The 57,671-nt window shown below is 39.3% G+C and carries 53 protein-coding genes, 1 tRNA gene and 7 pseudogenes (1 of these 61 running past the window's edge); 46 read left to right on the top strand and 15 right to left on the bottom strand.

The features are described 5' to 3' along the window. Positions 1-141: 141 nt before the first annotated feature. Positions 142-327 carry a hypothetical protein gene (locus JCM21738_RS06435; RefSeq protein ID WP_148296069.1) on the bottom strand — a complete coding sequence of 62 codons (186 nt, stop codon included), beginning with the start codon at positions 325-327 and terminating at the stop codon, positions 142-144. Between the two features lie 136 nt (positions 328-463). On the opposite strand from JCM21738_RS06435, the gene spoIIP reads away from it, so the two are divergent. Beyond that, the gene (gene spoIIP, locus JCM21738_RS06440; RefSeq protein ID WP_023614046.1) at positions 464-1,594 is read left to right on the top strand and encodes a stage II sporulation protein P; all 1,131 of its coding nucleotides are present in this window, start codon (positions 464-466) and stop codon (positions 1,592-1,594) included. Next, positions 1,587-1,901 (top strand): hypothetical protein, encoded by a 315-nt coding sequence (locus tag JCM21738_RS06445; protein ID WP_035209097.1) that lies wholly within the window; start codon positions 1,587-1,589, stop codon positions 1,899-1,901. Before spoIIP ends, JCM21738_RS06445 begins: the two co-directional genes overlap by 8 nt. On the opposite strand, the pseudogene corA reads toward JCM21738_RS06445, so the two are convergent. Beyond that, positions 1,894-2,843, bottom strand: a pseudogene (corA, locus tag JCM21738_RS06450) (magnesium/cobalt transporter CorA). The gene JCM21738_RS06445 and the pseudogene corA overlap by 8 nt on opposite strands. A gap of 332 nt (positions 2,844-3,175) precedes the next feature. Between corA and JCM21738_RS06455 the strand changes: the two are divergent. The 16 genes and pseudogenes from JCM21738_RS06455 to JCM21738_RS06525 all read left to right on the top strand — a co-directional run bounded on the left by JCM21738_RS06455 (position 3,176) and on the right by JCM21738_RS06525 (position 14,187). Next, positions 3,176-3,562 carry a VOC family protein gene (locus JCM21738_RS06455; protein ID WP_023614049.1) on the top strand — a complete coding sequence of 129 codons (387 nt, stop codon included), beginning with the start codon at positions 3,176-3,178 and terminating at the stop codon, positions 3,560-3,562. An 86-nt stretch (positions 3,563-3,648) separates the two neighbouring features. After that, positions 3,649-4,380, top strand: a complete 732-nt coding sequence (locus tag JCM21738_RS06460) for a ZIP family metal transporter (protein ID WP_023614050.1) — start codon at positions 3,649-3,651, stop codon at positions 4,378-4,380. Between the two features lie 128 nt (positions 4,381-4,508). Beyond that, on the top strand, positions 4,509-4,742 hold the full coding sequence (locus tag JCM21738_RS06465) for a hypothetical protein (protein WP_023614051.1): 234 nt from the start codon (positions 4,509-4,511) through the stop codon (positions 4,740-4,742). Positions 4,743-4,952: 210 nt separating this feature from the next. Continuing rightward, on the top strand, positions 4,953-5,717 hold the full coding sequence (locus JCM21738_RS25480; protein ID WP_243462918.1) for an MFS transporter: 765 nt from the start codon (positions 4,953-4,955) through the stop codon (positions 5,715-5,717). After that, positions 5,714-6,202 (top strand): MFS transporter, encoded by a 489-nt coding sequence (locus JCM21738_RS25485; RefSeq protein ID WP_243462919.1) that lies wholly within the window; start codon positions 5,714-5,716, stop codon positions 6,200-6,202. Before JCM21738_RS25480 ends, JCM21738_RS25485 begins: the two co-directional genes overlap by 4 nt. Before the next feature lie 444 nt (positions 6,203-6,646). Further along, positions 6,647-7,172 (top strand): annotated as a pseudogene (locus JCM21738_RS06475) (glycerol-3-phosphate acyltransferase). Between the two features lie 159 nt (positions 7,173-7,331). After that, the gene (locus JCM21738_RS06480; protein WP_023614055.1) at positions 7,332-7,517 is read left to right on the top strand and encodes a phage holin; all 186 of its coding nucleotides are present in this window, start codon (positions 7,332-7,334) and stop codon (positions 7,515-7,517) included. A gap of 379 nt (positions 7,518-7,896) precedes the next feature. Further along, positions 7,897-8,895 (top strand): NAD(P)H-dependent flavin oxidoreductase, encoded by a 999-nt coding sequence (locus JCM21738_RS06490; protein WP_023614057.1) that lies wholly within the window; start codon positions 7,897-7,899, stop codon positions 8,893-8,895. A gap of 364 nt (positions 8,896-9,259) precedes the next feature. Beyond that, entirely contained in the window at positions 9,260-9,724 is a 465-nt protein-coding gene (locus JCM21738_RS06495) for an MEDS domain-containing protein (RefSeq protein ID WP_035209099.1), read from the top strand. A gap of 174 nt (positions 9,725-9,898) precedes the next feature. Beyond that, positions 9,899-10,030: a hypothetical protein gene (locus JCM21738_RS26650; RefSeq protein WP_256360182.1), complete on the top strand. Its 132-nt coding sequence runs from the start codon at positions 9,899-9,901 to the stop codon at positions 10,028-10,030. Between the two features lie 223 nt (positions 10,031-10,253). Beyond that, positions 10,254-10,697 carry a hypothetical protein gene (locus JCM21738_RS06500; RefSeq protein ID WP_023614060.1) on the top strand — a complete coding sequence of 148 codons (444 nt, stop codon included), beginning with the start codon at positions 10,254-10,256 and terminating at the stop codon, positions 10,695-10,697. 15 nt (positions 10,698-10,712) lie between these two features. After that, positions 10,713-11,111 (top strand): DUF350 domain-containing protein, encoded by a 399-nt coding sequence (locus tag JCM21738_RS06505; RefSeq protein WP_023614061.1) that lies wholly within the window; start codon positions 10,713-10,715, stop codon positions 11,109-11,111. 15 nt (positions 11,112-11,126) lie between these two features. Continuing rightward, positions 11,127-11,591, top strand: coding sequence for a hypothetical protein (locus JCM21738_RS06510; protein ID WP_023614062.1), 465 nt, complete (start codon positions 11,127-11,129; stop codon positions 11,589-11,591). 10 nt (positions 11,592-11,601) lie between these two features. Further along, the gene (locus tag JCM21738_RS06515; RefSeq protein WP_023614063.1) at positions 11,602-12,831 is read left to right on the top strand and encodes a glutathionylspermidine synthase family protein; all 1,230 of its coding nucleotides are present in this window, start codon (positions 11,602-11,604) and stop codon (positions 12,829-12,831) included. Positions 12,832-12,849: 18 nt separating this feature from the next. Then, entirely contained in the window at positions 12,850-13,878 is a 1,029-nt protein-coding gene (locus tag JCM21738_RS06520) for an ion channel (RefSeq protein ID WP_023614064.1), read from the top strand. Between the two features lie 108 nt (positions 13,879-13,986). Next, positions 13,987-14,187, top strand: a complete 201-nt coding sequence (locus JCM21738_RS06525) for a cold-shock protein (RefSeq protein ID WP_023614065.1) — start codon at positions 13,987-13,989, stop codon at positions 14,185-14,187. 116 nt (positions 14,188-14,303) lie between these two features. On the opposite strand, the gene JCM21738_RS06530 is transcribed toward JCM21738_RS06525, so the two are convergent. Next, on the bottom strand, positions 14,304-14,825 hold the full coding sequence (locus JCM21738_RS06530) for a MerR family transcriptional regulator (RefSeq protein ID WP_023614066.1): 522 nt from the start codon (positions 14,823-14,825) through the stop codon (positions 14,304-14,306). 240 nt (positions 14,826-15,065) lie between these two features. Between JCM21738_RS06530 and JCM21738_RS06535 the strand changes: the two genes are divergently transcribed. The 5 genes and pseudogenes from JCM21738_RS06535 (at position 15,066) to JCM21738_RS06555 (ending at position 18,801) form a co-directional block, all read left to right on the top strand. Continuing rightward, positions 15,066-15,650 (top strand): YdcF family protein, encoded by a 585-nt coding sequence (locus JCM21738_RS06535; RefSeq protein WP_023614067.1) that lies wholly within the window; start codon positions 15,066-15,068, stop codon positions 15,648-15,650. A 32-nt stretch (positions 15,651-15,682) separates the two neighbouring features. Further along, complete coding sequence (locus JCM21738_RS06540) at positions 15,683-16,387, top strand: hypothetical protein (RefSeq protein ID WP_023614068.1); 705 nt, start codon at positions 15,683-15,685, stop codon at positions 16,385-16,387. A 4-nt stretch (positions 16,388-16,391) separates the two neighbouring features. Beyond that, on the top strand, positions 16,392-17,135 hold the full coding sequence (locus JCM21738_RS06545; RefSeq protein ID WP_023614069.1) for a hypothetical protein: 744 nt from the start codon (positions 16,392-16,394) through the stop codon (positions 17,133-17,135). A gap of 192 nt (positions 17,136-17,327) precedes the next feature. Then, positions 17,328-18,229, top strand: a pseudogene (locus tag JCM21738_RS06550) (DUF1002 domain-containing protein). A 74-nt stretch (positions 18,230-18,303) separates the two neighbouring features. Further along, positions 18,304-18,801 (top strand): GNAT family N-acetyltransferase, encoded by a 498-nt coding sequence (locus tag JCM21738_RS06555; RefSeq protein ID WP_023614071.1) that lies wholly within the window; start codon positions 18,304-18,306, stop codon positions 18,799-18,801. Between the two features lie 110 nt (positions 18,802-18,911). On the opposite strand, the gene JCM21738_RS06560 is transcribed toward JCM21738_RS06555, so the two are convergent. Continuing rightward, entirely contained in the window at positions 18,912-19,475 is a 564-nt protein-coding gene (locus JCM21738_RS06560; protein ID WP_023614072.1) for a GNAT family N-acetyltransferase, read from the bottom strand. A 773-nt stretch (positions 19,476-20,248) separates the two neighbouring features. Between JCM21738_RS06560 and JCM21738_RS06565 the strand changes: the two genes are divergently transcribed. Continuing rightward, positions 20,249-20,752: a hypothetical protein gene (locus JCM21738_RS06565; RefSeq protein WP_023614074.1), complete on the top strand. Its 504-nt coding sequence runs from the start codon at positions 20,249-20,251 to the stop codon at positions 20,750-20,752. 110 nt (positions 20,753-20,862) lie between these two features. On the opposite strand, the pseudogene JCM21738_RS06570 reads toward JCM21738_RS06565, so the two are convergent. Both JCM21738_RS06570 and JCM21738_RS06575 read right to left on the bottom strand, forming a co-directional pair. Next, positions 20,863-22,954 (bottom strand): annotated as a pseudogene (locus JCM21738_RS06570) (peptidoglycan D,D-transpeptidase FtsI family protein). Positions 22,955-23,082: 128 nt separating this feature from the next. Then, positions 23,083-23,991 (bottom strand): VanW family protein, encoded by a 909-nt coding sequence (locus tag JCM21738_RS06575; RefSeq protein ID WP_023614076.1) that lies wholly within the window; start codon positions 23,989-23,991, stop codon positions 23,083-23,085. A 351-nt stretch (positions 23,992-24,342) separates the two neighbouring features. On the opposite strand from JCM21738_RS06575, the gene JCM21738_RS06580 reads away from it, so the two are divergent. The 10 genes and pseudogenes from JCM21738_RS06580 to JCM21738_RS27160 all read left to right on the top strand — a co-directional run. Beyond that, the gene (locus JCM21738_RS06580; RefSeq protein ID WP_023614077.1) at positions 24,343-24,750 is read left to right on the top strand and encodes a GntR family transcriptional regulator; all 408 of its coding nucleotides are present in this window, start codon (positions 24,343-24,345) and stop codon (positions 24,748-24,750) included. Further along, the gene (locus JCM21738_RS06585) at positions 24,725-25,624 is read left to right on the top strand and encodes an ABC transporter ATP-binding protein (RefSeq protein WP_023614078.1); all 900 of its coding nucleotides are present in this window, start codon (positions 24,725-24,727) and stop codon (positions 25,622-25,624) included. The genes JCM21738_RS06580 and JCM21738_RS06585 overlap by 26 nt, the downstream gene beginning before the upstream one ends. Beyond that, the gene (locus JCM21738_RS06590; protein ID WP_052019593.1) at positions 25,599-27,548 is read left to right on the top strand and encodes a DUF6449 domain-containing protein; all 1,950 of its coding nucleotides are present in this window, start codon (positions 25,599-25,601) and stop codon (positions 27,546-27,548) included. The genes JCM21738_RS06585 and JCM21738_RS06590 overlap by 26 nt, the downstream gene beginning before the upstream one ends. Before the next feature lie 71 nt (positions 27,549-27,619). Continuing rightward, complete coding sequence (locus tag JCM21738_RS06595) at positions 27,620-28,141, top strand: RNA polymerase sigma factor (RefSeq protein WP_023614080.1); 522 nt, start codon at positions 27,620-27,622, stop codon at positions 28,139-28,141. Positions 28,142-28,240: 99 nt separating this feature from the next. Next, positions 28,241-28,939 (top strand): ABC transporter ATP-binding protein, encoded by a 699-nt coding sequence (locus JCM21738_RS06600; protein ID WP_023614081.1) that lies wholly within the window; start codon positions 28,241-28,243, stop codon positions 28,937-28,939. Next, entirely contained in the window at positions 28,929-30,137 is a 1,209-nt protein-coding gene (locus tag JCM21738_RS06605) for an ABC transporter permease (RefSeq protein ID WP_369385663.1), read from the top strand. Before JCM21738_RS06600 ends, JCM21738_RS06605 begins: the two co-directional genes overlap by 11 nt. Before the next feature lie 423 nt (positions 30,138-30,560). Then, a complete protein-coding gene (locus tag JCM21738_RS06610) occupies positions 30,561-30,908 on the top strand; it encodes a hypothetical protein (protein WP_023614083.1) in 348 nt (115 codons plus the stop codon). Between the two features lie 114 nt (positions 30,909-31,022). Beyond that, entirely contained in the window at positions 31,023-32,381 is a 1,359-nt protein-coding gene (locus JCM21738_RS06615) for an amino acid permease (RefSeq protein ID WP_023614084.1), read from the top strand. 40 nt (positions 32,382-32,421) lie between these two features. Further along, entirely contained in the window at positions 32,422-32,694 is a 273-nt protein-coding gene (locus JCM21738_RS27155) for a DUF2512 family protein (protein WP_023614085.1), read from the top strand. Further along, positions 32,691-32,762, top strand: a pseudogene (locus JCM21738_RS27160) (YndM family protein); the annotation flags it as partial. The gene JCM21738_RS27155 and the pseudogene JCM21738_RS27160, both read left to right, overlap by 4 nt. A gap of 178 nt (positions 32,763-32,940) precedes the next feature. Here JCM21738_RS27160 and JCM21738_RS06625 read toward each other — a convergent pair. The 3 genes and pseudogenes from JCM21738_RS06625 to JCM21738_RS06635 form a co-directional block, all read right to left on the bottom strand. Continuing rightward, complete coding sequence (locus JCM21738_RS06625; protein WP_023614087.1) at positions 32,941-33,585, bottom strand: phosphatase PAP2 family protein; 645 nt, start codon at positions 33,583-33,585, stop codon at positions 32,941-32,943. 389 nt (positions 33,586-33,974) lie between these two features. After that, positions 33,975-34,048, bottom strand: a tRNA-Arg gene (locus JCM21738_RS06630). A 134-nt stretch (positions 34,049-34,182) separates the two neighbouring features. After that, positions 34,183-34,996, bottom strand: a pseudogene (locus tag JCM21738_RS06635) (YitT family protein). Between the two features lie 184 nt (positions 34,997-35,180). Between JCM21738_RS06635 and JCM21738_RS24255 the strand changes: the two are divergent. Next, positions 35,181-35,318: a hypothetical protein gene (locus JCM21738_RS24255; protein WP_023614090.1), complete on the top strand. Its 138-nt coding sequence runs from the start codon at positions 35,181-35,183 to the stop codon at positions 35,316-35,318. Between the two features lie 115 nt (positions 35,319-35,433). Here the strand turns inward: JCM21738_RS24255 and JCM21738_RS06640 are convergent, their stop codons facing one another. Beyond that, entirely contained in the window at positions 35,434-36,324 is an 891-nt protein-coding gene (locus JCM21738_RS06640; protein ID WP_023614091.1) for a YitT family protein, read from the bottom strand. Positions 36,325-36,501: 177 nt separating this feature from the next. Between JCM21738_RS06640 and JCM21738_RS06645 the strand changes: the two genes are divergently transcribed. Both JCM21738_RS06645 and JCM21738_RS25490 read left to right on the top strand, forming a co-directional pair. After that, positions 36,502-37,500: a cation:proton antiporter gene (locus JCM21738_RS06645; RefSeq protein ID WP_243462920.1), complete on the top strand. Its 999-nt coding sequence runs from the start codon at positions 36,502-36,504 to the stop codon at positions 37,498-37,500. Beyond that, complete coding sequence (locus tag JCM21738_RS25490; RefSeq protein WP_243462921.1) at positions 37,497-37,646, top strand: hypothetical protein; 150 nt, start codon at positions 37,497-37,499, stop codon at positions 37,644-37,646. The genes JCM21738_RS06645 and JCM21738_RS25490 overlap by 4 nt, the downstream gene beginning before the upstream one ends. Before the next feature lie 105 nt (positions 37,647-37,751). Here JCM21738_RS25490 and JCM21738_RS06650 read toward each other — a convergent pair whose 3' ends face one another. After that, the gene (locus tag JCM21738_RS06650) at positions 37,752-37,958 is read right to left on the bottom strand and encodes a YwbE family protein (RefSeq protein WP_023614093.1); all 207 of its coding nucleotides are present in this window, start codon (positions 37,956-37,958) and stop codon (positions 37,752-37,754) included. Positions 37,959-38,174: 216 nt separating this feature from the next. Here JCM21738_RS06650 and JCM21738_RS06655 point away from each other — a divergent pair, with 216 nt between their 5' ends. The 3 genes from JCM21738_RS06655 (at position 38,175) to JCM21738_RS06665 (ending at position 40,784) form a co-directional block, all read left to right on the top strand. After that, positions 38,175-38,891 (top strand): hypothetical protein, encoded by a 717-nt coding sequence (locus tag JCM21738_RS06655; RefSeq protein WP_023614094.1) that lies wholly within the window; start codon positions 38,175-38,177, stop codon positions 38,889-38,891. Between the two features lie 299 nt (positions 38,892-39,190). After that, a complete protein-coding gene (locus JCM21738_RS06660; RefSeq protein WP_023614095.1) occupies positions 39,191-40,015 on the top strand; it encodes an STAS domain-containing protein in 825 nt (274 codons plus the stop codon). 22 nt (positions 40,016-40,037) lie between these two features. Then, a complete protein-coding gene (locus JCM21738_RS06665; protein WP_023614096.1) occupies positions 40,038-40,784 on the top strand; it encodes a Cof-type HAD-IIB family hydrolase in 747 nt (248 codons plus the stop codon). A gap of 31 nt (positions 40,785-40,815) precedes the next feature. On the opposite strand, the gene JCM21738_RS06670 is transcribed toward JCM21738_RS06665, so the two are convergent. Further along, positions 40,816-42,183: a glycosyl hydrolase family 28-related protein gene (locus JCM21738_RS06670; protein ID WP_369385664.1), complete on the bottom strand. Its 1,368-nt coding sequence runs from the start codon at positions 42,181-42,183 to the stop codon at positions 40,816-40,818. Between the two features lie 480 nt (positions 42,184-42,663). On the opposite strand from JCM21738_RS06670, the gene JCM21738_RS06675 reads away from it, so the two are divergent. After that, positions 42,664-43,767, top strand: coding sequence for an FUSC family protein (locus tag JCM21738_RS06675; protein ID WP_243462922.1), 1,104 nt, complete (start codon positions 42,664-42,666; stop codon positions 43,765-43,767). A gap of 131 nt (positions 43,768-43,898) precedes the next feature. Next, on the top strand, positions 43,899-44,114 hold the full coding sequence (locus tag JCM21738_RS06680; protein ID WP_023614099.1) for a hypothetical protein: 216 nt from the start codon (positions 43,899-43,901) through the stop codon (positions 44,112-44,114). 185 nt (positions 44,115-44,299) lie between these two features. Here JCM21738_RS06680 and JCM21738_RS06685 read toward each other — a convergent pair. Beyond that, positions 44,300-44,569, bottom strand: a pseudogene (locus tag JCM21738_RS06685) (RDD family protein); the annotation flags it as partial. A 46-nt stretch (positions 44,570-44,615) separates the two neighbouring features. On the opposite strand from JCM21738_RS06685, the gene JCM21738_RS24260 reads away from it, so the two are divergent. Next, positions 44,616-44,777 carry a hypothetical protein gene (locus JCM21738_RS24260; RefSeq protein WP_156315505.1) on the top strand — a complete coding sequence of 54 codons (162 nt, stop codon included), beginning with the start codon at positions 44,616-44,618 and terminating at the stop codon, positions 44,775-44,777. 189 nt (positions 44,778-44,966) lie between these two features. Here the strand turns inward: JCM21738_RS24260 and JCM21738_RS06690 are convergent, their stop codons facing one another. Together JCM21738_RS06690 and JCM21738_RS06695 are read right to left on the bottom strand one after the other, a co-directional pair. After that, positions 44,967-45,728: a hypothetical protein gene (locus JCM21738_RS06690; RefSeq protein ID WP_035209103.1), complete on the bottom strand. Its 762-nt coding sequence runs from the start codon at positions 45,726-45,728 to the stop codon at positions 44,967-44,969. Further along, on the bottom strand, positions 45,713-46,333 hold the full coding sequence (locus tag JCM21738_RS06695) for a metallophosphoesterase family protein (protein WP_148296072.1): 621 nt from the start codon (positions 46,331-46,333) through the stop codon (positions 45,713-45,715). The genes JCM21738_RS06690 and JCM21738_RS06695 overlap by 16 nt, the downstream gene beginning before the upstream one ends. 328 nt (positions 46,334-46,661) lie before the next feature. Here JCM21738_RS06695 and JCM21738_RS06700 point away from each other — a divergent pair, with 328 nt between their 5' ends. The 3 genes from JCM21738_RS06700 to ppc all read left to right on the top strand — a co-directional run. Beyond that, positions 46,662-52,277: a carboxypeptidase regulatory-like domain-containing protein gene (locus JCM21738_RS06700; RefSeq protein WP_035209106.1), complete on the top strand. Its 5,616-nt coding sequence runs from the start codon at positions 46,662-46,664 to the stop codon at positions 52,275-52,277. 35 nt (positions 52,278-52,312) lie between these two features. After that, positions 52,313-55,768, top strand: a complete 3,456-nt coding sequence (locus JCM21738_RS06705) for a carboxypeptidase regulatory-like domain-containing protein (RefSeq protein WP_035209108.1) — start codon at positions 52,313-52,315, stop codon at positions 55,766-55,768. Between the two features lie 231 nt (positions 55,769-55,999). Then, positions 56,000-57,671, top strand: partial view of a phosphoenolpyruvate carboxylase gene (gene ppc, locus JCM21738_RS06710; RefSeq protein WP_023614103.1) — the 5' portion only. The gene runs 1,091 nt beyond the window's last position; 1,672 of the gene's 2,763 nt are visible here — the first part of the coding sequence; it begins with the start codon at positions 56,000-56,002; the stop codon falls past the right edge of the window.

The raw sequence follows: 57,671 nt of genomic DNA on the forward strand, positions 1-57,671 counted from the left end.
ACATATTAAAGGTTATATTTAACATTAATGTTAATAACTAGTTGATATTTCTGGGTTGACAATAATTAATTTTCTTTATGCAACGCTAGTGGGAAATTATAGAATATTTTCAATGTGGATAACTATCCAGGTTTTCTTAATCTAGCTCCAGCACCTAGCCCCTCGAGTCGCTTGTCTAGTGTCGCCTCCTAGAAACGCAGAAACTTCAACTCCGCCGGCAGAAGCAAAAAGCGCTTCTTTGTCGGAGTCTCCAGTTTCTGCGTTTCTTGGCAGTCGGCTATACTTTTCGATTTCGGTCCGCGCAATGAAGTCAAAGAGCGACTTCACTGGTCGGCCCTTCAGCGCTTGTCGGGGCTGACCAAGGCGCTTGCGCTTTTCTAATTCTAAAATCGGCATTTATACATATTTATAGATTAACAGAGATTGTACCTCAAGTTGGTATCACACGCAAAAGGGTGATTGAATGACTGGTATATTGGTCAATATTTATCGAAAAATGTTGTCATGCTTAATAATATTACTATGCACAGTCAGTTTCTTTATGGTGGCTGGATTCATTTCTTCTTCGAACATCAGCGTTTTTAAATTCAAAGTTAACGGGGAAATTGGAGCAGAGGTATTTTTAAGAATCATCAGTTATGAGAACCCATTGATTGGACATGCACTGACAGGGTCAAATGCTGATTTGCCGATTCTTTCTACAGGATTAAAATTGCTTACAAATGTTGAAATGAATGATATCAGGAGTCTGATTCGAAGTGGAATTCCCGGTTTCATGGCTTTTGATTCAAACTTCCTTGTTGCAGAGGAAGGTGTTGATTTCACTGATATCCCGATTGAATCTGCACCTCCAATGGAAGTTCTTCTACAGGAAAGAAATATGGCAGCGAAAGAACTGAAGGAACTGAACAGCGGCAAAATATACTCTGGATCTTCACCAACAGAAAAATCGGTATTCATTTATCATACTCACAGCTGGGAATCATATTTGCCCTTGCTTGGTCTCGAGGGGGCAGAGAATGAAAATGAGGCTGTTGATGGAAAGACGAACATTACGATTGTAGGTGAGTTGCTAGGACAGGAATTGGAGAAAAGGGGTATTGGAGCAAGTGTAGATAAGACAAATATTGGTCAGGAACTAGATAAAAAAGGCTGGATGACACACAAGTCTTATGAAATTTCACGTTCCTTGGTTCAAGAGGCAATGGCTGGCAACAAGAAATTAGAGTATTTCATTGACCTTCACCGAGATTCTGTCAGAAAGGATTCGACAACAAGCACCATCAATAATGAGCCATATGCAAGATTAGTTTTTGTCATTGGCGAGGAAAATAGAAACTTCCAAAAGAACCTGAAGTTTGCAAATGAACTTCATAAGATCCTGAATAAAAACTACCCAGGGATAAGTAAGGGAGTTTTGCCCAAAAAAGGGATCGGCGTTGATGGAATTTATAATCAGGATTTGCACGCAAACACGCTGGTCGTCGAGGTAGGCGGTGTTGATAATAATATGAAAGAATTAAAGAACACAATAGAGGCATTAGCGGACGCAATCAGCCAGATTTATTGGGAAGCGGAAGAGGTAAATGGCTGAAAATCGTGAAAAGTATTTTTGGCTGTTATGGACGATTGCCACTACGATGTTGGCGTACTTTTATTTCCCCTTAAAGTTGGCAATTACATTTTTTCTATCAGGCATTATCATAAGCAGTAAATGCCTGGTTGAAGATTTTATATACCATCAGGATGATGCTGAAAAGCAAAAGAAAAAAACCATTGAAGCATGTGTATTCAATGGTTTTTTGCTTCAAAGGATTAGAAAGTATAAATTACACTTCGAGAAATGTCCAGTTCCAGTGCTTGTCGGGTCTGACCACGGCGCTTGCCCATTTCTTATTTAAACCACCCCTTTTTCCTGAACAATAAAAACATGGTTATTCCGATGACAAACATGGTGAACAATGCTCCAAAATAACCAAATCTCCAGGAGAGTTCAGGCATATTCTCAAAATTCATCCCGTAAATTCCTGCTATGAAGGTGAGTGGCATGAAAATGGTTGTGATCACAGTAAGTACTTTCATTACGCGATTTGTTTCATGTGAATTGATCGACAAATAGCTGTCCCGCATATCTGTTGTCAGTTCACGGCTCGCTTCCACCTTTTCAGCTAACCTTAATAAATGGTCATGGATGTCCGCAAAATATTCTTTTTGTTCAAGTACACCAGAAAGGCGGTGTGAATTAATCATCCTGTATACCAGATCCCTCATTGGAGTGATGGTATGCCTTAACGATAGTAATTCATGCCTTGTATCGAATAAATCCTCGAACAGTTCCTCCATCGAGCGGTCGGCTGAGTTCTCATCAATTTCATTCAATAAGTCCTCAATTCGATAAACATGAGGAAAATAATTATCGACTATTTTATCTAAAACATGATAGAGGACAATCGATGGGTTCCATTCCCCGGGAGCCTTCGCAAGCTCTAATCTCTGCCACACATCGTCAATTTCACGCATGCTGACGCTATGGTAGGTAACGATATAGTTGTTTCCAAGGTATAGGTCAACCTCTTCCTTCTGCATGGACTCTCCGTTCAGAGCCTGGAAAACAAAAAAATGATATTCTTCATAATAATCGAGTTTGGGTCTCTGATGGGTATGGATACAATCCTCAATGGATAAAGGGTGGAATCGCAAAGGTTCTTTTAATAATTCGATTTCTTTATCTGTGGCTCATTGAAATCAATCCAATGCCAATGACTAGTGTCTGACACCAATGAGTCTATACCTCGACCAGTCTGGATATCCCCGTAAGGACTAACAGAAATTGTACGTATCATAAATTCTCCCAAAAAATGTTTTCTAGGCTATTTTTAGTTAATTCGATTGGTTTGTTCTCTGTAAAACAATCAGCTAATGAATTAAATAACCTATTTTTATTATATTCGCAAAGATGGACAGGAATCAAAGCAGAAATCATGAGAATGGATTTCAGGACTATAAAGCTACTTCAAACAATAATGAAGGGTGATGGAAATGAAGCAATATTGCTATAATGGGAATCGAGAGCAATATACGACATAAAGGTCGATTATAATGGAATCCGAGGACTGAAGACAAAAAGTTATCATCTTCCTTGATTATTAAGACTGTGCCAGGAGGACTAAGAGGAATGCTGCACCATGTAGAGATCAATGTTTCCGATTTGAGTAAAGCCACTGAGTTTTGGGGCTGGTTTTTAGGCGAATTAAATTATGAAGTATATCAGAGATGGGATGAAGGAATAAGTTGGAAATGCAATATGACTTATATTGTATTTGTACAAACCGAAGAAAGGTTCATTCAAGCAGGATATCACCGCGCAAGAGTTGGTTTGAATCATCTCGCTTTTTATGCGGATTCTCGGAAACATGTGGATCAAATGACAGAGAAACTAAGAAATAAACATATCCCCATCCTCTATCAAGACAGACATCCTTTTGCAGGAGGGGCAGATCATTATGCGGTGTTTTTTGAAGGACCGGATCGTCTGAAAGTTGAATTGGTTGCACCTGATTGACACCGGATAATTTTTTCCACGTGTAATTCCTGATTTAACGGGAAAAGTATTTTACTTTTGTAAATTAGGAGGCACTGCAAAAAGTTATGGCAGAAGCATTTTTAGGAATTGTCATCTCTGCGATGGCAACAGGTTTGGGAGCAATTCCAGTTTTATTTCTAAATAATGTCTCACCCCGGTTGAAGTCTTTACTTCTTGGTTATGCTTCAGGGATCATGGTGGCGGCTACAACCTTCAGCTTGATACCAGAGTCTTTGAAATCATCAAATATCTGGGTACTATCCATCGGTATGTTATTAGGGACTTTTGTATTGAATTACATCCATTCAAAGACTGAAGACCTCGATACAAGTGATTTTAAATTTTTATCCGGTGTTGATCGAAAAACATTAGTAATCATTACAGCTATTACTCTCCATAATTTACCCGAGGGCCTGTCAGTCGGGGTTAGTTATGGAACGGGCGTAGACAACCTTGGTGCTATTATAGCCTTCGCGATCGGCCTGCAGAATGCGCCAGAAGGATTCCTCGTTGGGCTTTATTTGATCCATCAGAAAATGTCAAAAATGAAGGCTTTCATGATCGCTACCTTTACAGGGGCTGTAGAAATAATAACGGCCGCAATTGGTTATTTTCTCGCTGCTGAAGTAGCGGGGCTTGTACCATATGGATTGAGTTTTGCCGCAGGTGCGATGCTTTTTGTCATCTATAAGGAACTTATCCCTGAAAGCCAGGAAGATCATCAAGTAAAATTCCCAACGTACTCTTTCATCCTTGGCTTGATTTCAATGCTTTATCTTACGATACATTTCGGTTAGTCAAAAAGCATTGAACATAAAGTCTTTTGACTTTCCAAAAATGCCTGGGAAAGAATAAAAGTAAATGTGTAGGGTAAAGACAAAGAGAGTCTGGTATTCTAATGGTATACATATTAGGAGGGAACAATATGGGAGAATGCAGTATCGATCACAGCAAAAAGGATGTCCAGGAGAAATACCAATCACAAAAGGAATTCCTTCCGCAGGACATTCATCCATTATTCAACCGTTTTTTTGAAGAAGAACATACACAGGACATTTTGAATGAAGTATTTCACTTGCTAAAGAAGTATGACCTCGCTGCAGAAGAAGAAAGAAGCGAACGTGACAATAGATTGAAACTAGTTTTAAAGAACGTGTGATTAAGTGCAAAGGGGGCCAAGTGTTCCTTTTTTTGACCTGAGAAGACATTTTCAATAAAAAGCTATTCTTTCTAATAACCTGTATTTCCAGAAAATTCTTAGTTTATTTTGTAAAAAAAATCTTATTGCCAGCTAAAACCAGAAGGAGTAAAATTAGGAGGATATTTCGATATCCAAAATAATTTGAATGATTCGAAAGAAGAGGAATGTATGGAAAGTCCTTCACAAATAACAAAGTGGAACGAAAAGAATAGCATAATAAATGGAGTCGCTTCTACGGTTGTTATTAGTATGAGCAATAACTATTTCGCTTTATTTGCAATTGGTGTTCTGGGTGCTACAAATTATCAAGTCGGATTAATTAGTTCTCTGCCTCAAATAATTGGTATGTTCGCAATGATTCTTGGTACCGTAATCATGAGCAGGCTGCAGGAAAAAAAGAGGTTCACTGGTCTCTCGATTTTGTTCACTCGTTTATTTTTGCTGGGGATGTTTTCGATCATTTACTTGCCTGAAGAATACAGGGCCTGGACATTTGTATTACTGATCGGTCTAATGAATCTTCCTGGCTCATTCGCAATGCTCAGCTGGCAGTCATTTATCGGAGACCTTATTTCAGACAGTCGCAGAAGCGGTTTCTTTAGTGAAAGGAACAGGATACTGACCATTGCTGGTATGATTACGACATTGCTGATTGGAATAGGGCTCCAATGGTTTGACAAATCAAATCCTCTGCCATATCAAATTCTCTTCATTTTAGCATTTCTATTCGGTATTGCAGAAGTTATATATTTAAATAGACATATAGAACCGAAGAAAGTAATCGCACCGGATAAGAAACGTTTTAACTTTGGATGGGACGCTTATAAACATAAACCTTTCATTTATTTCTTGATATGCGGATTGTTTTTCAACTTTGCCTGGCAGCTAGCCTGGCTCTGTTCAATATTTACAATATCAAAGTCGCTCATATGACTGGTTTCTGGATCAGCATCATAACTGTGGCCAATCAAGTAGGCCAGATCTTAAGCTTCAAGTGGTGGGGAAGAATGGCTGATAAACACAGCAATGGAAAGATGCTGGCAGTTACTGCGGTCGGGATGGCATCAGCGCCATTCCTAACAATACTCTCAAAAAATATGTATTACCTAACCTTCGTCAACTTTACTTCCGGCCTTTTTGTTTCTGGGACCGTCCTTTTGTTATTTAATCAGCTTCTTGAAGTGACGAAGGAAGAGAATCGGGGGAGTTTTATTGCCCAATATAACATACTTCTAGCGATTATTGGCTTTATCGCACCACAGATTGGTGTATATTTGCTGGAGTTAAGTTCAATTGAAACAGCTATGAGTCTTGCAGCTGGTTTACGATTGTTGTCGGGCGCGGTATTTTTACTATTCTATTTTTATATGAAAAAAAGGTACTTCAACAGTAACAAAGTTGCAATCCCAAGACCATAACTGTTCGTATAGTTAAGGTAATGTCAAATGAAGTATGGATAAATATTAATGACATTTATGTTGCATTGAAAAGTAACCAGCAATCATATGGAATTTAGTACTCTGACGATGCCAGTCGTGTTTACAGGCAGTGTCAGTAGGGTTTTAATATAATGAGGATAGTGAGAGAATCACAACAAATAGGAAGGAAAAATTTGGATCACCTCAAGAAAAATAATTCGCTTGAAATAGAAGTGGATCACGATTTGGTGGAACAGGCAATTCAAATAGGATACCAAGAATGAAAATTCCCGGCCAGCTGAGGCCGGGAATTTTTATAGGTAATCCTTTTAGAGGAATTTATCGGCCTTATATCGAATAAACTCTACTAATATTGTTAGGACAGGTTGTGTCGCCATGACTATTTTCAGTTATTTTTTTATTTCATATCTTCTTGGCAGCTTAATGGCGGGCTATTTCGTTGTAAGGTTTCTGGGGAACAAGGATATAAGAGTAGAGGGAAGCGGCAATGTGGGGGCGAGGAACGCCGGCAGTACATGGAAGAGTATCATTCGTTTTGACTTTTCTTGGTGATGCTCTAAAAGGAGCAATTGTAATCTTTATTGGTGAATATTTTAACCTGTCTCCGGAGTTACTATTGGGTGGATTGGGATTTGCAATTCTTGGCCATGTTAAGCCTTTCACCTTAAAATTTAAAGGAGGAATGGGAATCTCCACATTTATCGGAGGGATGCTTGCCTTTGAACCGCTAACAGCTTTTGTCATCATTTTTGGTTTCCTTTTGCTTTATCCCTTTTTTAAAAGTTTTACATTTGCTGGCTTGGGTTCATTTGTATTGATTCCTCTGAGTTTTCATTTTTTTGGAATCCAACCTCTTGTCATTCTTATTACCTGTGTACTCGTAATCAGCATACTATTCATTCACCGTGAAGATATTTTCGCAAGATTAGATAAAAGAGTAAAAAACTAAAAGAGCAGGACAAAAGCAGACAACCAATTCCTTTTGCTGAATATATTTATAGAATAGAAGCAGGAAGGAATGATGGAATTGTTTAACTGGGGTGTCAGGTCCAGAAATAAAGCTTGGGTTATTGCTTTCTTATCACAATTAATGTTGGTAGCCTAAATTGTGCTGGAAGGCTTGAATAGATTAGGGTGGACAACTTACAGATTAACAGAAGAACTGCAGAATGAGGTTTTGATGTTGGTGAACGGTATATTCATGGTTCTTGCCATGCTTGGGATTATACAAGATCCAACAACTAAAGGATACAGAGGCAGTAAAAGGGCAATGGAATACAAGGATCCTAATTAAAATATGTTTATGTTTAGCATTCGAGCATTTTGAGGTAAAGAATTGAAAAGGATATTGTATCCATTTGAAAGGAGCCTGAAAATGTGGACTTGGATTTGGCTCTTGTTGCTGCCAATCATAATTTTGCTGTTGATAGAAGAAGGAAGTCAATTTATATGGCGCAGATATTTAAAGAACCCACAAGAAAGAAATGATACCTTTTTAATACGTACTTTTAACAGCATAAAAAAGATTCAGCAGAAATACCGCAAGGATTCTTCACATTGACGTGGTGAATTCTTTTTTAAAATAATAAATCCTCATCATGATTGAAAAATCCGATAAGTTAAACTATGATATAGATATTCAGAAAATTAAGAAATGTAGAAGGGATGATACAATGAGTAAAGTTATTCCAGAAAACTGGTGGGATCAGCTATCTGTTCCTGCAATAGCAGCCCCAATGTTCCTAGTTTCAGGTCCTGATTTGGTAAGTTCCTGCAGCAAAAATGGAGTTATTGGATCATTTCCAGCTCCAAATGCCCGACCAATTGAAGTATTAGATGAATGGATGGGCAGGTTGAATGACGAATTAGCAGAAGCAAAAAAACAAGAGCCAGAACGGAAGATAGCACCATGGGCTATGAATATGGTGGTACATAGTACTTACAGCAGGCTTGAGGAAGAGCTTGCCTTAATTAAAAAGCATAAACCTCAGCTTGTCATCACGTCGCTAGGGAGTCCTAAGAAAGTGGTAGAAATTGTTCATGAATACGGTGGCCTTGTTTTCTCGGATGTGAGTGATGTGAAATTCGCCAAGAAAGCTGCAGAGACAGGAGTAGACGGTCTTATTTTAGTCGCTAACGGTGCAGGGGGACATGCTGGAGAACTGAACAGCTTTGCTTTCGTGGATTCTGTACGGACTTTTTGGGATGGAATCATTGTTCTGGCAGGTTCGATCACAACCGGAAAAGCTGTACTTGCTGCCCAGGCTGCAGGAGCAGATCTTGCTTACATGGGGACAAGATTCATTGTGGCTAAGGAAAGTATGGCGAATGATGAGTATAGACAAATGGTAGTAGATGCAACTCAAGAAGACCTTATTCTCACAGACGCTTTTTCTGGTGTCAAAGCGAATATGCTAAAGCCAAGCATCATCAGGGCAGGACTAGATCCTGAAACCCTCCAGAAAAAAGATAATGTTAATTTCGATTCGATGCAAAGAGAGACGAATGCCAAGGCCTGGAAAGACATTTGGTCGGCAGGCCAGGGAGTCGGAGCTATTCATAATATTCAATCCACATCGGAGATTATTAAACAGTTAGAAGAAGAGTACAATGAAGCTTTAAGTAGTTTGAACGCGAAAGCAAGCAAACTCAAGACTTTTATTATGGATTAGGAAATTATAAAATGTTTTCAATTTGGATAACTATAATGGGTTTTCTTAATCCGGCTCCAGCGCCTAGCCCCTCGAGTCGCTTCGGTCCGCCCAATGAAGTCAAAGAACGACTTCACCGGTCGGCCCTCCAACGCTTGTCGGGGCTGAACAAGGCGCTTGCGCTTTTTGTTCCTGGATAAGAAAGCATTCCTGTTAGGAAAATAAATGGATATTTAAATCCTCCTTGATTCGATCGAAAATCAGTTTAATCGATTAATGGCAGGAAGTATGCTAAAATAAAAGGTATATTTTGAAAATGTGAATTCATTGTTTGTTTCCGTTGAATTCCGGAGGAGACTGATACAATGCGTAAAAAATCCAGGATTTGATCTCTACTGTTCAAGAAACTGGTGCCCATATTTTTTATTCATTTGAAAACGAAGAGAAATATGTAGATAATCTTATAGCCTATCTTACAGAGGCAATCGGACTCGGCAACCACGTGATGATTATAGAAAATGACCGTATTATGCCCGAACTCCAAAAGAGAATCAAAGCTGAGTTTAATGAGGAACAGCAGGAAATGATTCACACGATTAACAATTATGAATTTTATTGCTATCGCGGCAACTTCAATAAGCAGACTATTTTAAGTTATTTAGATAATATGCTTGCACCTTTTTTGGAAAATAACATTCCTATTCAGACATGGGCCCATGTCGAATGGAGAGACCAGGAGGAAATCGTACAGAACCTTGGGGATTACGAAAAAGAAGTGGACGCAATGCTTCAGACCACAAATTTAATCAACGTTTGTGGTTATGATGCCAATAGGTCCCTGAGTCATTGAAAGACGTTTTGTTGGATTCCCATGATTATTACATGACAGATGATAACATTGACCTTATAGATCGAAAAAATAAAATTTAACAATAAGGAACCTGCCGATAAAATGGCAGGTTCCTTATTGTTATTAGTTCCATAAATTATTGTATATGCAACATATTTTAAAGGAGCTGTCACTATGGTTGCAGGAATTATTATGTTAGCAGGTTTATGCTTATTTGAAATCATTTCAGCAAAAATCACCTTAGGAAATGCAGAAATAAAGGAATTTAATTTCGAGGAATTTTTTATGGGAAAGATTGATTATTAACAGAAAAAAAATGAAGCTGATAATTCACACTTTAATAATGAAGCGCATGAAGGAGGTGCTATTCTAATTGAAGAAATCAGCATCACTGCGAGATGAAAGTGTTACAATAAAAGGAAGGTTGTAATCTGAAAAGTAAGAAGGAATTTGAAACTTTTTGCCAGGTCTTCCGTAAATATTTACGTTAATAAGAAATATTTACGTTGATAAGAAAGAGGTGAAATGAATGGGCAAAACTAAAAAGGTTATTGCGAGTATTTCTGCGACGGCTTTGATGATGGGGCTCGCTGGTTGCAATAACAACCCTCAGGCCATTCCGGACCGTGATTGGGAACCAGATGTATCTGGCGATGAAGGACAGGATTGGAATTCAGATCAGGGCCAGGATATCCCTCCTGTTCCAGAAGGGACAGATTGTTCAGACTGGGAATGGGACAATGAAGATGGTGTCTGGGGATGTGATGATAACAACTCTCCATATTTTGGACATTACTTTTTCGCTGGTATGTTCTTTGCGAACCGATCATTGCTCTATAAGAGCAATGACTATATGAAGTACAAGAACAGTTCATCATTCAAAGGAGCAAGACTGGACAGCAATTATAAAAATACTTCGCCAAAGGGCAGTTCAGGATTCGGCAGCGGGTCAAGAAGCACTACTGGCGGTTAAGGGAGAGAAACAAAGATGAATTTATATTTGAATTTTGCCGCTTATTTAGGACTTGGATTGCTTTTGCTAACGGCAGGTGTCGGCTTATTCGTGCTGGCTACTCCAAAAATTAAAGAGTTTGAACTGATTGGCAAAAGAAATATCACAGCAGCTCTTTCGCTTGGAGGGAAGATGCTGGGACTTGCCATCGTGTTGGGAGCAGCGGCAGAATATTCAGTATCCCTACTAGATATGGCGATCTGGGGCTCCATTGGGATTTTCACGCAAATCATTGTATTCTTTGTCGCTGAGGTTATAACGGTCAGATATAGTCTCCAAAAAGCGATTGAAGAAGACAACCGTTCTGTGGGTGTCATTCTCTTCTCACTTTCCCTTGCTGTCGGCTGGATTGTTGCAAGTAGCCTTTCTTATTAGGAGGAGAAAACATCCATGAAAAAACTAACTTACTTTGTTCATGATGGAAAAGATAATTACGAACCTTTATACGAATATACAATCCCGCAAGTAGGAATTGATGAGTTCTATGCCCGCCAGCTTTGCACTTATTTCATTATTAAAGGAAGCCAGTATGAACTGATATCCAATGAGATGGTTGGGGATGAGGAAATACTCGTTCTTGAGGACAGGGGTAAGAACAATTATGTCCTTGATGAGAAAAGTTACCGGGGAATGGGGATCCACGTAGAACTCCGGCGATACAAGGAAAGTGAGAATTATAGGTTGTTAACTACTGTTCCTTGTCGGACACACCTTGATGTAATCCGCTATCTATTAAAGGATATTATTGATGTTCCTGGTATCGGGCAAATGGCTGTTACCTCCACTGAAGTGGATGAAGATCGGGGAGTTTACGTCTTATATTTGAAAGTCATTGGTGAAAACGGCATGGAATAGGAGGCATTCCATGAAAAACTACAAAGCAAATAGAGAAGGCTTTTATAGTGGAATAAAAAATTTCTGGCCCGATTTGTATGGAGAAGAATATGCCTTATTTGATGTTGCTACCATCGATCAGGGAGAAGCTGAAACCATCAGACTTTGTACAAATAGAGTCGGCAGAATATTTTTTAAAGTTAGTGAGCTTTTGAGAAATATCCAACGGGATACCTTGAGTGAACTGGGGTATCCGGTTGAAACGCTCAATTTTATAAGGCTCAAGACATTGAATGTTGAGAGTGTGATCGCAAGACTGGACTTAATTAAAACAGAAAGTACATACAAGTGCATTGAGATCAATTCTGATACTCCAACCTTCGTTAAGGAATTATTTAGCGTAAATGGATCCGTAGCGTCTCAATTTGGTTTCAGGAATCCAAATGAAGGGATGGAGGATCAACTGGCCAGAGCTGTCCGGATTGCTGTCGCTGCAGCTGCAAACTGGCTGGAAGAAATTGAACCATATGTTGTTTTCACTGCCCATGAAGACAATGTAGAAGATCGAAATACCGTTTTATATTTGCAGGATTTATATGGTTTACCTTCGAGGTTCATTCCACTCGATAAACTGAGGATCATACCTGGTACTGGCCTATATGATCAAACTGGGCGTAAGATTGACATCCTCTACAGGCAAACATTTCCGATAGAAAGCCTCATAATGGATGAAGACGAACTTGGAAATAAAATCGGTATGTGGCTGCTTGAACTTGTTAAAACAAAGAAACTGGCAATAATCAATCCTCCGTCAGCCTTCTTATTGCAGAATAAGGCTGTGCAGGCAGTAATATGGGGATTACATGAGGATAATGATCCATTTTTCACAAAGGAAGAGCATGACTGGATTAACGAATATTTCCTTCCAACTTATTTGGAAGCGGAGCCGTTTTTAACGAAGCAGGTTCCTTTTGTCAAAAAGCCTATCTTCGGGAGAGAAGGAGACACAGTCGAGATATACAGTTCCACTGGTAAACTGATAATGGAAGAAAAACATAAAAACTACAACGATGTCCCAGCCATATATCAGCAGTATATCGAACTGCCTACTGTGATTTACAATTCAGAAAAAGGCAAGCAAAAAGGTCATGTTTTGACTGGGAGTTTTCTTGTTAACGGAAAATCATCGGCGCTCGGTTACCGTGTCGGAGGACAAATTACAAACAACCTTTCTTGCTTTTTACCAGTGGGGTTGTCTTAAGAGAAAGGAGGTCAATTCATGTGGATTTTACAGAGGTTGTTTACAAAACTGCTGAAAGTCAGTCTTTTGAAAATTACCTTGATCGTACTTGGAGTGATCCTATTAAGCAGCTTGGTTATCAAGACACTTGAACCAGAAACTTTTCCAAGATACCTTGATGCAGTTTGGTGGACAATGACCACGGTCGTGACGGTTGGTTACGGTGATTACTCACCCAGCAGTGATTTAGGCCGAATTTTTACGATGGTGCTGCTATATACAGTCGGGATTGGGGCAATGGGTGTTATCATCGGCAAGATTTTTGATAGTTTGACTTTGTATAAAAAAATGAAGGAGGAAGGGAAGTTGGCATTTAAAGGAAAGGACCACTATATACTGATCGGCTCCTCCAAAGATAAACTTAGTAATGTTGTTGAGGAAATCCTGAACTCCAATAAAAAGTGCGATATAGTCATTGTCGATCATAACAATGAGTCGCCAGTGCAGCATGACCGAGTACATTTTGTCAGTGGAAATCCTGCTGAAGAAGAAATTCTTATGCAGGCAAATATCCTCGAGTCCAAGTCAGTAGCCGTCTTTACGGATGATCGTATTGAGTTTCCTGAATACGCTGATGGGAAAACTTTGCTTATAGCATCAAGGGTAGAACATATCTCGAAACAATCCAAACGAAATATATATACGATTGCCGAGATCATGAAAGAAAAACATATTGCGTTGTTCGAACATGCCAACATAGATGAATTTATTTTATCAAATGAATCAGTATCTAAACTCATGGCTCAGGCAGCGATCTTTCCTGGTTCGAGTAAGTTGTTTAAACAACTGCTCAGCAATATGGAAGGAGAAAACCTCTATAAAATCGAAAAGAAGCCGCATTGGACTACTTACAAGCAAGCGGCCATGGATCTTTTTGATATGGGGGCAACACTCATTTCAGATGGACACGCGCTTGATATCGCCAGGAAACATAATGAACAAATTCCGGAGGGCACGGAGATGTTTATCATTTGCGATGAGGCAACCTTTAAAAAGTTACGCAGCTAAACCATAGTCAAAAATTTTCCTGTCTTTTGGTTTAAAATATTTTTAGAAGGATATAATAATCACGCAAGGTTAAATTGCAATTTTTTTAATCGCTAGGAGGCAACAATTGTGGAACGTGGTAAGGTAAAATGGTTTAACAGTGAAAAAGGATTTGGATTCATTGAGCGTGAAGGCGGCGAAGATGTATTCGTACACTTCTCAGCAATTCAGGGAGAAGGCTACAAATCTTTAGATGAAGGTCAAGAAGTTACATTTGAAGTTGAACAAGGTCAGCGTGGCCCACAAGCGACAAACGTACAGAAAGCCTAACTAAGGATACCTAAAACAGACTCAGATTTTATGGGTCTGTTTTTTTGATTTGGTTTCTATAAAACAACTTGCGAAAAATGTTGCAAAAAAAAAGAACACATCCCTGATGTGCCAGATTAAAATCCAAAAAAGGAACTGATAATATTTCTTTTTTTGAATTTCCTTAAGGAAGAAATAGGTGTTAAAGATGGTTGATTTTCCTCCTTGGATAATTGTTCCTGCTGTGCTGCGGCTTCCTCCATGCTTGTTATCACGTCTTTCAGCCTGTCTACCTCATTTTGTAAATCCTCAATTTCCCTGCGATGCTGAAGGATCTGATAAGAAACAACTTCATCTGCCTTTCTGTTAAGCCGGTTTTCAAAATCCTCCATGCGCTTCATCAGCTTATCCAGTACCATATCTGGTTTAACAGATGGTATTGTCGCTTTTCTAGGCTTTCTCCCTTTAACTTTTAAGTCCTGCAATAAAACTCCTTTATTGAGCTGTTCTTTTATGTCTTTTAAGATCTCGATACTTTCCTCAGAAAATTGATAATGTCCTAATTCCGTACGCTCCATTTGAAGGTTTGCCTGCTTGACCCAGCGTTGAATTGTGCTCGGTGAAACGCCGAGCAGCTTTGCGACTGCGCTAGTATTCATCATAATCCCTCCTTGTTTTAATAAAATTTCGCTTTAAAATGTACTTTTCCTTTGTCGTTGACAAAACTAGTCGGCTTTCGGCAAAGAAAGTGAAGAAACACCACCATTCACTCATTAGGTGAAACTACCAGTCGAGCTATGTTATTTTTTATCAAGTTATCCATTTTTTTAAGAAAATCATAACCTTTTATGGTAATGGATGGTAATATTAGAGTACCGATATGGAGGGCTGAATAGAAAATGAAAAAGAAACCTGTGTTTAAAAAGCTAGTGGTAGCTGGACTGCTCATATCTATGTTTTATGGAGGAACCCTACATTACAAAATCATTCAGCACGCTAACATGGATGTCTCGGAGAATGCAGATTATATGATAATTCTAGGAGCGCGGGTCAAAGGAAAAGTTCCTTCGTTGGCACTAAAATACCGTATAGACCACGCAGCAAATTATCTAAAGGAAAATCCAGATACTATTGCGATCGCCTCGGGTGGTAAAGGCCCCGGGGAAGACATATCTGAAGCCGAATGTATCAAAAGGGAACTAATGCAACATGGGATTGAGGAATCAAGGATTCTCCTCGAAGACAAGTCCACTGACACCTACGAAAATATTGGGTTTTCAAAAAAATTCATTCCTGAAAAGGCTGAAACTGGCTTAGTGGTGACGAATGATTTCCATATTTTTCGTGCCAAGATGATAGCTGACAATGAAGATCTGAAGATAAATGGATTGGCTGCCAAGACGCCAATACAGGCAGTGTTGAAATCATATACAAGAGAATACTTGGCACTGACAAAGTATTTCATGATCAATCTTTTCAAGTAGAAATAAAGAAGTATAGAAAATGAGGTGAATGTATGAACGCTCCAGAGATTGTTTTGAATCTAGTGGCATGGGGTTCTATTTTCATTCTGGCAAGACGTATCTATAGTAAGCAGGATCTAAAACCAATAATATGGAAGCTGATAATTGTCATTTTAGTTGGCTTATTCTCTTTCTCTATTAACCTGCCATATATGGACCAGCAGATAAAACTAGCCATTCTTCCTCTGGGTGTATGGATTTTATATGGGATTTATTCACGGAAAAATGAAGGCATAAGCTGGGACAGGTATCGGAAATATGCCTGGTTAGGTTTCTTTGCCAATTTTATCTTTTTAACGGTTTCGCTAATCAATCCACTAATCCATTCGGCTATATTTCCTGCCAATGATATATCAACCTATCTTTCTGATATCATTAATGGAAAGATCATTCAAACGCATCCCTCTGCTGACAAGAAGATATTAGACAGGGATTCTCTAATCATTCAATTGGACAGTATCAAGGAAGAGCCTGTTTATAGTGAAAAATGGTACTACGAAGCCTTTGAGTCAGGGGTTGAACCTGCAAAAGCGGAAGAAAGGTTCCCATATCAACTTGCAGGAACTGAAGCAAAATGGGGGAGCGGTATCGATCCAATGATTTTTGTTGAACAAGATGGAAAAGGGATCTTGATTTCAACAGGCGAAAAGCAAGTATACTTTCGTGCTGAAAAAACTTTGCTGAAGAAGGGGGAGTAACTTCATGCGGAAAAAGGTGCTCGTGTCTCTTTTACTTATCATTATTCTTATTGCAGGCGGAATTTTTTATTGGGATTATTTAGCTCCTCCAGCAACTTTTCCAGACCATGAGAAAATAGAGGCGAAGTTGAGTGATCCATATAATAAAGTTGAAATATCGGAAATACAGGACACGATTTATCTTGATGATAAGCATGTGTATATTCCTTTTATTACAGAAGAAGAAGGCCATGGTATAAGCTTTTGGGAGTGGAAAATGCATGAGTGGCAATTATCGAGCTTTTCTATCGGGAATATGCCGCAAATCTGGAAGATAGATTCTGATGACCCGTCATCATATTATATTATGTGGAATTTTCATCCGGAGAATAATTTGGATTATTTAACGTTTTTTTTGATTAAAGAACGTGGGTTTTCCGTCACTGAGGGAAAGCAACAGTATGAGCCTGGCATTCAAATGGATTACAGGGAAGAGGCTGGGGAGAATTCATATGGTTATACTTTAGTTCCTTCAGACTGGCAAAAGTATATGGAAGCAGAAAATAAACTGATGGCAGCAATGATACCTGACTCTTTTTTTGCTGACTTTTTTTCGCCATCTCAATACTATTTTGGCTGGCAAGCGACATCAACTGACGGCTTAAACGAGTATCCTTCTTATCCCTACAATAATGGTTTTGGCAGTGGAGGTTCATCAACAGAGACCCTTCGATTTTTGAATGAGAATGAAATATTTGAAATGAAGTAATATGGTTTTAAGGCCATATTAGGGAGCGAAACTCCTTATACCTTTTCGGCTGCCTTTCTAGTTTGTTGAAACTTTTTAGCGAAAGTATTCGTATTAGTATGTAAACCTTCATCAGGTTCTAAATTCTGTAAGAAGGGTAAGTAGGTAAAAAAAGTGATAAAGGAGAAACAATTGATGAAAGTTAAACACTTGATGAAAATCTCTGTTTTATTTAGCCTGTTTGTTTTCGCTTTGGGTATTTATACTGTTTCTGCATTTGCTTCAAATGACAATGATGAGGATGTCATAAATGAGAAATACGGACTACCAATTGTAGTTTATGGTGAAGCACTTTCAGATAAGCAAAAAGATGAAGTCCGGAATCTGCTGGGAATCAAAGATCCTTCCAAAGTTAAGGAAATTATTGTAACAGGAAAAGATCTAGTAACCTATATCGACGCGATGAACATTCCAATATGTATTCATCTGCCAAGATCACCAGGAAGGATACCGGTGAAGGACTGGTGATCAACCAGGTCACTCCAGAAAATATAACGGAAGTAACGGATGAAATGTACGCCAACGCGCTTTTGACAGCAGGAATTGAGGATGCTGTTGTAGATGTCGTTTCACCAGTCAAGGTAACCGGACACTCAGCTCTTGTAGGAATCTATAAGGCTTATGATGAAGGTGAAGGAACAGCCCTGGATAAGGATCGAACCGAAGTTGCGAACCAGGAACTGAACCTGGCGACAAGACTGGCAAAAAAAGAGGGGCTTGACCAGGATAAAGTGAGTGAGCTCCTGACAGAAATTAAAAAAGAGATTGCTGCTCAAAACCCAGCAACAAAAGAAGAAATCGAAAAAATTATTGATGAAAAATTAAAATCCCTTGAAATACAGCTTAGTCCTGAAGACAGGCAGCTTCTTGTTGACTTGTTCAACAAAATGCGCGATTTGAACATTAATTTTGACAATGTTAAAACACAGTTAGAAAACCTTTCTACAGATATCCAGAAGAGAATCGAGGAGGCAGTAGGAGACAAAGGCTTCCTAGAATCAGTCTCAAACTTTTTTAAAGAACTAATTGAAAGCATAAAGAGCATTTTCTCCTAAAACAGAGGATTTTCCCTCTGTTTTTTGAATGTATAAAAGAGACTACATAATGAATGATGGTGAGGAGATCTTCAATGAAAATACGACAAGCTGAAGAACGAGATACAGAGAATTTTGCGAAACTTATTCAAGAGGTTGAAAGTACCACGAATTTCATGCTTTTTGGTCCTGGTGAAAGGAAATTCAATCTTGATGCTCAAAGGAAAATGATTCAGACTCTTAGGGCTGAAGAAAACTCAAATATTTTCTTGGCTGAATCTGACAGTGGACTGGCAGGCTATTTAATTGCAAAAGGAGGAAGTGCAAGCCGAAACAAGCATACAGCTTATCTTGTTATCGGAATAAAGGAAGGTTTTCGCGGCAACGGTATAGGCACAAGACTTTTTCAAGAGATATTTAGTTGGGGGAATGAAGTTGGGATTCACAGGCTGGAATTAACAGTGATGACAGAAAACAAGGCAGGTATCGCATTATACAAGAAGATGGGCTTCAATATAGAAGGAACCAAGAAGGATTCGTTGCTAGTCGATGGTCAATATAAAGATGAATTCTATATGTCCAGAATACTTTAATCTAATAGTTTTGGCATTCTGGGTTAAATGAATAAACAGGCTAAAAATGATGGAGTCACAATCGTTTTTAGCCCGTTTTTATATCTTATAGTGCTTTATCCAGAAGAGAGTCAGGAATGTTGCTGAGCTTCCCATTCATCCCTTAATAATCCCATTTTTATTGAATCATAGTATTTCCCGTTATAGAGCCGGCATTTCCTGATTCGAGCCTCTTCGACCATTCCCAGTTTTTTACCGACCGTAAGCATCCTGGAATTGCCGGACCAGGTTGTGAAGCCGATTCTTGGAATTGGGAAAGTTCCAAATAGGTGTGCAATCCATACTTTTAATGCATCTGTACCATACCCGCCATTCCAATATTCCGGGAGATAAATGACAATCCCAATTTCCAGCCATTGTGAAGATTCGTGTTCCCAGTAATATGTCACCATTCCGATAATTTCATCGTTTACTTTAATAAGGTACTTTCTGTCATATCCCTGATGGATGAGGTTCGTCATTTGTTCTTTAAACTTTTCAAGGCTTTCTCGCCTTAGAGGATAGTAAGGTGCATCCCACTTCTTCCATTCAGGATGTTCGTCATTGTGGATCAAGCCCCACCATGTGTCCAAATCCTGTTCTTTAATTTTGCATAATATAACCTGCTCACCTGATAATATATCTGGTGTCTGCATTTTTCTGTACCTCCTTAATAGATATGAGGCTAGACGCTTATGCTTAACTAATTCTCTTCAATTCTAGTATTTCCTGCGCCTGAACAAAAATACAAAAAAATGTTCAAATTCACAGAAAAAGAGACGCTGCGGACAGCGTCTCTTTAGTTAGTTGCTTCGTCATCTATAAATGCATTTTCATTTACTGCGAAGAAATTTAAACCAGCGGCGATTGCGAAAGCTCCTCCAAGTAATGCGAATGTAGTAATCATTATGTAATCGCTCCTGTCATTAATTGTTTTTGTTTTGTTATTATTTATATTCCCACAGTGGAAATTGTTAAACCTATTATTACGATAAAATGACAAAATAGTAAAAAGGAGATAGGTGCATATGCCGAACCAGCAATTGATATTGGAGTAGGAATGCACCCTGAATTAACTGGAAAGGGAAATGGGTTAAGTATTCTTCTCATTTGTTCTAAATGAACTGAGTGGTTTAATTATTACGCTCCTTATAGTCTGACTGTCGCGAAATTTAATAAAAGGGCAATTAAGCTTTATGAAAACATGGGATTTAGAAAGGCGTCTGAATTCAATAAAGAAAAAAATGAAATCATTACTATGCTAAAGTGGTGAAGAAGTAGTTCGTTATTGCTTTTTGGCAATTGGGGATTTTTTAATAAAGTCGGCCAAAAAAATTTGTATTTGTTAAATAATCCTTTTATAATGAAAAAGCTGTGTGAAATTCAGGTTTCGCATATAGCGATATACAGATTGAAGGGGAGAAGAAATATGAAGAAGTTTTGGACTTTACTTTCAGCGATTACATTCGCTATCGGGTTGACTGCATGCTCAGCGGAAAAAGAAGAAGCACAACCTGAAAAGAAAGAATCAGAGGAAGCTGTAAAACCTGCTGCAAACCCAAAGAGTGTAATGTATAAATTTTACATGAGCATTGTTAGCACGATCAACGAGGCTGATGCTGATTTAAATGCATACGAGGGAGCAGAGGAGCCGACACCTGAAGAAAAAGCAGCCGCGAGTGAATCAGCAGCCGCTGTTGCGTCTAAGGTAGAAGGTCTTGAAGTACCAGCCGATTTAAAGGACCAAAAAGCGGACCTGGAAACTGCTCTTAAAGATATTGCTGAAGCATATAAAATGAAAGCAGAAGAGCTAAAGAAAGATACACCAGCTTTTGATGCTGCGGATGAAAAATTCGCACAGGGTGAAGAAAAGATTGGCGCTGCATTTGAAAGCCTTGAAATGAATAAGCCTTCTCTTGCAAAAGAATTGTAGTAAGAACTAAGAAAAGCTGTGCCAGATGGCGCAGCTTTTTCTTTGTTTTCGGCATTATAGCGGAAGTTTTTCTTTAGCTGAGAAAACATAAAGACTATAGAAACTGTCTCTTATTCTTCTGTTTTATCATTGGTTTGCTCAATTCCATTTTTCATGTTGAAGTATGCATCCATAACAGCACGGCCAATCTTTTTGTTAGCACCGTGGTCAACACTGCCCTGGTAAGCCCAGGTACTATCACAGCCATGGCGATTTCTGGATTGTCGGAAGGTGCATAGCCAACAAGGCTAAGATTCATTGTATCTATTTGTGCGTCTCCTTTTACTCGATATTGCCCATCGTAGAAAGCCTCTGCAGTACCAGTTTTCCCAGCAGGCGAGTAGGTTGCGGTGCTGAAATATCGATAAGCTGTACCACCTGGTTCCTGCATTACTTTTTTAAAGCCAATATGGACACGTTCAAGCCACTGGTCTTTCCCGCCAATATCATTGAGTACATTTGGAGAAAAGGATTTATAGATAGGTCCCAGTTCTTCGCCATTCATGGCTGGTTCACGTATTTCCTTTACTATTTTTGGCTGCATTCGATATCCTCCGTTGGCAATCGTAGAGATATACTGGGCAAGCTGCATATTCGAATACGTGTCATATTGGCCGATAACTAAATCAAGTACTTTACCAACCGGATAATTTGCTCCCTTTGCACCGGTTTGTTCATTTGGTAGATCAATTCCTGTACGGATGCCAAGCCGAATGAGGCGAAGGAATTACGGATTGTATCCCAAACTTTCGGATCAAGGTTTAATGGTTGCTGATAACGATAGACACCATTCCCAATTCTGATTGCGGTATGGAACATATACACATTGGAGGACAACTTCAAAGCCTCTATATCATTAGGCCTTCCCAAGTAAGCATATGATTTTTTTATAGGTGTGCCTTTTATATCAAGAGCTCTATCATCGAATTTAGTAGTTGAATTGATTGCACTTGTTTTATAGCCGGTAAAAATCGTTGCCCCTTTGACGACAGAGCCGACGTTAAAGGTTTTAAGTATATTGCCAAGTGCGTCATCTTCCATATAAACTTCTTTTGTTTTCTTGTCTTTTACAATTCTTTTTCCTGCCATAGTCAATACTTCACCAGTGTTGGGATCCATTAAAACAACGTAGGCACTATCCAGGAGCCCTGTGCCCGGAGACCGTTTGGCAGCCCATAGTTCCTTCTCAACAATTTCCTCGACAGCAAGCTGGAGATCCATATCAATACTCAGGACTAAGTCTTTTCCACGCTGGCCTTCTGAAACTAATTCCTTTTCGAGAAGTTCGCCGGCTTTATCAGTCACATTCACAATTTTTTCTTTTTTACCCTGAAGAACATCCTCATATTCAAGTTCGAGATTGCTTTTCCCAACGCGGTCATTACGTGTATAACCCCTGGACATGTAATAATCAAGTCGTTCAGCAGGAAGACCTTCACTGCTTGTTGTAATTCTTCCTAGTACAGGCTTGAATGCTTCTTCATACTTATATTCCCGGTCCCAGTCTGTACCAGCATTAACACCAGGAAGCAGTGACAGATTTTCATTGACTAGCGCATATTCTTCCTGTGTGACACCTTCATTTTTAATGATTTGCGGAACGAATTTATAGCCGCTGTTCATGATGCTGAAAATTGCAAGCTCTTCAATATCCTGCTCAGTTAGTTGACTAAGGTGATTTTTTGTAACTCTCTCAAGCTGTAGTTTATATAAATCTTTATTTTTCAGCTTTTTATTTCTGAAAAGCTCCATCTCTTTATCTTTTATAAGTTTTTTTGCTTCTTCTGGATGCTTGATCATCCAGAAATCCTTCATATCCCTCTCTCGGACTTTATCTGTATCTTTCTCAATGATTTTGGCTAGCTTTGCAGCTACTTGAAGCATTTCCTTCTGGGAAGCACCTTCATTCGTATATGTAATAGCATTCAGTGGTTTGTTGTCGACGATAACCTTATGATTCCTGTCCAGCATCTTTCCTCGCGGGACAGGGTTATTGACTGTCACATCTTCCTTGCGATTAATTTCGCGTTTATAGTCTTCGCCGTGGACTATCTGAACAATGCCGAGGCGGAGGACCAGCAATGAAAAGAGAATGAAGACTGAAAAGAACAGAATATTGACCCTTATTGGTGTTGTATTCCTTTTTTTAGGCAAGCAGCTCACATCCTATGAAAATATATTTATATAAAAACCATCTATTACCAATAGTGTACGTAAATTATTACTGCAATGTAAAGGTTTTCCTGAAAAATATAAAAGGAATCATTGCTTAGCAATGACTCCTTTTATATTTATATGGCTTCTTCTGGAATTATAATACTGCTGTCTGAACTTGGAACTTTACGCTTTTCGATGTTGATTTCATCAGAGGAATAAATCATTACAATCATTTTTCCAGGATAAGTTTTGGCCCGGATCAGAATGGGCTGGTTGTATTTGTTTTTGAATGTGAAATCAGGCCCATACCAACTGACAGTTGCATCCCTTCCAGGTGGAACGTAGGGAACCTGCTTGCTGTGAGAATATCGCTCGAGTATCTTCATGCCAGAGCGATCAGCTGCATTAAAAAGTGTTGATGATACCTGGCATATACCTCCGCCAATACCCTCTGATAATTCTCCTCTAACAATTATGGGTGCTGGCTGATAACCGCGTGAGGCGGTACGTTTGCCGACAACTTTATTGAAGGAGAAGGTTTCCCCGGGAAAAACAACATGGTTATTGATCGCTTCTGCGGCAAGGTTAATGTTGTGGGTCCGTTCCTGGTTCTTGCTATTGAAATACGTTATGTAATGGCCAATTAGATTTGTTCGAATATTGGCGATGATTTCGCTGTCTACCTTCGGATATACAGGTAAGGTAGGAACTTGTAATCGTGAATGGTGTTTTTCAAAAAAACTTGCGGTGAATTTTTTTTTGAATTTCTTCTCATCAAGGATGTATCCCACCTCTTCTGGTATGATCTTCCCGTAATCATCCAAACCTGCATTCGTGGGTTCCTTTTTAATCTGGAGAGACATCTGTTTATTTAATGTTTCCAGCATCGTGTGGTTAAGAATTGGATACCCAAACCAGGGAATCGAAAAGTCTGATCGCTGAACTTCTACAATTGATTCATCATCCCAAACTAAATCTATTTCATCATGATTATCTGCTGTACTGCCAGAAAGAATAAGTCCAATTGCCAATAACCATTTCAACTTCCTCACCTCCCGTTTTATTATGGATAAGCAGGAGTTGTTTAATGTATTGCGGATTAGTTGGTGTTTATTGGAAGGGCTTTAGCTCCCTAGTGTAGTGCTTGCGCTTGTTATTCTGTCGAAAAATTTTTCTGTTAAAGCCTTGTGAAGATTTCTGATTATTATGTAAAATTACACTAAATAGATAATTTAACAATTAATAATCTATCCATCGTTATGAATTAAACATCGATTTCTTAATTTTTCTTAAGAAATTATTAAGAAATTATCCCCTATCTTTTTGGAAGTGGTTGGCATATAATTTAACTGTATTAATAATAATAGTACACTTAGTACAGATAGGGGGTCATTATGTTTGAGCTTGACCTGAGGAGCCGAAAACCGATATACGAGCAGCTGGTAGATAAGATGAAAGAGCTGATCATTAATGAAGTGCTCAAACCTGATGAACAATTGCCTTCCGTGCGTCAGATGGCACAGCAATTGACGATAAACCCAAATACAATTCAAAAGGCATATAGAGAGCTTGAGGTACAGGGATTCATATATTCATTAAAAGGCAAGGGGAGCTTTGTCAATGCGATGGAACCTGGCAAGGATGCAGATAAAATACTGCAGGTGAAGAGGGATTTGGAAAAACTGCTGCAGGAAGCAATGTATCTTGGCATTACTGTGGAAGATTTGCATGAGATGATTGGGAACATTGATGGTTTGAAAGGGGGAAGCGGGCAAGATGATTCAGATGATCGAGATAAATAAAACATTTGAAAAACACGAGGCTGTAGTAAACGTCAATATGACTATAAATAAAGGCTCAATATACGGGTTGATTGGATCCAATGGTGCAGGTAAGACAACCATCATTAAATTGCTTGCTGGAATTTATAAACAGGATTCTGGGAAGGTGCTTTTGGATGGTTCGGCGATTTTTGAAAACCAAGCCTTAAAAGAGAAGATCTTTTACATATCTGATCAGCCATATTTTTTTCCTCAGTATACAGTCAAGCAGATGGCGAAGTTCTATCAAAGCATTTATCCTTCATGGAATGAAGCTAGATTTATGAAATTATCCGATGTATTCGGCTTCAGCATGAATAAAAAATTACATACCTTTTCAAAGGGGATTCAAAGACAAGCTGCATTCTGGCTCGCCTTATCGACGATGCCGGAGATATTGATCCTTGATGAGCCTATGGATGGATTGGATCCGGTGGCAAGGCAAAAGGTGAAAAATCTGCTGATTCAGGATGTCGCGGACAGGGAAATGACTATTTTGATATCTTCCCATAACTTGCGGGAAATTGAAGATATTTGCGACCATATTGGGATTTTGCATCATGGATCACTCCTACTGGAAAAAGACCTTGATGACCTCAAATCTGATATACATAAGGTTCAGGTAGCTTATAAGGGAGAAACTCCGAAGCACCTTGAAAATCAACTGGCAATGCTTCACTGCGAAAGAAGGGGAAGTGTCATGGTATGTATTATCAGGGGAAAAGAGGATGAAATCGAGAATGTTATCAATCAGACCGATCCTGTTATTTTTGATATCCTCCCATTGACATTAGAGGAGATTTTTATATATGAAATGGGGGATATCGGCTATGCAATCAAAAATGTCATTGTTTAACAAAGAAATGGTACTCCAAGTTGGAAGAAACGTCGGCTGGATATCCGTCATTTACTTCCTGGCTTTATTTTTCGCGATACCATTAAGAATCATGATGCTGTATTCCGGTGAAAACTACCGCGATTTCATGCCGGTGGAAAGATTGTTTGATTTCAATTTTGCGATACAGTTCATCATGTTTATTACAGTACCAGTTGTTATGGCAATCTTTCTTTATCGCTTTCTGCATGTGAAGCAGGCAGCAGATTTAATCCATAGTCTGCCATTGAAACGGGAGCAGATTTTCCACTTCTATACAATGACAGGCTTTGTGTTTCTGATTATTCCAGTCATCTTGATTGGGCTGACCACTGCGATTATTCACAGTGTGTATGATTTGAACCTATATTTTGAGCTGCAGGACATTTTCAGATGGACAGGAATCGTCGTGATATTTAACGCTGTCTTTTACCTGTCAGGAGTTTTTGTAGCAATGGTAACAGGAATTTCGGTGGTCCAGGGCGTCTTGACATATATCATGCTTCTGTTTCCGGCAGGGTTCACTCTGCTGATTATCTATAATCTTGGACTTATGTTGTATGGGTTTCCTAGTGATTATTATCAGATCAGGAATATAGAATATCTTTCACCTATTTCACACTTGACCATTTTAGAGGGCCAGTCAATATCTGTGAAGGCAGTTCTCTTGTATTCAGTCTTTGTGTTGGTCTCATATGTCCTGTCACTATTTATCTATAAAAAAAGGAAAATAGAAGCAGCGTCAGAGGCAATTGCTTTTAATAGTTTAAAAGTTGTCTTTAAATACGGAGTTGCTTTCTGCATGATGCTTCTCGGTGGCATGTATTTCGATGCAATGCAGAATAAATTTGGCTGGCTGATATTCGGCTACACAGCTGGGGGGATAATCGGATACTTCGCTGCCGAAATGGTTCTTCAGAAATCATGGAGGGTTTTTGGGAAATTAAAAGGCCTTGGATACTTTGCTATTGCGATGGCGGTCTTGGTCCTCATCACTCAAGCATTTGCTCCATACGAAAAAATGGTGCCTGCACTTGATGAGATTAGAAGTGTAACCTACGCAAATCACATTTATATGGACCCGGATGATCGACTTGCTCGAAAACCACTATACGAGCAAGAAAATATTGAAGCTGTGCGAAAGTTCCATGAAAGTATCATCAATAGTGAAAAAATGAATGAACAAGGAATGGAATCACAGGAATTTGCTCTCTTTATCTATGAATTGAAAAATGGAGATAAATTGGTTCGCCAGTATACCATCGATCGATTCGATTACGAGCCCCAAATGAGAGAGATTTTTGAATCACTCGAGTATAAGCATGCTCACCAGCCTATTTTTAAAATGAATACCGATGAAATTACCTCTATTAGAATAAATAAACACATAACTGATAGCCCGTTGACGATTACTGATGAGGAGAAAATTAACCAGGCTATTGCAATTCTGAAAAAGGAAATTGAGCAAGAACCTTTTTCCATTGATTATTATTCTAAAGGCAACACATCATCGATTGAAATTATGTCAGGCATAAACGATTACGACCATATTGAGTTAAAGCGGTCATACAAAAGCTTCCTGGGATGGCTGGAGGAAAACGATAGACTGAAAGAGGCAATTGTGACACCTGATGATATAGACTATATTGTCGTAACAAATGATTCTATAGAACAGGAACAATTTAAGGAATACCCAGAAGAAGAAATAATTAATCGTATTATGAACGATAAACAAGCCCTTAAACTGAGTGAACATGACCAAGTGCTCTCAGCGATTGAGACGCAGGTTATGGATGGTTTAATGAAGCGCCGTATACTGCTATTTTCGTTTACAAAGCAGGGAATCACAAAGAGATTCGTACATTTAGTGATAAAGATGTACCAGCTTTATCAAGGAGCATTTTAAGTAATAACAATAGACAGAGATTGAAAGGAATACAGCTTACAAAAGTTAGTAGCAGGGCAAGGGGGATGGATATGGCTAAGATTGATTTTGACGAGCTTTATAGAACCCATGGGAAAAAGCTTTGTCAAATTGCTTTCAGCATTACAAAAGACAGACATCTTGCAGAAGATGTAGTCCAGGAGACTTTCATAAAGGCATATAAAAAGGCAGATACCATCATAGATACGCATAAAATCGGTTCATGGTTAGCAGCAATCGCGGCAAGGACTGCAATTGATTATTTGCGGGCAGAGAAAAGAAGAAAATGGCTTCCATCTGACCAGAGTATTATGGAACAAATTTTCAGTGATTATGATAACAAACAATCGCTAGAAAAGGAAGTCGAGATCATCCTGTTTAAAGAAGAAATTCAACATATGCTGTACTTGCTGACGAGTGAGTACCAGCAAGTATTAGTATTGAGATTCCAATACGGGTTAAAAGAGGATGAAATCGCCTGCAAATTGAATATTAAATCAGGCACAGTGAAAACACGTCTCCACAGAGCTCGAAAACAATTGAAAAAAGTTATGTCAGAGAAATACCCAGCCTAATAGTTCTATTTGGGCGATTAGCCAATCGCCTATTTTTTTAGGCATAAGTATTGGTAAAAAATATAATTTATTCAAATATTTTGCAGAAGAGGTGCGTCGATGATTTCAATCAACAATTTGAGCCACGAATTTGAAATCGGCAAAAAAGGGAGAAAAACGATAATTCCTGTGTTGAAGGATGTTTCTTTCAAAGTGAACAAAGGAGAAATTGTAACCATTGTAGGCAGAAGCGGTTCAGGAAAATCAACACTCCTTAACCTTGTCAGCGGATTTATAAGGCCGAAAGAAGGAGAAATCACGATCAATGGAATCAAAACATCTACTTTAAACGAAACAAAGTTTGCCGATTTCCGGATTCAGCATCTGGGATTCATTTTTCAAAGCTTTCAATTGATCCCAAGCATGACAGCCTATCAAAATGTAGAACTGCCTCTAACCTTAAAGGGAGTCAAAGAGGAAGAGCGGAAAAAACGAACAAATGAAATCCTTGATATGGTCGGGTTATCTGACTATCAGGATCATTATCCTGGCGAACTTTCAGGAGGTCAGCAACAAAGGGTGAGCATCGCCCGTGCACTAATTGTAAATCCGCCGATCATTCTTGCTGATGAACCAACCGGCAGTCTAGACTCGGAAACAGAAGAAGATTTACTCAAATTCATCACTAAATTAAACAGAGAGCTTGGCATTACATTCTTAATCATTACCCATGATGACAAGGTAGCCAAAATCGGTCATCGTACAATTGAATTAAGGGATGGCAAAGTTGTTGAGGAGGCATTCGCAAATGAGGCTTAAAGATCAATTTCAATTCGTCAGACAAAATATGAAAAAGAACCGGACTAGGCTGTTCATGACCATCCTGGCCACAGCTATGAGCGTTGCATTCCTGATTGTGCTTGCTTCCGTGGGATTTGGTCTTCATAAATCGATCGTCAAAGAAACGCTGGAAAGAAGGATTGTGACAGAAATTGAAGTCCCTGGAAAAGAGGATCCGAATAATGGCTTCAGACAGCTGACGGATGAGGATATTTCCTACTTTGAAGAAATTGACGATGTCAAAGCTGTAACAAGACGGAAGAGCCTCCAGCATTATATGTTCGAAGTGGACGACCACCTGACCGATGCCCAGGCAGTAGTTGCTCATATGCCATCTGAAACCAAAGCAGGTCTCGAGCTTTCGGAAGGCAGGCTGCCAAAAGCAGAAAATGAAGTTGTCGTTGGATACCATTTTGTAGAAAACCTACGCCCAAATAGAGAATTGTCTGAGGAACTCTATGATGAGAAGGGACAAATAAAAGAAGAATTCCGCTATAAAGAGGGTTTGATTGGCAAGAAAATTACTATGAATGTGATGAAGTTTGAAGACGGCAAGGAGATAAAAGAACCGTTAGAAGTGACGGTTGTAGGAATCCGTAAGAAACCAACAAAAGACTGGGTTTACGATAGTATTGTATTTGTTTCCGAAGGAGTTCTTAAGCAGGTTGAGGAATTTACCGGTACTCCACGCGGAATGATGAAAGATCCAAACAATCCTGACATGGAACTGCCAGATATCGGTACAGACCAATATGATCAAGTCAATATATACGCGGCAAATATGGAAGCAGTTAAAGACATCACCGCACAATTAGAAGAAAATAATTACCCATCCTATTCGGTCATAAATGAACTCAAAGATGTAAACGTCATGTTCACGATTGTTAAAGCAGGATTAATTTTTATAGGTACAATCGCAATCATTATTGCTTCGATAGGAATTTATAACACAATGACTATGGCTGTTACCGAAAGGGCTCCCGACATCGGTATTATGAAAGCGATTGGGGCTAATCCAAAGACAATCAAGAGAATTTTCCTCCTTGAAAGCAGCTATATCGGACTGATCGGTGCAGCGATTGGAACGCTTGTCGCTTATGTCATCAGTTTTATTGTGAATTTCGGACTGCCGCTGATCATAAAGCAGGCTTTCGGTGAAGAACCGCCAGAAGGTTGATATTTAGCCATATCCCATATACTCTGCCAATCATCAGTTTTATCATCTGCTACCTTGTCACGATTCTATCCGGACTGCGACCTGCCCAGCGAGCTACTAAGGTAGATGTCCTCCAGGCAATGAGAAGGGAAGTATAAGAAGCGATAGAAAAGTAGTGATTATAGTAAAATGAATCACCAAAAAAAGTATTGGCGCCCTAAAAATCAAGATAATGGAAAAACAGGTCACCAATAGAGCCGGTTCACGCCGACAAATCAAAATTCTGCAAAACTGGTCATTAATAGAGCTAATTGTATAAAATAAGATGAAGGACCAGTTGCGAATACTGGTCCTTTAAAACACGATTAACCTGGCTGGCATATGTATAGATTGTTTAACAATGGAAAAATCTAATCCTATCGTTATTTTACAGGGGGATAGGATATGTCAGTTATTGTTGTTCAAACATTTGAAATGAAACAGGATAAATTTCCGGATGGCATAAAAAACCTGCGTTTAATCCAAAATTTCCGGAACGAGCAATATGACCACAGAGTGGAGCTCTTGTCGCCAATTTCAGGTGAAGATCACACTTACGCATTGATATCTACCTACGAAGGACTGGCTGAAATGGAGCTGCAAAACAAGAAGATGTTTGAAGATGAGGAGTATAAGAAGCTCATCGGGGAATTTTTTCTTGAAAACATTGTGCAAGGAAGTATGCACACACAGATGTATCGCACGATGACTGGTCTTAGTAATGACTCTGAATCAGAAAAGAGCAAGAAATAGGATGAAAAAAAGTCGTTTCCCCGGGATGCGGCTTTTTTCATGCCTTGAGTGGCTAATACATAAAAAGTATTCGATTCTCGAATGATAATACTTGGTGAGGAAGGGGGTAAAACAATGGATTTTTTTCTGCCATCATCAAAGCCGGGATGTGGAAATAGCTCCAATGAAGGAGATTTAAAATGGTGGCAATTGTCACTGATTGGTGTTGGGTGTACGATTGGAACAGGTTTCTTCCTGGGATCGGCGATAGGGATTAAAATTACCGGGCCTTCGATTGTATTTTCTTTCATGCTTGCTGCGTTCGGCACGTACGTGGTTTATAATTTACTGGCAAAAATGACAGCAGAAGACCCCCAGGATGGCTCGTTTTGCTATTATGCCAAGAAAGCTTATGGACAGTGGGCCGGGTTCAGCTGTGGCTGGAATTATTGGAGTTCCAATATCTTGATTATGGGTAGCCAGCTTACTGCCCTTTCAATTTTGTCGCAATTCTGGTTTCCTAACATACCTTTATGGCTTTTCGCTACTGGGTATGCAATTCTCTCCATCGGTGTCGTCCTTACGGGAAATAAGGGATTTGACAAGGTAGAAGATTTATTAGCCGTCATAAAAACGGCAGCCATTATTATGTTCATTTTGATCGCTGCTGCGGCTCTTTTTGGCTTGTTTAATTTTGAAACAAAAGAGGTGATGGTGCCAATATCTACACAAAAACTATTTCCTGAAGGCTTAAAAGGATTCTGGTCATCATTGATATATGCATTTTATGCCTACGGAGGAATAGAAGTAATCGGTCTGATGGCAACAAGGCTTAAGAAGAAAGAAGATGCTCCAAAAGCGGGGGTCATCATGCTGATTTTATTAGTGATTATTTACGTACTATCTTTGGGGCTTGCTGTGATCATGGCTGCTCATGGGGCATTTCACCATAAAGAAAGTCCTTTTGTTACAGCTCTGGATCCATATAACTTGGATTTTTTTCCTCATGTATTCAATGCGGCTATAATCGTTGCAGGCTTTTCGACAATGACTGCTTCGTTATTTGGGGTGACCACCTTGCTTGTTACGCTTGCCGGAGATGGAGATGCACCGAAGGTCTTCGCCAAGAAAATCGAAAAAATGAAAGAGCTTCCTCTTCCATCGCTTGGTTTGGCAGTGGTCGGGCTAATTGCATCAATCGTTACCGCTTTAGTTCTTCCGGGTAAAATTTATGAGTATATAACAACAGCTGCAGGAATCCTGATTTTATTCAATTGGGCTTTTATCATTATTTCAGCTCTGAAATTACTGGAATTAAAGGCATGGGGAAAGACCATATCATCCATTGGAATCGCCCTTATACTTGCTGCAGTCAGCGGGACGATAATGGAAAGGAGCATACGTATGGGCTTTTTCATCAGCATAATCGTTGTCTTGCTTATTGGGATGATATCGTTAGTTTTACAGAAAAAGGTATGGAATAAAGCTAATTGAGCAAAATAACGCAAAATACTAAAAGTATGGAGGAATCGACATGAAACACCTTAGAGCATTAGCTGTAAAGTTTCTTGCCAGCCTGGTACTACTTTATGTCATTCTTGGCTTGATGTATGATGTGTCTTTTACGAAAGTCTTTTTGATTTCTCTGGTTCTTGGGCTAGCTTCTTATGTAATTGGTGATTTGTTCTTGCTGCCAAAAACGAATAATACAATCGCAACATTAGCTGACTTTGGACTTGCTTTTATAATCATTTGGATTTTGGGAGAAAGTTTAACTTATGGAGATAGTTTGCTTCTTGATCCTTGATATCAGCCGCCGGTGTTGCTCTGTTTGAATACTTCTTCCATAAATATGTTGCAGGGAATGTACTTGAAGATGGAGAAAGGCAATATCGAAATACAAATTATCAGTATCAAACAGAAGCGTCTGAAGAACTTTATCCAGTCAAACCTGATGTGAGAAGTGAAGATAAATCAGAAAAATAACGATTTAAAAACTTCAAGGTACTAAAAAAGAGCTGCAGTCGCAGCTCTTTTCTCTTAAGCGGGTTTTTCAATCTTTTACATAAACTGTTTTGGATTTCTCGGTAACATTAAATTCATATAGCTCGAAGACTATTCCATATATAAAAGAAGTTAAAAACATTGATGCGAACATATCAAGTATATAATGCTGTTTAACAAACAGCGTAGAGATAATAATCAATGAGCCCATCACCGGTACGAAGACCGAATGGAAGATATGCTTATTGCGAATGTTGATATTGCCAAGAATGATGGCAAACGTAGTTAATACATGAATGCTTGGGAAAGCGTTATATGGTTGATCGTGGCTGTAGATCATGCCGACAAGGTCTATAAGGATTCCGTTACCAACAAGGTTTGGTCGAGGAACGGTTGTTTGGAAGAAGAAGTAAATAATGAAACAGACTAACTCGCCAATTACAATCATTGTCAATGTTTTTAAATAAACTCGAGTATCCTTATACCAAAAATAAATTAGATAACCTAATATGAACGCGTACCAAATGATATAGGGTAAAATGAAGACTGGAAGGAAAGGTATCTTATCGTCAACATTAGTTGAAAGGATGACAGCCTCTCGGGGGTTGTTATTCAAGATTTTATAAATTAAGCCAAGTACTGGCATAACCAGCAAAAATAATAAATACGGCAACTCTTTTATTTTGGTTTTCATGTTAATTCCCCTTTTGCTAAATTGCTTGTGGTGTATAAATACCACAAACAAGCTTATTTAATCCAAAAACAAATAATTGGTATATTAATAGAGTAAAATCTGTCTTCACTAATAATAGACGTATCCAAAATTAGTTTAGTTCCATTTTACTAACAGTTTCTTGATTTTCTGTACTCAAAATAAATTTGGAAAACATGGTTGTTATTGTGCCGAGATCTATTGTGTGTCTGGTAATTTTAATACCAAAAGAGGTGATAAGGGGGATGCCTTGACATGTAAATCTTCTAAGTTGGTGTGTAGTTTCTATCAGCAGTAATTAGCGGAAGCAGGAAGATATAAGAAAAAATCTTAACAAATAAAAAACCTTGATTAAAAATCAAGGTTTTAAGCGTCCCAGAAGAGATTCGAACTCCCGACCTACAGTTTAGGAAACTGTTGCTCTATCCTACTGAGCTACTGGGACATGAAAAAAGTAATTCTCTTTTTGCAGCGACTCAATTATTATACGATGAATCTGTGGGAATTTCAAGATAAATTTTCCTATAAAAATATTACCGGCATTCAAGAAGCTGCAATTGTCAGCCCCCTGAATGTCTCTTAATGCTGTTTTCGATGAAAAAGGCCCATTACCTCCAGGGTTTCGGTTATATTCACAAATGCCTCAGGATCAATTTCCTCTATAAGTGTTTTAACTTCTGTGAGCTCATAACGAGAAATGACTGTAATGATGACGTTGCTCTTCTCATTCGAAAAACCCCCAACAGAGTCTATCACCGTTACCCCACGATAGACATTTTTTTAATAAATGCTGCTTTACTTCTTCACCTTTTCTGGTAATGATCATTAATGTTAATTTAACGTGATGTGTATGCACTTTATCGATTACTTTTCCCAGAACAAAGATGGAAACAAGCGTATTTAATGCAGCGTCCCAGCTGAACAAAAAGCCAGATAACAAAATAACAACTGAGTTCATCGCAAATAACAGTGTTCCCATTGGAAAGTCTTTGCGTCTCGCCAAAAGCATCCCAATTATATCAAAGCCCCCTGATGAACCAGAGGAACGGAATATAATCCCTATTCCTAATCCAACAATCGCTCCTCCAAATATAGAGGAAAGTATAGGATCTTCAGCAAGTTTAAACACTGGAATAGCATAAAGAGTTATAGAAATTGTAATGACGGAAAGTATCGTATAAAAAATAAATTTACGTCCCAGTTTCAAATAGCCTAGGACTAATAGGGGGAAGTTCAGAAAGAAATTGTAAATACCAGTATTAATCGATGTTAGCATTGACAATATGATAGAAAGACCGCTGATCCCGCTGCTCATGATTCCGTGGGGAATCAGGAAAAGATTAAATGCAAATGAAACAATGATTGAGCCAATGATAATTCCTGCTGACTTCAAGAACGCCGCCTCCAAAAATAACAGTGTGTAAAAAATATTATATAGATGAAAATACAGAAATGAATTTAAAAGTTTATTTAAAATTCATTAAGAATTTTGATTTGATATTGCCCTTAAACTGCGAAGTCATATTAAGTTTGAGGAAGGGAAAGATAAAGTGAGCATTAGATGGAGGTGAGCAGCTTTGAAAAACGATTCAATCAGGGATCTGGTAACTGTTATAGATGATAGGGGCATGGAGAGGCAATTCGAGGTAGAAGCATTATTCGAAATGAATGGTGAATCATCGCGATGCTTAGAGTTGAAAATGGGACAGTATTAATAATTGAAATGAATAAATCGGTATTTATAAATCTTCTTTATTTCAATTACTGAAGTAATATATCTGGATTCAAAACAAAAACTCAGATTTCTGAGCTTTTTTGTGTTCGAGAAAATTAGTGGATGTTCCGTTTTTTGAATCTGCCCCCACGAACTTCGGCTATATTTCCGACAGCCAAGAATGCCGTCTCATCAAGTTCTTCGACAATGGATTTCAACTTAGCTTCCTCAAGACGGGTGATGACGCAAAAAATGACCTTTTTATCATCGCCCGTATATGCACCCTCGCCGATTAAATATGTGACGCCGCGGCCAAGACGAGCCAGGATGGCTTCGCCTATTTGCTTGTGCTGATCACTTATAATCCACGCAGCTTTGGATTCATCTAGTCCAGCAATGACTATATCGATAGTCTTGAATGCGATGAAATATGCCAGGATGGAATACATAGCCCGATCCCAGCCAAAGACAAATCCTGCCGTGCCAAAAATGAAAATATTGAAAAACATTATGACTTCCCCAACAGAGAATGGCAGTCTCCTGTTTGCCAGGATTGCAAGAATTTCCGTTCCATCCAGTGACCCGCCATATCTTATCACTATTCCGACTCCAGCTCCTAAAACTATTCCTCCGAATACAGTGGCAAGAAGTATATCTTCTGTAAATACAGGCCAATCATGAAGGAAGCTAGTCGTTAAAGATAATACAGTGATTCCCAATAGGGTGGATAGTGCAAAGGTTTTTCCAATCTGTTTATAGCCAATGAAAAAGAAAGGAATATTCAGGACAAAGATAAAGAGGCCGAGGCGCCAGCCTGTTAAATGTGAGAGGATGATTGAGATGCCAACAATACCGCCATCAAGAATTTTGTTCGGGACCAGGAATTCCTCAATTCCCACGCCCATCAAGATACCACCTAATATGATGAAAAAAATTCTTTTTGCGAGTTTGGTTTTTGTGATGCCCTTATGCTGCTGGACAAGGGCCTGTTCTGGAATGCTGTTCATTTCTTCCTCCTTATAAGAATCTTCCAATAATTTTATTTAACTAATTTTATCATAATTGTTAAACCAAACTATATTAAAGACCTTGGATTATTTAATTTTCCAGTGTTGATTTTAAGGTAATTGGGTAGTAAAAAGGAAGGTTATTGCTTTTAAAAATTGTAAAGGTGTTGTTGCAGATTGAATTTGACTTTAGTCATTGGACTTTTTCTATTGGTGCTTTTTTTTATTGGTATGGTCGGAATCAAATTAATAAAAATTCCTGATATATTATTATATATTTTGCTTGGTCTCATTTTATCCTTGGTTATTAAAGAATCTAAGGTAATTGAAGTGGCCGGAGAAATTGGTTTAGTTTTGTTATTCTTCATATTAGGTATGAAGTTTCCTGTCAACAGACTTATCACTAATAGTGCAAGGGTATGGAAAGGCGGTTTGCTGGATGCCTTTCTTGGAATTTTTGTGACTGCAGGGATTAGCCTGCTGTTCGGACTAGATTGGGTATCATCATTAATTGTCGGTGGAATTGTCTATGCCACAAGCTCCTCTATCACAGCGAAACTGCTTGTCGATAAGAACAGGACTGAAAACAAAGAGTCCGAATTCATGCTCCTTATCCTGGTTTTCGAGGATCTAATTGCGCCAATTCTGGTAACCGTACTGATTGGCCTTTCTGGGGAAGGGTTTACGGTAACCGATTTTGTGTTGATCCTCTTGAAAATTGTTCTTCTCGCAGGAATTGCCGTGTTCTTCGCAAGAGTGGTCTTTAAAAAGGCAGAATCAATTTTAAAAGAGATTGATCAAGATGATATCTTTATTGTGTTGATTACGGGGATTGCGCTAACTTACGGAGGCATCGCAATGCTGCTCGGTTTGTCAGAGGTAATCGGGGCCTTTCTTGCAGGAATGATGCTTTCTGAGATTTCAATTAAGGAAAAGGTTGAAAAGGCGGCATTGCCAGTACGAAATATTTTCCTTCCTTTTTTCTTCTTGAATTTTGGCCTTCATATCGAGTTGACCAGCGACATTCCATATTTAGGATTACTGATTGTTCTTGTACTGTGGTCATTGATCCATAAATTGATTGTAGGTTATTTTGGAGGACAATGGTATGGTCTTTCAAGAAGTGATTCATTGAAGGCGGGCCTTTCACTGACCCAAAGGGAGAATTCTCCGTGATCATTGCTGCGCTGGCGATCGGAGAATTAGAGATTTTTGCCAGCATTTATATCTTGGTGATTGCCATCATAGGAACGATCATGTTTCAATTGGCCCCAAGGTTGAATAAATTAATTGTTGAAAAAGTGCAAGAAAAGAGTAGATAAGCATTAAAGGGCTGCCCTTTAATGCTTTTTTAATAGTAAAAAGAAACTTTCTTTCCGTGTACTTCTTCCAGTATTCATACAGGATATAGAAAACCTACCCTTTATTTACTCCAAAATTTCTTTAACACGGCCAACCTGTCCGTCTTCAAGCCTTACCTTAATACCATGAGGATGAGTGTTGGAATTGGTAAGGAGATCTTTAACGATGCCTTGAGTAAGTTTTCCTGTTTTCTGGTCAGCTTTAAGGACAATATTTACCTTTAAGCCGGGTTTGATTTCATTGCGGTTTCTTCCATCTTTTCTATTGGACATAAATAACCCTCCACTAATTTTTATAAACCGTTTGATGAGTATTCAATTCTACCATTTTTTACATTATTATAAAGTAGTGCTTCTTTTATAAACATGTTGCCCTGCTATCGTTAATAGTAATATTCCTTAATTAAAATTTGGTTTTGTATGCGGATCTGGCGGTATGACCAGCAACAATACACCGAAAAAGGCTTATGTGAAAAGGCGAGGATACAATTGAAGTTTTGGAAATTGGCTCTACTCATTATTATCATTTTACTTTTAATTGGCGGACTTTTTTATTTTCAAAAGAAACAGGAAGAAAAATACCACGGACTTCCCATAATACCAGAGCGGACAACCGATATTCCTCTTTATAAGGGGTTGAAACCTGACAGTCCGGTTTATATTACAAAGGGTAATCATTGGGAAGAAATCTTTCATTTTTATGAAAATGAGCTTCCAAAAAACGGATGGAGTTTGAGGATGTCGCAAGCTTCATCTGATAATAATGAGGATGGTGCTGGTTTTATTTCTTATTGGGAAAAAGATAACACACCCTGGGTATTATCAATAAGCGCGGCATATTTCAAGAATTCGAATAAAACAGAAGTTGGTTTTGATAAAAGCGATAGATTGAATGCTGCCCCTTGGATCGATACAGAAGTTTCGGAAATCTGTATCAACGAACAGCCGGATCGAAGTGATGAATGCTTCAGAATGACTGACAGGCAAACAATTGAACAGATAGTCAATTTAATTAATGGAGCTATAGTCGCGGAGCAGCAACAAGTATATTATAACGGAAAAAGTGTTATCGATTTTGGCAGCATAATAATAGATGTATACTACGACTTGGAAAAAGGGATTTATTTCGTTTCTGATAATGGGATAAAATGGATGAAACCAGAAAGAGAATTCTTCGAGTTGACGAAAATATCCAAGGAATATTGATTCATGGATAGTCTTTCTCCCTGGCTTGGATTATTAAGCAGCAGGAGGATTATTTACCTAGTACAACTTGATTATTTGCAAGTAATTACAGGTTTTAAGAAGATTAATTATTGTTAAAGGTGTATCCTATTATTAAATAAGTAAAGGCTTTTTCGCATTTATCGGTTGTTATCGGCCTTATCCTTTCAAAAACTTTTAAATTAATTTAAGTTTCTTTACGAACAACAATGAAAAAACACTTTAGTACTTTGGGTGATTTTTAAAAGAACATAAGTAAAAAGAAAAGGGAAGTGACCTTTGTGAATCCAACTTCAGCAGTAGCAAATGAACTACAACAAAATTCCGAAACAATCGCAAAGGAAATAGTAAGTTCCATACTAGAATTAATTGGTGTCGAGATTCCGAAGCAGGAAGTTGACCAGGCAATAGTTGTTTACACTGAGTATCTTAAATTTCTAGGTGACTCTATTATGAATAAAGATGAAACAACTTCTAAGGGCCTTCTTGAATGGAGCCGACAAAATGGAGAACGTGAAGCAGCTAAAGGCGGCAGGATTTCAGATATCCTATTCAGGTATCCTCCCACAAGGATTGTTTTCATTGATAAAATGGCGGAAATTAGCTTAAAGCATGATGTAAACACGGAAGATTTAATTTGGATCAATAAAAGAGTGAATAATATGCTTGATATAAGTATTAATGAAACCGTTTTTGCCTTTGAAAGGCAAACTTCGAAACTGATGATGGAAGTCCAGGAAGAAATGGATATATTATCGACTCCAGTGGTCCCGGTACAGGAAAATGTGTCAGTGTTGCCTTTGGTAGGGAAAATGGACTATGACCGGGCAAGGTTGATAATGGAAAGAGCAATTCCGTTGGTAGCAAGGCAAAAAGTACAGTGTTTAATCATTGATTTTTCAGGAATCGTCACAATAGATGCAACGATTGCCAAACATATTTTGGATATCCACAATGTTTTGCGGCTTTTAGGGGTGGATTCAATTGCCACTGGAATGAGGTCAGAGCTTGCACAGGCTGCAGTCGAGGGCGGAGTAGACTTTTCAAATATCAAAACCTTCGCTACAGTAAAACAGGCCATTGATAGTATCAATAAAGAAATGTAAAGCAACTATTAGGAGGATAAAGTTGATTAATAAAAAGCCGGATATCAAACTAATTGCATTGGATATGGATGGAACGCTTCTGGATGAGCGACACGAGGTATCTGAGAAAAATAGACTAGCAATCAAAGAAGCTGAAAAAAGAGGGGTACATGTTGTTTTAAGTACTGGACGCAGTCTCAAAACAGCTAGGGATTATGTAATCTCACTGAAGATGTCGTCTTATCTAGTAACGGTCAACGGTGGAGAAATCTGGGGACCAAATGGGGAATTGGTGCAAAGAAGCATGGTAGATACCGAACACATCCAATGGATGTATGAACTATCACGAAAGCACCAGACAGGTTTTTGGGCAACAAGCAGTGAAAACGTCTGGCACAATGATATGCCAGAGGACCTGTTTTCTCAGGAATGGATTAAATTTGGCTTTCAAATTGAAGAATATGAAATAAGAGAAAGTGTACTTAAAGAGTTAAAAGATAAGGGATTATTCGAAATTAGCAATTCAAGCCTAAAAAATATTGAAGTCAATGCACTTGGCATTAATAAGGCCAGGGGATTGCAGAAGGTTTGTGACTTATTGGAAATTTCAATGGTAAATGTCATGGCAGTGGGAGACAGCCTGAACGACATTGCCATGATTACTGAGGCGGGTCTTGGAGTAGCGATGGGCAATGCCCAGGAAACCGTAAAGAAAGCGGCTGACGATATTACAGGTACCAATAAAGAAAGTGGGGTTGCCCAGGCAATCCATAAATGGGTTCTCTCATAACGAAGGAAGCAGCTTGCACTGCTTCCTTTTTTTATACTTGCTGCTGTTCCAGAACCACCTGCTTGAATCCTTTTGAGTCAATTTCCTTCACCAATGCTTTATTTTCTGCAAGTTCGACTACAGACTGTCCATTGACAGCTTCTGCGTATACATTTTCAACTGTTGCAATAGCTACTCCTTTACCTATTTGGATTGCTTTAGGTGCTGAATGTTTTGCAAGGACATTTCGGATTTTAACATTATCAGCGCGATTGCTGCCGCCAAAAACCTTTATATCGGCTCCTGCATTTGTAAACCCGCTAAATTCTACATTCTTTAAAATTATATTCCTGGAACGATACTGTATGGCAATCGCTGGTTCACCAACATAGTCATAGGAAGGATCCCCAATCGCTGTAAAATGGTTCACAGCGACATTTTTATATGCTGATACTACCATCGCCCGTGGCGAGGAATTTGCATATAACTCGGTATGAACCGGATTGTACGAGATAATATTTGCAGCTCGGATGTTGATTGCTGTTTTAGACTCAGGATCATTTTCCTTGTGATGGCCAATATGCCTGAAGTTATAAGAACGATTGTCATTTACAGATAAATGGCCTATTATGACAACATTATTTGCTGCTGAAGAAGTATGATGAGCTTTGATTTCTACTCCGCCAAAGCATCTTGCGGTTGAATTGTTTAAGAGCCATACATTTCGCGATCCATCATCTATTTCGATTCCATTCGAATTAGAAAACCCTTTTTTATGGGCTTTCCCGCTTGGATCGCTCATATGGCAATTTGATATAAAAATATTATCGCTATGGTGCGTTGTAATGCCATCATCTCCGAAACCATAGCCATTTAGGTTATCGAGCCAGATAAACTCACTTCCGCCACGGGCCCGATAGCCATCGCCATAATAATTGTAAAGAGGAGATGAAATATCAAAGCAGTGAAGCCCTGGATTAACGCATTCAACATCCTTCACCCAGCCATATTTCACATTGGCATATAGCAGACAGCTGGAATGATTTCCCCATGTACTGGTCTTTTCAACATTTCCCAAACGTTCAACATTCCAATCAAGCGTCATTCCTGTCACTTTTACATTCCGATTTCCGGTACGATGATTTTTATTTGTTATAAGTCTCCTGCCTTTAGGGGCTGAGTCATGAAGTCTGATGATTGTTTTCCTTTTTCCGGCACCAACCAAATAGGTAAAAGAAGGCATCTTTATCTCTTTTGCCACATAAACACCTTCAGGAATATATACTTTCACACGTCCTTTGCCAAGAGCCATTCGAAAAGCCTCTGTGCAATCAGTTTTTCCATCACCGATTGCACCAAAGTCTTCAATATTGACTTCACGAGTGATTTCTTTCAGTAAATGTTTATATTCCTCATTCAATCTTTCCATCCACTCGGGAAAGACATTGCCATTAGGATCGACAATAGTTTGGTAGTTTTGTGCGTTATCGAATGCGGACCTAGTCTGAATTATTTTACTTAGACTTGAACCTAAATTATTGGAAAAAGACGATATGCCTGGAAATGTTTTAAAATTTATAGGTCTGTAATCCTCACTTGCTTCTCTGAATAATTCGTTTGTCTCTTTAACCAGATCATATATATTTAAATTTTTTCCTGATATCTGTGCTATCAACTCAGCATTTTTTTTGGATCATGATTCCTATCTATCATTACCATCGTGTTCCCACCTTTTTTTTAAAAGCTGCTTGAATATTATTTCCCGCCAAAAGTGGAGGATAATCTTTTCGTACTTAAAATCCTAATTTTTAATCGTTCGCTATTATTGATATATGTTTTATTCCATTAAAGGAGGTTATGTTAAAATATAAGCGTTCTCAATAGAAAGTGAGGGGTTTAGATGATTACTTTAGGTCCAAGAGTCTTAAAAACAGGAGTGGCCGTTGTACTTGCCTTATACATAACAGAATGGATTGGATTGGAGCCCCCGGTGTTTGCTGCAATTGCAGCAACCTTTACAATCCAGCCATCGATTTATCGATCATGGAAACAAGTATTAGAGCAATTCCAGGCGAATACACTCGGTGCGATCATCGCTATTGCATCCATTTATTTATTCGGGAACAACCCTATTGTCATTGGGTTTGTAACTGTTATAGTTATTATTATTAGCTTGAAGCTTAAAATGGAAAGTTCCATATCTTTAACGCTAATCACAGTCTTAATCATGATGAGTTCACAGGAATTCAACGGTATTTTAACAGCAGCAAACAAATTTATCATAGTCCTTGTTGGAATGGGGTCTGCTTTCCTTGTTAATTTAATTGTCTCGCCACCAAATTTCAACAAGAATTTTACCGAAACAATGAACAAAAGCTTTAGTACCATGTCCTTGTTAATAAGGACAACTATTTCCAATGAACTGACAGAAAAAACATTTCAGGATCAATGGAGTCAATTGAGAAAGGACGTAGCCAAGCTTGAAGACCTTTATAAAATACTCGATGAGGAAAGAAAGAAAATTTCAAAGGTAAAACCTCTCGACGTGAGAGAATTGGTTGTTTTCAAACAAATGCTTGCTTGCCTTCAGCAAGGCTTAAGGATATTGGATATCGTTGAGGATCATTTTTTTCAAAGCCGGCCTGAACAGGAGGATACAAAGGAATTCGATGATCAATTCGAAGAACTCATTCAATACCATGAAATGATTCTCCTTAAATATTCGGGGAAAATCAGAGAGCTAGATATGGAAAGTATCCTAAGACAAAGCGGATTATTCCTTGAATCAATCATGGAGGACAAGTCAATAGAAAGGAATGATAGGTTGAGGTTAACGATCATTGGTTCTGCGATTTATGACTACGCTTTTCAGCTAGACCGTCTGAATGAGTTGATCGATCAGTATCAAAATAAAAAGCAGATACTGAATACAACAGCAAACGTGGGCTTTTTAATTTTTTTAAAAGGAAGCGAACTAAGCATATCCGTTGATGAAAAAGCATAATCTTATGTCTTGAAATGGATTATAACTTTGTAATTTACAAAATAAGGTATATATTCTTATAAATAACATCATTACCATATAATAAAAAATTCCTATAATCTAAATAGTTGTGATTAAGGAGACATTGGGAAATGACAGAAGAAGCCTTTAACGAGAAAAACCTGTTACATAAAAATGAGAATAAATATTTCTGGGTTGTATTAAGTATTAGTATTGTCTCTTACATTCTCTTTGCATTATCGATTGTAGGAATATTTATTATTCCTGCATTCCTGCTGATTTCGATGTTGCTTCATGCATTGATGATTGGTCAAATCCTGCTTAACGCAGTCCGGCGGAAAAAATGATGTTCATCCTTCCATCCATGTTGATACCAGGAATTGCAGAAAAGTATCTGCGAGCTTGTGAGTATACTTGTGACCGCTATGCGGCCTTCTATACTGGAAATCCTGAACATATCAAAAGCAGAATTTTCACCAGTTTTCCCCACAAAAAAACACCTGGTATGCCAGGTATCCAACAACGATGTTTCTTATTGTCCATACTTAATTTCATTTGGTTTTTCATAAGTTACATATGTTCCTGCGATGAAATCGTGGATTGCTCTTTTATCCTCACGGATGCCTACCATGAAGGCACTGACAATAGCACCCAGACCCAAGGTAAGTACATATACAAGTCCCGCAACGATCGTACGCATTAGCATCGTACCGGAGCCAAGCTTTTCTCCATTAACTTTCGCGATTCTCACACCCACAATTTTCTTTCCTACTGTATATCCTGACCATAAAACAGGAACAATTCTATAAGAAGTTCAATTAAACATCAAAAAGTTAAGGGAGTACTATATGAACTTCCAATTTCCAGTGAGTCCCGAAACGAAACAGGTGATTGAGGTATCCATCGGTTATATGAATTCCTATAAACAAGTTTATTTAAATGAAGGTCATGTACTTAAGTCCATCCCGGAAAAGGCGAAGTATGTCCATGGTGAAAAACAACCTCGTTAAAAAGAACACTATTCCCTTTCTGCTGCTCCAAGCAGCTTTTTTTTCGAAATCTCCTGTGTCTTTTTCATATAATCCTCCTAGTTAAAAAGAGAGTCTCCCTGTTTTCATGTAAAGTACTTAAAAAATGAAAGACCAAATTTGGTCTTCTGGTGATGCTTCGTTTTATACTATCTTGTTAAATTTAAAGCTCTATTTATTTATTGTACCCGTCCATAGTTCAAATACGGGGAGTTTTACAGGTGTGCCGGCAAACATCTCTCCAGGCTTATATATAATTGTATAGGTAAGGTTCTTCCACTTTGAAAAACCATTTTCCTTAAAGGATTGATGATAACTTGGTCTCCATGTACCAGTATTTAAATAAACCCTTTCTTTTTGTTTTGATTTATTTTTTTCTTTAATAATCTCAACGGTGCGTTTTAACGGGCTATGGGTATGCCCATATAGGACATATTGGATTGTTTTAGGCATGGCTTCAAGATCTTGTTTTGCTCCCCTTAAATATTTATCATCTATCCAAAGTTCTTTGACTATATCAAATTTATCAAATAACTTGAGCTTCCATGCTGAATTGGTTATATCAAATGTTCTCAACAGGGTTCCCATGATCTGTACCTTATTTCCATTATCAAGAGGGTGCCAGAATCGATCGTGTTTTTTGATCCAATCTTTAACAAATGGAATTTTCATAAATTCATCTCCAACTTGTCTAAATGCTGAGTTGATGGCATCTTGAACGACTTTTCCATATTGTTCATACCGCTTGACTTGAAAGGATAGCCAGGGAATGATAGCAGACATTGGACGGACGTCGAATAGGTTTCTGAAATTATCAGATATTTGATTGATATCTGCTTCTGGAAGGTTAATCTCTTTCAGCTTCATGCCAACAACGACCGGAAGCTTTGAGGCAATCTCTGCAGCAATTACATCACCTATTGGAATGGCCATATAACTCTGTGGATTTTGATGGTCACCTTCAAATTGAATGGATCCCATTCATGGCCATGACGAGCTAAAAGTCCATGCTGTTCGTTCAAAAGGTAGTTAGGGAATTTATCTTTATACGACAAATTTTGCAAATCCAGTTCATCAATCACCAGTCTTCTCATTGAAGGGTACACGTTACATAATCGATCATGATTTCCTGGTATATAGATGATTTCGGGCTTTTTTGGAAAGCCTAGCCTCTGCCAATCCCGCCCTGACAGAATGGATATTATTTCCTTATTAACTTTTATTATATTTTTTAGAATATCGACAGCTATTAACTCTGTTTTTTCATTTCCAGAACCCCCCCATGGCCGGTCTGACAATGGAACTTCAACTATTTTATTTTTGCTATTTTCGAGAAACCATCTTTCTGATCTGATCACATCAAAAATATCTCCTAAAAGAACAATTTTAATGTCTTGTTCATTTTCATTTAAATGCTTTACAGCTGCCGTTGCTTGCTGGGCGAGCTCAATAAAGGTATCCCTGAAGACTTCTGTTTCAAGCTGATGTTTCCCCGCAGTCCCATCCATCAAGTGAAGATCACTTATAAGAATAATCATTTTTTTCACATCCTTTTACTCCACGTCCATATCAACAAAAAGACATGGCTTACTAAAAGAGTTTTTTATATGTATATGCGTGACGATGAAAAAAGAATGGACATGTGTAGAGGGTTAAAAATATGGCCCGAGCCTTTTATTCTTTGGATACAAACGAGCCTATCAGTAACGAGATTTATCATTCAAAAGTAACAAAGTGGCAATCAATTCCATAGGTATTTTGAGTTATATTTATCTGAATAGTTAAAATGTTTAATAGATTTAAAGGTTTTTACAAAATTTTGCAGTATTTCTTCGTTAATCAAATTTTTCAGGGGGTGTAAGAAACTTGAGAAGAAAAACCAAGAGAACTGCAAGAAAAATTTCGGCTGTTTTGCTGGCAATGTTAATAATATTTTCATCGTTTTCAACTTCGCTGGCATCAGCCGCCAAACCAAAACCAAAGAGTTTTTCAAAAGAAGAACTAGTACTCGAGAAACAGCGTGAGCAAGCATATTCTACTGGAAGAGGAGCAGAACTAGAATCTTCGTCTGCAGAAAGTGATGAACTGACAAACCTGTTAGATGGACTGGGAATTGAACCGCCACCTTTGAAAGGCGATGAAGTATCAGCAGCTGAAATGAATAAAGATGCTGCTCTCCTTAATGCCTTTGAGAAGGAACAAGAAATTAATGTCATTATCAGGATGAAAGACCAAAATTACCTCAACGAGATTTATCCCCAGGTAAAAGCAAAGAAGAACCGCGCAGAAAAAATTAAAACCATCCAGGAACACCTCAAAGAAAAAGCGAACATTTCACAAAAAGGAATTCAACAGGCACTCACCGATCTAGAAACAAAAGGAAAAGCCAAAAGGAAGGATTCTCTCTGGATCATCAATGGAATCACTGCTTCCATAACAAAAGAAGCATTGGATGAACTGAAAAAACGTGAGGATATTGCCAAGATCTCTCTTGACGAAACCCTCAGCCTCCCAGAGGTGACGGTAGAAGAAAATCCCCCGCGTCTTCCTCAATGGGGGCTGGAAAAAATCTATGCACCAAAAGTATGGGGACAATATGGATTGAAAGGTGAAGGCATAATCGTCGGGATTATGGACTCTGGAGTTGATGGAAATCACGAAGCACTAAAGCAAAACTACCGCGGACGAGATGGTAACCATCAATATTCCTGGATTGACTTATCAGGCCAGGGTTATAAGACTCCAAATGACGGCAATGGGCATGGAACCCACGTTGCTGGTACTGCGGTTGGCGGCGGGAAGGGAGAACCAATCGGGGTAGCTCCTGAAGCAGAATGGATTGCAGCTAAAATCTTCAATGATGGAGGCTCAACAACTCTTTCAGCTATCCACCAGGCTTTCCAATGGTTCATGGCTCCAGGCGGTGACCCATCGAAGGCTCCACATGTAGTCAACAACTCATGGGGGAATTCGAATACTTATAACCTTGAATTCTATGAAGATGTAAAAGCATGGGTGTCAGCAGGAATCTTCCCATCTTTTGCAGCCGGGAATGATGGTCCGGGATCACAGACAATCGGTTCTCCGGGAAGCTTCCCTGAAACATTTGCTGTCGGCGCAACTGATGCGTATGACCAAACTGCCACTTTCTCCAGCCGTGGCCCTGTTTTTTGGAAGGATGAAAACGGCGATGAGCAACGCATCATTAAACCAGATATATCTGCACCTGGCCACAGGATTTATTCAGCATGGCCAGCTAAACGGAATGAAGGGAAATACAACACTATCAGTGGTACATCAATGGCGACTCCGCATGTCACGGGTGCAGTAGCGCTATTATTGCAGGCTAATCCTAACCTGACAATTGACCAGGTAAAAGAAACTCTAAAGCAGACTTCCAGAGTGGAGCCTCATATGGGAACATTGCCAAATGATTCCTATGGCACAGGAATCATGAATATTTACCAGGCTGTCACCGAAACTTCTTTCGCTGGTGAGCTTAACGGCAAGCTGACAGACAAGGATGGCAAGCCGCTGGCTGGAAAACTTGAAATAAAGGAGGAAGGCCTTTCCTATAATATTGGAAAAGGCGGGGATTTCAAATACAAGATCAGGGAAGGCAGCCATAAAATCAAGGTTACATCTTTTGGCTATCAGGATTTTGAAACAATAATCGAGCTGAAAAAGGGCGAAACATTATCAGTGAATTGGGTCTTGGAGAACGCCCAGGCATATAAGGTAATTGGAAAAGTAACTGACAGCTCTGGGAAGGCAGTGCCTTATGCATTTATTAGAGTCAAAAACACTCCGCTGCCAACTTATCGAACTAATGCTAGCGGAACTTTCGAAATTGTAAATCTGCCTGCCGGTCAGTATGTCCTTCAGGTTTCGGGGGAAGGGATAAAAGGATTGGCAAAAGAGATGGAGGTTAAAGATGATACTTCCATCGATTTGAAGGTAAACGCTGAACCATCCAATTTAAATAAGGAATGGGCAATGGCGAATGGCAACAACCAACGCAATGCTGTTTCTGCAAATGCAATTGACGTAGATGCACTAGAGGAAAGCTGGGAGTACGATACTTCAGGGAAAGGTAAGATTCTTTTTTCCACCCCAGCTGCAGCTAAAAACAAAGTGGTCCTTGTAACGGACAGTGGGTACGTTGTAGCACTGGATTCGGTGACTGGCAAGGAGCAATGGTCTGTAAGATTTGGAAGCACGAACAGGTCATCGCCAACAATAAATGGTGATACTGTCTATCTTTCAGGAGGAGAAGACGGAAAGATTTATGCTTTGGATCTCAAATCGGGTAGCATTATATGGACGACCGCTGTTGGGTCAATGGCAGTCTATGAATCTCCTTTGCTAGTTGATGGAACGCTATTTGTTTCATCGGACCTTTCAAAAGATGCAAAGCTAACCGCATTAAATGCAGAGACTGGGGAAAAGAAATGGAGTGTCGATCTTGGCGCACCTACGTATTTTGGTCCTAGTGCCGGAGTTGGCATGTTATTTATCGGAAGCTATGATAATCAAAAGCTCAGAGCCCTGAGGATTGAAGATGGAACAGAAGTGTGGAGCAAAACTCTCGTAAATGAAGGCATTGCCTCAAAGCCGGTATTTGAAGGCGGCACACTATATCTAGCTGGTACCAACTTTAGCACCGAAGGCGGCACGCTTTATGCTCTTGATAGCAAGACAGGTGAAGAGAAATGGAAGGCAGAAGGGATCGGTGATACACAGGCTGGTTCTCCAATTGTCTATGAAAATATTGTCGTCATTGGTTCAGCCGTTCAGCCGGTATTGCGCGCATTCGACGCCAAAACTGGCCAGGAGCTTTGGAGCAACCGATCTGTGGGCACTACTTTAAACAGCGGTTCTGTTTCTGCAAATGGACTTTTATTTTTTGCAGGTACAAGTGGAAATCTTTCAGTTATTGATGTGTACACTGGTGAAAGATTGAAGGATTTCAGCCTCCCGGTTTATAGTACATCTGGAATCCCTGTTCTCCCTGGTCAGGTAATTGTACTTTTCCAAACTGGCGTAAAGAGCTACAGTTCACCTGCTATTGTCAAAGGCATATTAAAGGATAGCGAAGGAAATGTTGTTCAAGGTTCTGTCGCTGTGCTAGAAACAGGAGAAACTGTAGACACAGACGAAGATGGAGGCTTCTTGCTTAAGCATACACCTGGTGACTATACAATAAGGATTTCTTCATATGGTAAAAAGCAAATCACTGAAAATGTAAAGCTTTCTTCAGGATATCAATTTATGAAAGATTATCAACTTGAGGAAGCAGCTAAGGGCTCATTATCTATCCTTGTAAAAGACCAGCGTACCGGAAATCCAGTGGCCGGGGCTACTGTCCTCCTAAATCAATCACCAGTTGAGGGGAAGACAGACAGTAATGGACTATTTGCAAAGGAAAATATATATGAAGGAACCTACATGGCAGATATCTCATTAAAGGGTTATAAGACCGGCAGCGTGAAAATCGTTGTCAAAGCCGGCGAAGGTACTGACTTAACCTTCGAATTAAAGCCAATTGATATTGCGGTCCTTAATGATTATAAGAGTGAAATCACAACATTGCTTAATGTTAACGGTTTTATTGCTGAGGAACGCGGTTGGGATGTTGTCGAGGACATAGGCCGCTATAAAGTAATTCACTTGAATGGCGGATATGGTTCGGAAGGTACAAAGCCTACAGAAGATCAGTTTAAAGAATTGGTAGAAAGCGCGAAGGCTCATAATGTCAGCATCATCTTCACAGACCAGTGGGGCGCAAACTATGGATCCATTCACCATTTGAAAGGTTCTTACCAGGATCCAAAGGAGCTGGGACATGATTATGATGGCGGGGAAGTAAGAATCCAGGTTGAAGCAGAGCACCCTATTTTCAAGGGGTACAAACCTGGAGACAGAATCAATGTTTTAGAGAATAACGCAGATTTTGCCTGGTTCAATCAGTATTCAGGCAGGACAATCGGTAAAATCGGCAACACCGACCTTGGTTTTGTCGGTTCTGGGATTGCTTATAAAGCTGTATCCGAAGATAGTGCCCATTTATTATTGTCGAGCCATGCGACTGTACCTTGGGAGAGTTCAAAGGCCTGGCTGCGCGGACAGCAGCAAATCTTATTTAACAGTATTGATTACCTGTACAAAGCTGAATACGGAAAGATAACAGGTTCTGTGACCAATGCAGGTGGAGAACCTGTCGAGGCAAACATCGAAGTGCTCGAAACAGGAGTAAAAGCGAAGACTGACGCAAACGGAAACTTCACACTTTTTCATGATGAAGGTACCTTCAAACTTGAAGTAAGGTCAAAAGGATTGGGTTCTAAATCAGAAACCGTTACTGTAGCTAAGGAGACACCTGCAACAGTCCAAATCGCTTTAGGTGAGTCAGAAAAAGGGCTGCTATCAGGTACTGTAACGGACTCCATATCAGGTATGGAGCTTCAAGGTGTCAATATTACAGTTGAAAACTCAGCTGACGAAACGATAATAGAAGTTCAGACTGCTGCAAACGGACGATATGAAGTTTCTGGCTTAGAGGATGAGGTGTATGAATTTAAATTCAGTAAGGATGGATACATCGTTCAGACGCAAAGTGTCGATGTCGCTCGCCATTCGGGTGAGTTGGACATTCAGATGCACACTATGCCATCAGTAGGTGTAGTAGGTGACTACTTCTCCTCCAAGAAAAACTTCAAAGCTCTTTTTAATGAAATTGGAGTAAATGTTCTAGATGTGCAGCCTGCAGAATTGGTTCAGAGAATGGCTGAGTTTGATGTCATTTTTTTCAATGACCCAAGCTCATCAGCGATAACCGATGAAATGATGGAAGCTGCAGACAATGCTCAAACCAGCCTGATTTATGGAGATGCTGTCTGGGGTGGCGGCATTAAGCAGCTGGTGAATTACAGAAAGGATCCGAAAGAGCTTAAAACGATAAGGAAGACAACCGAAGCAGCCCAGTACAAGGTCATCGAGGAGCATCCGATATTCAATGGAGCAAAGACTGGGGAACTCGTTGAAATTCTTACTCCAGCAGCCAGCTATGTCGGTTACTTCAAGGATTACAGTGGCTATCCTCTGGCGGAGATCAAGCATGAAGGATCGGAGACCACACTTGGCCTTGGGGTGGGTTATAAACCGAGATCTGCCGGAAGTGTTGAATTGCTGTTGAGCGGGCACGGATTTGCTTATTACCATGGTGCCAAGGACTATACTGAGGAGGGGAAACAGCTTCTCATTAATTCGGTATTATGGGCAGCAAATGTCAAATACCCAGTAATCAGCGGGACGATCGTCGATGAAGAAGGCAATCCATTAAAGGCAGATATCAAGGTGAAGGGACAGCCGTTCCAAACCCAGTCAAGCAGTGAGGATGGCAGTTTTACAATCGCGATGCTACCAGGAGAATACGAGATTGAAATCAGTTCCTATGCTATGCCACTAGAACGATTAAAGTAACCGCAGAAATGGACAGTGAGCCGAAGGAGATTCAAATGGCAATAGCAGAAAATGTTGGCTCCATTTCAGGTACCGTTGAAGATTCAAAAGATGGGAATGCGATTGAAGGCGCAAAAATCACACTCTTAGGAGCTCCAAAAGAAGCGATTACAAACGTCCAGGGTCAATATAATATTTCCAAAGTAGAACCAGGGAACTATACTGCAAGAATTGAAAAGGAAGGCTATGTTCGCCAGGATATTGAGCTGAAAATTACTGACGGCCAAAAAGCTGCAGTGAATGTAAAATTAAAGCCTTCACCAACGGTTGGAATCATCGTGGACTTGACAGCATCAGGAACCACGTATAAGCAGTATTTAGAGGAAAGAGGATACAAGGTCGTTTACCTGGATTATCAGGATACAGATAAATTGGGAGAGGTAGATGTTGTATTCGCGAATTCCGATTATGCAAGGAATTTAGAACCTTCAAAGGAAGAGTTTTTAGCATTTCAGAAAGCGCTGGATGAAAGTAGAAAATCAGTTATCTGGACAGGCCAGGCGGGAGGACGAGGTTCGATACGATATTTGCAGGAATTCAATGATGATCCAAAAACTATCTTCGAACACAACAACAAATCAGGAGCACAGGGAGCTGTATTGGACCAACATCCTCTGACTACAGGTTTTAAGACAGGAGACATTATCGAAATACCTGGAAAGTCCGGCTATTATTATGGCTTTGACGGCTATTCGGGTACAACGGTCATTGATTTCTCACATACAGGAACCGGGGAAAAGGGGAGCATGGTCGCCTACAAAGGCAGGACGGCTGATTCCGTTGAAATTCTCTTGGCCAATATGACAGTCAGCCATGTATTCAAGCCAAATGATTCATTTGACCCAGCAAGAGAACGGCTGCTGAATAACGCACTAGACTGGGCACTCGAAGAGAAAGAGGCACTTGTCGGAGAGCTTAACGGTATAGTACAGAACGTCAATGGAGCTGTAAAAGGCACAATTTCTGTAAAAGAAACCGGCAAAACCTATCAAACAGATGAGAAAGGCAAGTTCTTTGCTGCATTTGAGGAAGGAACCTACACCTTGACTATTGAAGCTTTTGGCCACAATCCAAAAGAATTCACAGTCTCGATTAAAAATGGCGAAGCGAAAAATGAAGATTTCGTCATTGATGCTGTTGATTCTGGCATCCTGGCTGGTAAAATTGTCGATGCCTCTACGAAAGATGGCATCCCAGGTGCAAGAGTAGAAGTAATTGGAACACCAGTGACAGTCAAGACAAGTGAGGACGGAAGATATCAAGCGACACTTCCAGCAGGCCAATATGAAGTCAGGGTAATTGCGGCCGGCTATAAGCCGATTTACCAATCTGTAGAAATTGCAACAGGGGAGCAGACAGACTTAAATGTTTCACTTGTTGTTTCTGAAAAGATTGCATTTATGGCAAACCCTTATCAGCAGGACAGAATCATGCCATTCCTTGAAAGCAATGGATACGATGTTGATTTACATCCTTATGCAGAATTTGAAACATTGATCGAGAATATACAAAACTATAAATTAATCATCGTCAATGATACATCTTATTCTATGAAGGAAGATAGATTTAAGGCAATGGTGGAGAAAGCAAATGAAAATGAAGTGAGCATTATTTTCACTGCCTTGTTCGGAGGTCCGATTGGAGATTTAAGTGATGCATATGGGGACCCTGAAGATTTTGAATATACTTTTGTAGATAAGGAACTCAATCTTCGGATTGATGAGAACCATCCAATCCTGAAGGGATTCAATAAGGGTGAAGAACTTCCATTCCTTCTCAATCCTAAAGGAGCAGTACAGTACTCGGTGTTTGAAAACTATAGCGGAACGACTCTTGCCAGCTTGACTAACCCGGTTAAAGGAGAACTTGGCAGCTTCATTGCCTATAAGTTCAGCTCATCAAATAGTGTTCATATTCTTCTTTCCGCCCTGCAAATCAGCGGGTATGGCCATCCGAATGAGAAATGGACTGAAAATGCGAAAAAGATATATGTGAATGCGATCAATTACGCGTTGACTGCAAGCCAGGGTGAAATCAAAGGAGAAGTAAAGGACAGCCAGGGAAATCCAATTCCGAATGCCTTTGTAACCATAGAGGGAACAAATCACAAAACCACCACCAACTCAGCTGGCCAGTATAAGTTTGGAATTGGTATTGGTGATTACGAAGTGAAGGTCCAGGCAAGAGGCTTCGCTGAACAAACCAAGCCAGCAAAAGTTGCAGAGCTTGGAAGCAGTGTCGATTTGAACTTTACACTGGAAGCTATTGATGGTTCTGATTTGAATGGTGTAATTACAGGCAAGAAAGACAAAGAACATGTAGCTGGTGCTAAGTTGTCACTAGTTCCAAAAGATGAGCCGGATTTTAAGATGGAAGGCTCGAGCATAGAAAATGGTTCATATGAATTCAAGAATTTGCTGCCGGGCGAGTACACCTTGTTTGTAACAGCAGAAGGATATTTGCAGGAAGCTTTTGAGGTGGAAATTGTCTCTGAAGATAAGGAATTCAACCTGGAACTCAATGCATTCGAGGCGGCAGTATTGGGAGATGTTAATGGTGCCCTGACAGGATTATTAAATGAGCAGGAACTGTATGCAGAAGAGAAAGGCTGGGACATCCTCGGGAATGTCGGAAATTACGATGTCATTCTAGTCAATACAAATAAAGGAACAAAAGAGCAATTTGAACAGCTCATCATGGAAAGTGACGAACAAAAGACAAGTCTTGTTTTCACAGGCACATGGGGTGTTGCTGAAGGTTCAATCCAAAGGCTAGAGGAGTTCACGGGAGGTCTGGAAATGGACCAGCAGGGATATAATGAAGGTGCAGTATACCTTAAAGCTGTAACTGGACATCCAATATTCAACGGAATCAATTTGGATGAAAATGAACATGTTAAAATCCACACAGCTAAAAGTCCATATGCAACATTCAAGAATTATACGGGTATAGCAATTTCAAGCCTTTCCGTTGACGGGGAGAGTAAAGGGGATTCAATTGGGTTTGAATTCAGGAGCAAGGAGCACATGCATTTGCTGTTGTCTTCCTTTGCTGTTACAAATATCATCGGACCTGATTATGGCTGGACTCAAAATGGGCGACAGTTATTCGTAAATGCCCTTGGCTGGTCAAGGGATACATTACAGGAAATCCCTGAAGCACCAGCTTGGAAAATGGAAGAGTTTATGGTGAAGGGTGAGCCGGCATTAGTAGAAGGTACAGCACCACAGGGAACGACCGTGAATATTTATGAAAACCATGGCAATGAAGTATTCCTGATTCACTCGGTAAAAACAGGTCAGGATGGCACGTACTCAGTAGAGTTGGATCTTGATAATGGAACGCATACTTTGTATGCAGAAGCAGAGAACTTTGCAGGTAAAACAAAGTCAGTGAAAACAATGAAACTAATTGTAACCGGGAAACCAGAGAAAAAAGATAAAGCAAACTAACGAACACGAATACTAGTTGATATTGGCTTCCCATTTAGGGAAGCCTTTTCTTTAATAGCGTTTGTTTCAAAGGCTTTGAGTGGAAAAATAATTAAGGAATACTTACACTTATAAAAAAGGGGAAGTCATTATGGAATTCCTTTGCCAATATGCTTATCACTTCACAATCTCAGTACTTTTATGCTATATTAATATTTAAAATATTCTTACAAGTTTTAGGAAGGTGACAAAATGACATCAGGAATTGAAGTGAACGACAGCAGTTTGCCGTTGCGCCGGGATGTAAAAATGCTTGGAAACATCCTCGGAGATATTCTAGTCTACCATGGCGGAGTGGAACTATTTGAAAAAGTAGAAAAGATCCGAGCAATGTGCAAAACTCTAAGGAATGAACATGACCGCGATACATACCCTGCTTTAAAAGAGGAAATCGCAGGCTTGTCTGTTCCTATGAGAAAAAATATCATCCGGGCATTTTCGGTTTATTTTCATTTAATCAACGCAGCGGAACAAAATCACCGGATCCGCAGGCGCCGCGACTATCTGCTGGAGTCTGAAACCAGCTCACAGCCAGGCTCTATTGAAGCAGCTATCCTTTCGTTGAAAGACAATTACATATCCTCAGATATCATCCAAAATGTACTGAATACAATGTCTTTGGAATTGATTATTACAGCCCATCCCACGGAAGCCACCAAACGTTCAATCCTGGAGATTCAGAAAAGGATAGCAGGTATCCTTAAAAGTCTGGACAATCCACTCTTATCCAAGAAAGAGCGTGACAGGATCGAGGAAAGCCTATTCAATGAGGTTTCCGTCCTTTGGCAGACTGATGAATTGAGAGACCGTAAACCTACTGTCATAGATGAAGTCAGGAACGGACTTTATTATTTTGACCAGACACTATTCGATGTCCTGCCTGAAATCCATCAGGAAGTAGAAACTAGCCTGAAAGGCCATTATCCTGAACATGAATGGAAAGTACCTCACTTTCTTCGATTTGGCTCATGGATTGGCGGTGACAGGGATGGGAATCCAAATGTTACTCCAGATATTACATGGGAAACATTGCAAAGACAAAGACGTCTGGTACTAAAAAAGTATAAAGCTGTATTAGTTGATTTGATGAAGCGTTTCAGTCATTCAACAACAAGAGCAGCTGTTAGTGAAGAACTAGTCGCATCAGTTATTAAAGAGGAAGAAAGATATTTAACGGCTGATCAAAAATGGAATATTGAAGGCGAGGTTTATCGCCGCAAATTTGCTATTATCATTCAAAGGCTTAAGGAAGCTGGAAAATCTGTTATCGGCTATAAATCATCAGAGGAAATGCTTGAAGATCTTCTTGTCATAAAACGAAGCATCTATCAGCATCATCCTGTTCACCATGAACTCAAGACTTTGCAAAAGTTGATCAGGCAAGTCCAGCTGTTCGGATTCCATCTTGCAACTTTGGATATTCGTAACCATAGCGGTGAACAAGAAGCGGCAATCGCTGAAATACTGAAGAAGGTTGGAATCAATCAGGATTATCCATCACTATCAGAAGATGAAAAGCAGGAATTACTTGTTAAAATCCTTGAAGACCCTCGTCCATTGCTCCTTCTTCATGAGGATTATTCAAAAGAGACGCAGGAAATGCTTCAAGTTTTTGAGATGATCAAACGTGCGCATAATGAATTCGGGAAGCGTTCAATTTCTGTGTATCTAGTGAGTATGACTCAATCCGCGAGCGATTTGCTTGAAGTGCTTGTCCTTGCCAAGGAGGCTGGCATCTACAGACTCCATGCGGATGGTACTTTCGAGACCGATCTGAACGTAGCTCCTCTGCTAGAAACAATTGACGATTTAACAGCTGGTCCAAAAATTATGGAGACACTATTCAAGTTGCCAATTTACCGCA

The sequence above is a fragment of the Mesobacillus boroniphilus JCM 21738 genome (assembly GCF_000517385.1).
In the GTDB taxonomy this organism is placed as follows: Bacteria; Bacillota; Bacilli; order Bacillales; family Cytobacillaceae; genus Mesobacillus; species Mesobacillus boroniphilus.

Coding starts and splice junctions, on each gene's coding strand:
- JCM21738_RS06705 (WP_035209108.1), top strand. CDS start 52,313: ATGGCAATAGCAGAAAATGTTGGCTCCATTTCAGGTACCGTTGAAGAT.
- JCM21738_RS06695 (WP_148296072.1), bottom strand. CDS start 46,333: ATGATTATTCTTATAAGTGATCTTCACTTGATGGATGGGACTGCGGGG.
- JCM21738_RS06490 (WP_023614057.1), top strand. CDS start 7,897: ATGAGTAAAGTTATTCCAGAAAACTGGTGGGATCAGCTATCTGTTCCT.
- JCM21738_RS06465 (WP_023614051.1), top strand. CDS start 4,509: ATGGGAGAATGCAGTATCGATCACAGCAAAAAGGATGTCCAGGAGAAA.
- JCM21738_RS06445 (WP_035209097.1), top strand. CDS start 1,587: ATGGCTGAAAATCGTGAAAAGTATTTTTGGCTGTTATGGACGATTGCC.
- JCM21738_RS06460 (WP_023614050.1), top strand. CDS start 3,649: ATGGCAGAAGCATTTTTAGGAATTGTCATCTCTGCGATGGCAACAGGT.
- JCM21738_RS06600 (WP_023614081.1), top strand. CDS start 28,241: ATGATTTCAATCAACAATTTGAGCCACGAATTTGAAATCGGCAAAAAA.
- JCM21738_RS06555 (WP_023614071.1), top strand. CDS start 18,304: ATGAAAATACGACAAGCTGAAGAACGAGATACAGAGAATTTTGCGAAA.
- JCM21738_RS06580 (WP_023614077.1), top strand. CDS start 24,343: ATGTTTGAGCTTGACCTGAGGAGCCGAAAACCGATATACGAGCAGCTG.
- JCM21738_RS06530 (WP_023614066.1), bottom strand. CDS start 14,825: ATGAATACTAGCGCAGTCGCAAAGCTGCTCGGCGTTTCACCGAGCACA.
- spoIIP (WP_023614046.1), top strand. CDS start 464: ATGACTGGTATATTGGTCAATATTTATCGAAAAATGTTGTCATGCTTA.
- JCM21738_RS26650 (WP_256360182.1), top strand. CDS start 9,899: ATGGTTGCAGGAATTATTATGTTAGCAGGTTTATGCTTATTTGAAATC.
- JCM21738_RS06540 (WP_023614068.1), top strand. CDS start 15,683: ATGAACGCTCCAGAGATTGTTTTGAATCTAGTGGCATGGGGTTCTATT.
- JCM21738_RS06565 (WP_023614074.1), top strand. CDS start 20,249: ATGAAGAAGTTTTGGACTTTACTTTCAGCGATTACATTCGCTATCGGG.
- JCM21738_RS06690 (WP_035209103.1), bottom strand. CDS start 45,728: ATGGCCATTCCAATAGGTGATGTAATTGCTGCAGAGATTGCCTCAAAG.
- JCM21738_RS06650 (WP_023614093.1), bottom strand. CDS start 37,958: ATGTCCAATAGAAAAGATGGAAGAAACCGCAATGAAATCAAACCCGGC.
- JCM21738_RS06625 (WP_023614087.1), bottom strand. CDS start 33,585: ATGAAAACCAAAATAAAAGAGTTGCCGTATTTATTATTTTTGCTGGTT.
- JCM21738_RS06545 (WP_023614069.1), top strand. CDS start 16,392: ATGCGGAAAAAGGTGCTCGTGTCTCTTTTACTTATCATTATTCTTATT.
- JCM21738_RS06560 (WP_023614072.1), bottom strand. CDS start 19,475: ATGCAGACACCAGATATATTATCAGGTGAGCAGGTTATATTATGCAAA.
- JCM21738_RS06640 (WP_023614091.1), bottom strand. CDS start 36,324: ATGAACAGCATTCCAGAACAGGCCCTTGTCCAGCAGCATAAGGGCATC.
- JCM21738_RS06500 (WP_023614060.1), top strand. CDS start 10,254: ATGGGCAAAACTAAAAAGGTTATTGCGAGTATTTCTGCGACGGCTTTG.
- JCM21738_RS06515 (WP_023614063.1), top strand. CDS start 11,602: ATGAAAAACTACAAAGCAAATAGAGAAGGCTTTTATAGTGGAATAAAA.
- JCM21738_RS06590 (WP_052019593.1), top strand. CDS start 25,599: ATGCAATCAAAAATGTCATTGTTTAACAAAGAAATGGTACTCCAAGTT.
- JCM21738_RS06680 (WP_023614099.1), top strand. CDS start 43,899: ATGACAGAAGAAGCCTTTAACGAGAAAAACCTGTTACATAAAAATGAG.
- JCM21738_RS06455 (WP_023614049.1), top strand. CDS start 3,176: ATGCTGCACCATGTAGAGATCAATGTTTCCGATTTGAGTAAAGCCACT.
- JCM21738_RS06505 (WP_023614061.1), top strand. CDS start 10,713: ATGAATTTATATTTGAATTTTGCCGCTTATTTAGGACTTGGATTGCTT.
- JCM21738_RS06585 (WP_023614078.1), top strand. CDS start 24,725: ATGATTCAGATGATCGAGATAAATAAAACATTTGAAAAACACGAGGCT.
- JCM21738_RS25480 (WP_243462918.1), top strand. CDS start 4,953: ATGGAAAGTCCTTCACAAATAACAAAGTGGAACGAAAAGAATAGCATA.
- JCM21738_RS06520 (WP_023614064.1), top strand. CDS start 12,850: ATGTGGATTTTACAGAGGTTGTTTACAAAACTGCTGAAAGTCAGTCTT.
- JCM21738_RS27155 (WP_023614085.1), top strand. CDS start 32,422: ATGAAACACCTTAGAGCATTAGCTGTAAAGTTTCTTGCCAGCCTGGTA.
- JCM21738_RS25485 (WP_243462919.1), top strand. CDS start 5,714: ATGACTGGTTTCTGGATCAGCATCATAACTGTGGCCAATCAAGTAGGC.
- JCM21738_RS06510 (WP_023614062.1), top strand. CDS start 11,127: ATGAAAAAACTAACTTACTTTGTTCATGATGGAAAAGATAATTACGAA.
- JCM21738_RS06535 (WP_023614067.1), top strand. CDS start 15,066: ATGAAAAAGAAACCTGTGTTTAAAAAGCTAGTGGTAGCTGGACTGCTC.
- JCM21738_RS06610 (WP_023614083.1), top strand. CDS start 30,561: ATGTCAGTTATTGTTGTTCAAACATTTGAAATGAAACAGGATAAATTT.
- JCM21738_RS06605 (WP_369385663.1), top strand. CDS start 28,929: ATGAGGCTTAAAGATCAATTTCAATTCGTCAGACAAAATATGAAAAAG.
- JCM21738_RS06595 (WP_023614080.1), top strand. CDS start 27,620: ATGGCTAAGATTGATTTTGACGAGCTTTATAGAACCCATGGGAAAAAG.
- JCM21738_RS06615 (WP_023614084.1), top strand. CDS start 31,023: ATGGATTTTTTTCTGCCATCATCAAAGCCGGGATGTGGAAATAGCTCC.
- JCM21738_RS24260 (WP_156315505.1), top strand. CDS start 44,616: ATGAACTTCCAATTTCCAGTGAGTCCCGAAACGAAACAGGTGATTGAG.
- JCM21738_RS06675 (WP_243462922.1), top strand. CDS start 42,664: ATGATTACTTTAGGTCCAAGAGTCTTAAAAACAGGAGTGGCCGTTGTA.